The organism is Nocardioides panacihumi (assembly GCF_039530925.1).
Lineage (GTDB): Bacteria > Actinomycetota > Actinomycetes > Propionibacteriales > Nocardioidaceae > Nocardioides > Nocardioides panacihumi.
Map to the genome: position 1 here is coordinate 159,577 of NZ_BAAAPB010000004.1, position 56,044 is coordinate 215,620.

General features: G+C 68.4%; 57 protein-coding genes and 2 pseudogenes (1 of these 59 cut by a window edge). 34 read left to right on the forward strand and 25 right to left on the reverse strand.

What is annotated here, in order from left to right:
- Positions 1-195: 195 nt before the first annotated feature.
- The gene (locus ABD205_RS16800) at positions 196-639 is read right to left on the reverse strand and encodes a MarR family winged helix-turn-helix transcriptional regulator (protein ID WP_344046742.1); all 444 of its coding nucleotides are present in this window, start codon (positions 637-639) and stop codon (positions 196-198) included.
- An 87-nt stretch (positions 640-726) separates the two neighbouring features.
- Between ABD205_RS16800 and ABD205_RS16805 the strand changes: the two genes are divergently transcribed.
- Together ABD205_RS16805 and ABD205_RS16810 are read left to right on the forward strand one after the other, a co-directional pair.
- On the forward strand, positions 727-1,068 hold the full coding sequence (locus ABD205_RS16805; protein WP_344046744.1) for a rhodanese-like domain-containing protein: 342 nt from the start codon (positions 727-729) through the stop codon (positions 1,066-1,068).
- A 634-nt stretch (positions 1,069-1,702) separates the two neighbouring features.
- Positions 1,703-1,867: pseudogene (locus tag ABD205_RS16810) on the forward strand (DUF255 domain-containing protein); the annotation flags it as partial.
- Positions 1,868-2,594: 727 nt separating this feature from the next.
- Here the strand turns inward: ABD205_RS16810 and ABD205_RS16815 are convergent.
- Positions 2,595-3,239, reverse strand: coding sequence for a TetR/AcrR family transcriptional regulator (locus tag ABD205_RS16815; protein WP_344046747.1), 645 nt, complete (start codon positions 3,237-3,239; stop codon positions 2,595-2,597).
- Between the two features lie 40 nt (positions 3,240-3,279).
- Between ABD205_RS16815 and ABD205_RS16820 the strand changes: the two genes are divergently transcribed.
- Together ABD205_RS16820 and ABD205_RS16825 are read left to right on the forward strand one after the other, a co-directional pair.
- The gene (locus ABD205_RS16820) at positions 3,280-3,714 is read left to right on the forward strand and encodes a nuclear transport factor 2 family protein (protein ID WP_344046748.1); all 435 of its coding nucleotides are present in this window, start codon (positions 3,280-3,282) and stop codon (positions 3,712-3,714) included.
- Positions 3,711-4,598 carry an SDR family oxidoreductase gene (locus ABD205_RS16825; protein ID WP_344046750.1) on the forward strand — a complete coding sequence of 296 codons (888 nt, stop codon included), beginning with the start codon at positions 3,711-3,713 and terminating at the stop codon, positions 4,596-4,598. The genes ABD205_RS16820 and ABD205_RS16825 overlap by 4 nt, the downstream gene beginning before the upstream one ends.
- Positions 4,599-4,939: 341 nt before the next feature.
- On the opposite strand, the gene ABD205_RS16830 is transcribed toward ABD205_RS16825, so the two are convergent.
- From ABD205_RS16830 to ABD205_RS16840, 3 genes are all read right to left on the reverse strand, one after another.
- Positions 4,940-5,569 (reverse strand): hypothetical protein, encoded by a 630-nt coding sequence (locus tag ABD205_RS16830; protein WP_344046751.1) that lies wholly within the window; start codon positions 5,567-5,569, stop codon positions 4,940-4,942.
- Between the two features lie 49 nt (positions 5,570-5,618).
- Positions 5,619-5,798 (reverse strand): hypothetical protein, encoded by a 180-nt coding sequence (locus tag ABD205_RS16835; RefSeq protein ID WP_344046752.1) that lies wholly within the window; start codon positions 5,796-5,798, stop codon positions 5,619-5,621.
- A gap of 309 nt (positions 5,799-6,107) precedes the next feature.
- Complete coding sequence (locus ABD205_RS16840; protein ID WP_344046754.1) at positions 6,108-7,565, reverse strand: Dyp-type peroxidase; 1,458 nt, start codon at positions 7,563-7,565, stop codon at positions 6,108-6,110.
- A 234-nt stretch (positions 7,566-7,799) separates the two neighbouring features.
- Between ABD205_RS16840 and ABD205_RS16845 the strand changes: the two genes are divergently transcribed.
- The 4 genes from ABD205_RS16845 (at position 7,800) to ABD205_RS16860 (ending at position 12,987) form a co-directional block, all read left to right on the forward strand.
- Positions 7,800-8,561 carry a hypothetical protein gene (locus tag ABD205_RS16845; protein WP_344046756.1) on the forward strand — a complete coding sequence of 254 codons (762 nt, stop codon included), beginning with the start codon at positions 7,800-7,802 and terminating at the stop codon, positions 8,559-8,561.
- Positions 8,558-9,664 (forward strand): XRE family transcriptional regulator, encoded by a 1,107-nt coding sequence (locus tag ABD205_RS16850; protein WP_344046758.1) that lies wholly within the window; start codon positions 8,558-8,560, stop codon positions 9,662-9,664. Before ABD205_RS16845 ends, ABD205_RS16850 begins: the two co-directional genes overlap by 4 nt.
- 307 nt (positions 9,665-9,971) lie before the next feature.
- Positions 9,972-11,474: a site-specific integrase gene (locus ABD205_RS16855; RefSeq protein ID WP_344046760.1), complete on the forward strand. Its 1,503-nt coding sequence runs from the start codon at positions 9,972-9,974 to the stop codon at positions 11,472-11,474.
- A complete protein-coding gene (locus ABD205_RS16860; protein WP_344046762.1) occupies positions 11,467-12,987 on the forward strand; it encodes a site-specific integrase in 1,521 nt (506 codons plus the stop codon). Before ABD205_RS16855 ends, ABD205_RS16860 begins: the two co-directional genes overlap by 8 nt.
- A 36-nt stretch (positions 12,988-13,023) precedes the next feature.
- Here the strand turns inward: ABD205_RS16860 and ABD205_RS16865 are convergent, their stop codons facing one another.
- Positions 13,024-13,482: a hypothetical protein gene (locus ABD205_RS16865; RefSeq protein WP_344046764.1), complete on the reverse strand. Its 459-nt coding sequence runs from the start codon at positions 13,480-13,482 to the stop codon at positions 13,024-13,026.
- Between the two features lie 176 nt (positions 13,483-13,658).
- On the opposite strand from ABD205_RS16865, the gene ABD205_RS16870 reads away from it, so the two are divergent.
- Positions 13,659-13,850 carry a hypothetical protein gene (locus tag ABD205_RS16870; protein ID WP_344046766.1) on the forward strand — a complete coding sequence of 64 codons (192 nt, stop codon included), beginning with the start codon at positions 13,659-13,661 and terminating at the stop codon, positions 13,848-13,850.
- Positions 13,851-13,915: 65 nt separating this feature from the next.
- Here the strand turns inward: ABD205_RS16870 and ABD205_RS16875 are convergent, their stop codons facing one another.
- Together ABD205_RS16875 and ABD205_RS16880 are read right to left on the reverse strand one after the other, a co-directional pair.
- Positions 13,916-14,365, reverse strand: coding sequence for a hypothetical protein (locus ABD205_RS16875; RefSeq protein ID WP_344046768.1), 450 nt, complete (start codon positions 14,363-14,365; stop codon positions 13,916-13,918).
- A 129-nt stretch (positions 14,366-14,494) separates the two neighbouring features.
- Positions 14,495-16,318, reverse strand: coding sequence for a tyrosine-type recombinase/integrase (locus ABD205_RS16880; RefSeq protein ID WP_344047535.1), 1,824 nt, complete (start codon positions 16,316-16,318; stop codon positions 14,495-14,497).
- A 1,021-nt stretch (positions 16,319-17,339) separates the two neighbouring features.
- On the opposite strand from ABD205_RS16880, the gene ABD205_RS16885 reads away from it, so the two are divergent.
- Both ABD205_RS16885 and fgd read left to right on the forward strand, forming a co-directional pair.
- On the forward strand, positions 17,340-17,804 hold the full coding sequence (locus ABD205_RS16885; protein ID WP_344046770.1) for a hypothetical protein: 465 nt from the start codon (positions 17,340-17,342) through the stop codon (positions 17,802-17,804).
- A 437-nt stretch (positions 17,805-18,241) separates the two neighbouring features.
- Positions 18,242-19,249 (forward strand): glucose-6-phosphate dehydrogenase (coenzyme-F420), encoded by a 1,008-nt coding sequence (gene fgd / locus ABD205_RS16890; RefSeq protein ID WP_344046772.1) that lies wholly within the window; start codon positions 18,242-18,244, stop codon positions 19,247-19,249.
- A 6-nt stretch (positions 19,250-19,255) separates the two neighbouring features.
- Here the strand turns inward: fgd and ABD205_RS16895 are convergent, their stop codons facing one another.
- From ABD205_RS16895 to ABD205_RS16915, 5 genes are all read right to left on the reverse strand, one after another.
- The gene (locus ABD205_RS16895) at positions 19,256-20,545 is read right to left on the reverse strand and encodes an amidohydrolase family protein (protein WP_344046774.1); all 1,290 of its coding nucleotides are present in this window, start codon (positions 20,543-20,545) and stop codon (positions 19,256-19,258) included.
- Positions 20,542-21,684, reverse strand: coding sequence for a CoA transferase (locus ABD205_RS16900; RefSeq protein WP_344046776.1), 1,143 nt, complete (start codon positions 21,682-21,684; stop codon positions 20,542-20,544). The genes ABD205_RS16895 and ABD205_RS16900 overlap by 4 nt, the downstream gene beginning before the upstream one ends.
- Positions 21,671-22,684, reverse strand: a complete 1,014-nt coding sequence (locus tag ABD205_RS16905; RefSeq protein ID WP_344046778.1) for an enoyl-CoA hydratase/isomerase family protein — start codon at positions 22,682-22,684, stop codon at positions 21,671-21,673. Before ABD205_RS16905 ends, ABD205_RS16900 begins: the two co-directional genes overlap by 14 nt.
- Before the next feature lie 70 nt (positions 22,685-22,754).
- On the reverse strand, positions 22,755-23,255 hold the full coding sequence (locus ABD205_RS16910) for a DoxX family protein (protein WP_344046780.1): 501 nt from the start codon (positions 23,253-23,255) through the stop codon (positions 22,755-22,757).
- A 31-nt stretch (positions 23,256-23,286) separates the two neighbouring features.
- The gene (locus ABD205_RS16915; protein WP_344046782.1) at positions 23,287-24,489 is read right to left on the reverse strand and encodes a CaiB/BaiF CoA transferase family protein; all 1,203 of its coding nucleotides are present in this window, start codon (positions 24,487-24,489) and stop codon (positions 23,287-23,289) included.
- 248 nt (positions 24,490-24,737) lie between these two features.
- Here ABD205_RS16915 and ABD205_RS22640 point away from each other — a divergent pair.
- From ABD205_RS22640 to ABD205_RS16925, 3 genes and pseudogenes are all read left to right on the forward strand, one after another.
- Positions 24,738-24,869: pseudogene (locus ABD205_RS22640) on the forward strand (zinc ribbon domain-containing protein); the annotation flags it as partial.
- Positions 24,870-24,911: 42 nt separating this feature from the next.
- Positions 24,912-25,130, forward strand: coding sequence for a Zn-ribbon domain-containing OB-fold protein (locus ABD205_RS22645; protein WP_425573077.1), 219 nt, complete (start codon positions 24,912-24,914; stop codon positions 25,128-25,130).
- Positions 25,127-26,314, forward strand: a complete 1,188-nt coding sequence (locus ABD205_RS16925; RefSeq protein ID WP_344046784.1) for a thiolase family protein — start codon at positions 25,127-25,129, stop codon at positions 26,312-26,314. Before ABD205_RS22645 ends, ABD205_RS16925 begins: the two co-directional genes overlap by 4 nt.
- 23 nt (positions 26,315-26,337) lie before the next feature.
- On the opposite strand, the gene ABD205_RS16930 is transcribed toward ABD205_RS16925, so the two are convergent.
- Positions 26,338-27,357: an NADPH:quinone oxidoreductase family protein gene (locus ABD205_RS16930; protein WP_344046786.1), complete on the reverse strand. Its 1,020-nt coding sequence runs from the start codon at positions 27,355-27,357 to the stop codon at positions 26,338-26,340.
- Between the two features lie 59 nt (positions 27,358-27,416).
- Here ABD205_RS16930 and ABD205_RS16935 point away from each other — a divergent pair, with 59 nt between their 5' ends.
- Genes ABD205_RS16935 through ABD205_RS16945 form a run of 3 tightly spaced genes read left to right on the forward strand, consistent with a single transcriptional unit; the run spans position 27,417 to position 30,510 of the window.
- Positions 27,417-28,430 carry a phosphotransferase family protein gene (locus ABD205_RS16935; RefSeq protein WP_344046788.1) on the forward strand — a complete coding sequence of 338 codons (1,014 nt, stop codon included), beginning with the start codon at positions 27,417-27,419 and terminating at the stop codon, positions 28,428-28,430.
- A gap of 38 nt (positions 28,431-28,468) precedes the next feature.
- Complete coding sequence (locus ABD205_RS16940; protein WP_344046790.1) at positions 28,469-29,752, forward strand: acyl-CoA dehydrogenase family protein; 1,284 nt, start codon at positions 28,469-28,471, stop codon at positions 29,750-29,752.
- A complete protein-coding gene (locus ABD205_RS16945) occupies positions 29,749-30,510 on the forward strand; it encodes an SDR family NAD(P)-dependent oxidoreductase (RefSeq protein ID WP_344046792.1) in 762 nt (253 codons plus the stop codon). The genes ABD205_RS16940 and ABD205_RS16945 overlap by 4 nt, the downstream gene beginning before the upstream one ends.
- Before the next feature lie 13 nt (positions 30,511-30,523).
- Here ABD205_RS16945 and ABD205_RS16950 read toward each other — a convergent pair whose 3' ends face one another.
- A complete protein-coding gene (locus tag ABD205_RS16950) occupies positions 30,524-31,330 on the reverse strand; it encodes an SDR family NAD(P)-dependent oxidoreductase (protein WP_344046794.1) in 807 nt (268 codons plus the stop codon).
- 33 nt (positions 31,331-31,363) lie between these two features.
- Between ABD205_RS16950 and ABD205_RS16955 the strand changes: the two genes are divergently transcribed.
- The 7 genes from ABD205_RS16955 to ABD205_RS16980 all read left to right on the forward strand — a co-directional run bounded on the left by ABD205_RS16955 (position 31,364) and on the right by ABD205_RS16980 (position 36,464).
- Positions 31,364-32,020: a TetR/AcrR family transcriptional regulator gene (locus tag ABD205_RS16955; protein WP_344046796.1), complete on the forward strand. Its 657-nt coding sequence runs from the start codon at positions 31,364-31,366 to the stop codon at positions 32,018-32,020.
- Positions 32,017-32,835, forward strand: coding sequence for an SDR family NAD(P)-dependent oxidoreductase (locus ABD205_RS16960; protein WP_344046798.1), 819 nt, complete (start codon positions 32,017-32,019; stop codon positions 32,833-32,835). The genes ABD205_RS16955 and ABD205_RS16960 overlap by 4 nt, the downstream gene beginning before the upstream one ends.
- Before the next feature lie 206 nt (positions 32,836-33,041).
- A complete protein-coding gene (locus ABD205_RS16965; RefSeq protein ID WP_344046800.1) occupies positions 33,042-34,265 on the forward strand; it encodes an amidohydrolase family protein in 1,224 nt (407 codons plus the stop codon).
- A gap of 11 nt (positions 34,266-34,276) precedes the next feature.
- The gene (locus tag ABD205_RS16970; protein WP_344046802.1) at positions 34,277-34,489 is read left to right on the forward strand and encodes a hypothetical protein; all 213 of its coding nucleotides are present in this window, start codon (positions 34,277-34,279) and stop codon (positions 34,487-34,489) included.
- 32 nt (positions 34,490-34,521) lie between these two features.
- Positions 34,522-34,623, forward strand: a complete 102-nt coding sequence (locus tag ABD205_RS22650) for a pentapeptide repeat-containing protein (RefSeq protein ID WP_425573078.1) — start codon at positions 34,522-34,524, stop codon at positions 34,621-34,623.
- Positions 34,620-35,399 (forward strand): SDR family NAD(P)-dependent oxidoreductase, encoded by a 780-nt coding sequence (locus tag ABD205_RS16975; protein ID WP_344046804.1) that lies wholly within the window; start codon positions 34,620-34,622, stop codon positions 35,397-35,399. Before ABD205_RS22650 ends, ABD205_RS16975 begins: the two co-directional genes overlap by 4 nt.
- Before the next feature lie 3 nt (positions 35,400-35,402).
- Positions 35,403-36,464, forward strand: coding sequence for an NAD(P)-dependent alcohol dehydrogenase (locus tag ABD205_RS16980; RefSeq protein WP_344046806.1), 1,062 nt, complete (start codon positions 35,403-35,405; stop codon positions 36,462-36,464).
- Positions 36,465-36,503: 39 nt separating this feature from the next.
- On the opposite strand, the gene ABD205_RS16985 is transcribed toward ABD205_RS16980, so the two are convergent.
- Positions 36,504-37,118: a cysteine hydrolase family protein gene (locus tag ABD205_RS16985; protein ID WP_344046807.1), complete on the reverse strand. Its 615-nt coding sequence runs from the start codon at positions 37,116-37,118 to the stop codon at positions 36,504-36,506.
- Positions 37,119-37,329: 211 nt separating this feature from the next.
- Here ABD205_RS16985 and ABD205_RS16990 point away from each other — a divergent pair, with 211 nt between their 5' ends.
- Genes ABD205_RS16990 through ABD205_RS17020 form a run of 7 tightly spaced genes read left to right on the forward strand, consistent with a single transcriptional unit; the run spans position 37,330 to position 45,397 of the window.
- Entirely contained in the window at positions 37,330-38,577 is a 1,248-nt protein-coding gene (locus tag ABD205_RS16990; protein ID WP_344046808.1) for a cytochrome P450, read from the forward strand.
- A gap of 9 nt (positions 38,578-38,586) precedes the next feature.
- Entirely contained in the window at positions 38,587-39,405 is an 819-nt protein-coding gene (locus ABD205_RS16995; RefSeq protein ID WP_344046810.1) for an enoyl-CoA hydratase/isomerase family protein, read from the forward strand.
- 9 nt (positions 39,406-39,414) lie between these two features.
- Complete coding sequence (locus tag ABD205_RS17000) at positions 39,415-39,840, forward strand: Zn-ribbon domain-containing OB-fold protein (protein ID WP_344046811.1); 426 nt, start codon at positions 39,415-39,417, stop codon at positions 39,838-39,840.
- A gap of 28 nt (positions 39,841-39,868) precedes the next feature.
- Entirely contained in the window at positions 39,869-40,792 is a 924-nt protein-coding gene (locus ABD205_RS17005) for an SDR family NAD(P)-dependent oxidoreductase (protein WP_344046812.1), read from the forward strand.
- A gap of 17 nt (positions 40,793-40,809) precedes the next feature.
- Positions 40,810-42,720 carry a flavin-containing monooxygenase gene (locus tag ABD205_RS17010; RefSeq protein WP_344046814.1) on the forward strand — a complete coding sequence of 637 codons (1,911 nt, stop codon included), beginning with the start codon at positions 40,810-40,812 and terminating at the stop codon, positions 42,718-42,720.
- Between the two features lie 20 nt (positions 42,721-42,740).
- Complete coding sequence (locus ABD205_RS17015; protein WP_344046816.1) at positions 42,741-43,736, forward strand: alpha/beta hydrolase; 996 nt, start codon at positions 42,741-42,743, stop codon at positions 43,734-43,736.
- Positions 43,736-45,397: a bifunctional 3-(3-hydroxy-phenyl)propionate/3-hydroxycinnamic acid hydroxylase gene (locus tag ABD205_RS17020; protein ID WP_344046818.1), complete on the forward strand. Its 1,662-nt coding sequence runs from the start codon at positions 43,736-43,738 to the stop codon at positions 45,395-45,397. The genes ABD205_RS17015 and ABD205_RS17020 overlap by 1 nt, the downstream gene beginning before the upstream one ends.
- A 15-nt stretch (positions 45,398-45,412) precedes the next feature.
- Here ABD205_RS17020 and ABD205_RS17025 read toward each other — a convergent pair whose 3' ends face one another.
- From ABD205_RS17025 to ABD205_RS17065, 9 genes are all read right to left on the reverse strand, one after another.
- Positions 45,413-46,306, reverse strand: coding sequence for an LLM class flavin-dependent oxidoreductase (locus ABD205_RS17025; protein WP_344046820.1), 894 nt, complete (start codon positions 46,304-46,306; stop codon positions 45,413-45,415).
- A gap of 3 nt (positions 46,307-46,309) precedes the next feature.
- Positions 46,310-46,504 (reverse strand): ferredoxin, encoded by a 195-nt coding sequence (locus ABD205_RS17030; RefSeq protein WP_344046823.1) that lies wholly within the window; start codon positions 46,502-46,504, stop codon positions 46,310-46,312.
- Positions 46,505-46,506: 2 nt separating this feature from the next.
- On the reverse strand, positions 46,507-48,048 hold the full coding sequence (locus ABD205_RS17035; RefSeq protein ID WP_344046825.1) for a class I adenylate-forming enzyme family protein: 1,542 nt from the start codon (positions 48,046-48,048) through the stop codon (positions 46,507-46,509).
- Positions 48,045-49,196, reverse strand: a complete 1,152-nt coding sequence (locus ABD205_RS17040) for an acetyl-CoA acetyltransferase (protein ID WP_344046827.1) — start codon at positions 49,194-49,196, stop codon at positions 48,045-48,047. The genes ABD205_RS17035 and ABD205_RS17040 overlap by 4 nt, the downstream gene beginning before the upstream one ends.
- Complete coding sequence (locus ABD205_RS17045) at positions 49,193-50,221, reverse strand: acyl-CoA dehydrogenase family protein (RefSeq protein WP_344046829.1); 1,029 nt, start codon at positions 50,219-50,221, stop codon at positions 49,193-49,195. Before ABD205_RS17045 ends, ABD205_RS17040 begins: the two co-directional genes overlap by 4 nt.
- 30 nt (positions 50,222-50,251) lie before the next feature.
- Entirely contained in the window at positions 50,252-51,424 is a 1,173-nt protein-coding gene (locus tag ABD205_RS17050) for an acyl-CoA dehydrogenase family protein (protein WP_344046831.1), read from the reverse strand.
- Between the two features lie 93 nt (positions 51,425-51,517).
- Positions 51,518-52,279 (reverse strand): aldolase/citrate lyase family protein, encoded by a 762-nt coding sequence (locus tag ABD205_RS17055; RefSeq protein WP_344046833.1) that lies wholly within the window; start codon positions 52,277-52,279, stop codon positions 51,518-51,520.
- On the reverse strand, positions 52,276-53,094 hold the full coding sequence (gene hpaH / locus ABD205_RS17060) for a 2-oxo-hept-4-ene-1,7-dioate hydratase (RefSeq protein WP_344046835.1): 819 nt from the start codon (positions 53,092-53,094) through the stop codon (positions 52,276-52,278). Before hpaH ends, ABD205_RS17055 begins: the two co-directional genes overlap by 4 nt.
- 6 nt (positions 53,095-53,100) lie before the next feature.
- On the reverse strand, positions 53,101-54,012 hold the full coding sequence (locus tag ABD205_RS17065; protein WP_344046837.1) for an alpha/beta fold hydrolase: 912 nt from the start codon (positions 54,010-54,012) through the stop codon (positions 53,101-53,103).
- Between the two features lie 279 nt (positions 54,013-54,291).
- Here ABD205_RS17065 and ABD205_RS17070 point away from each other — a divergent pair, with 279 nt between their 5' ends.
- The 3 genes in view from ABD205_RS17070 to ABD205_RS17080 are tightly spaced (each overlapping or abutting the next) and all read left to right on the forward strand, a layout consistent with a single transcriptional unit that may run on beyond the window.
- The gene (locus ABD205_RS17070) at positions 54,292-54,573 is read left to right on the forward strand and encodes a hypothetical protein (protein WP_344046839.1); all 282 of its coding nucleotides are present in this window, start codon (positions 54,292-54,294) and stop codon (positions 54,571-54,573) included.
- Complete coding sequence (locus tag ABD205_RS17075; protein ID WP_344046841.1) at positions 54,570-55,727, forward strand: thiolase family protein; 1,158 nt, start codon at positions 54,570-54,572, stop codon at positions 55,725-55,727. The genes ABD205_RS17070 and ABD205_RS17075 overlap by 4 nt, the downstream gene beginning before the upstream one ends.
- A protein-coding gene (locus ABD205_RS17080) for a Zn-ribbon domain-containing OB-fold protein (protein WP_344046843.1) crosses the window boundary here: on the forward strand, positions 55,724-56,044 show its 5' portion. The gene runs 153 nt beyond the window's last position; 321 of the gene's 474 nt are visible here — the first part of the coding sequence; its start codon is at positions 55,724-55,726; its stop codon lies beyond the right edge, outside the window. The genes ABD205_RS17075 and ABD205_RS17080 overlap by 4 nt, the downstream gene beginning before the upstream one ends.

Below are 56,044 nucleotides of genomic sequence, written 5' to 3' on the forward strand. Positions count from 1 at the left end.
CCAGGTGGTACCTGGAGGTGTACTGGCCGGCCCGACCGCCGCGATGCTGGCGGGCGTCCACGAGATGAAGGAGTCGGCCGTCGCGGCCGGTCGCAAGGAGGCGCAGGAGCGGAAGGTCGAGCACGTCATCCGGGACGTCGCTGTGGTGTCAGCATGGCGCGGGCCGCAGATCCGGGGAAGGCTTCGACCGTGGTGTCAGGACGTGGACTTCGGGATCTTGTTCAGAATGTCGGCCAACGTAACGAGATCGTCGTCCGACAGATGAGAGGCGAACCGTGCCTCGATCGCCTGCACGTAGACCGGGGCAGACGCACGGAAGCTCGCTCGTCCTGACTCCGTGATCACCGCGTAGGCCGAGCGCTTGTCGTCGGGGTGAGCCTCCTTCATCACCAAGCCGCGCGCGACGAGCTCCTCCACGAGTCGACTGACCCGGGTGCGGCTCAGGACGACCCGCTCGGCGAGGTCGCTCATCCGCAGGCGCCCCTGCGGCTCGCTGGCAAGCTCGAGCAGCACGTCGTACCACGACAGCGGCAGACCGGTGACCGCCTGGACCTGCTTGTCCAAGGCGGGGACAAGCGCAGCATGCACTTGGAGCAACGCACCCCATGCGTCGGCGGCGAGCTTCTTGCGTGACGTCACGGGGCCCGATGGTACGCGAGTTTGCGTGCGCACGCACGCTCAGTATAGTTACGTGCGCACACACCTACTCGTGAGAATGGAATCGCCATGACTGAACTCATCACCCGCGACGACCTGAAGGCCGCCATCGACTCCGGGGCCGTCACGGTCATCGACGCGCTCGGAGGGATGTACTACGAGCAGCAGCACCTGCCCGGGGCGCTCCCGCTGGTCGCGGCCGACGTCGCGGATGGCGCTGAGTCGCTGCTGCCGGACAAGGACGCCGCGATCGTGACGTACTGCTCGAACGAGGCATGCCCCAACAGCCAGGCGGTCGCGCAGCGGCTCGTGACGGCCGGGTACACCAACGTCCGCAAGTACCGCGAGGGAATCCAGGACTGGGTCGCAGCAGGCCTGCCGGTCGAGTCCGGCGCCTACGTCGTCGCCTGAGCTCCAGCCAGGAGACGCGCCTGAAGGAATGGGCCCCGCTCGGCACGCGAAGCGTGCACGGGCGGGGCCCCTTCCGTGGCAATCGCATTGTCGCGGCAGGTAGCGACGGGAAGCGCGGATCCCGCTCCGTGCCGACTCACCAGCGCTCGACTTCGCCTGACCCGCTCCCTGACCGGACTGACCTCCGCCGAACCTGCCACCCGAGTCAGTGGCCCTCGGCGGCGACCGCACTCACCGGACGCCTCCGCCGGCAAGACGGGAGGAGATGACGCAGCTGTTGGGAGTCAGGCGTGCCCGGCGGCAGGTAAAGCGCCCGCGAGCCAGAGCCAGTCCGCCGCTGCGTGTTGGTAGCCGGCCAAGGCGTTGTCCGCGTAGTGGAGGTCGCCCTCCCGGCGTACGGCCTGGCGCGCCCGGCATTGTGTCAGCCCGCGGTGGCGGTGATTGTCGTGGTCATGGGCGGGCACCGTCCGAGGAGATGAGCTGGCCACAATCGGCCCTCTCCGGTCCTCGGTGGACCCGCCCGACACGATCCGGCACGAAGCGGCACGATGGTCTGAGCAATGCGGAAACGAATGCAGGGAGCCCCGGATCCTGCATTCGCCATCACTGGTCCAGTGACAAGAGGAGGCCCTCGGTGGCCAACCGGCTCGCGAACGCGACATCCCCCTACCTGCTCCAGCACGCGGACAACCCCGTCGACTGGTGGGAGTGGGAGCCGGCGGCCTTCGACGAGGCCAGGCGGCGCGACGTCCCGATCCTCCTGAGCGTGGGCTACGCCGCCTGTCACTGGTGCCACGTGACGGGTGGCTGAGCGTGGCTTGGGCTGAGGCGCGGATCAGCGGTCCGCAGCGTGCTGAATCTTCCGCCCTGGTCCGAATCTATCGTCCACGTCCGCCGTTTCCGCGCGCTCGTTTGCTGGCGTGGAATGCAGGAATGCTGGCCGCAGGTCGTCCGAGCGTCAGGTGCGGGGCGCGCGGGAGGCGCTTTGGGTCTCACGTCCGGGACCGTTAGAAGTCGTCATCGCTCGGACCGGTGGTCGGCCCAGCAACGCCGCGAAGCGGCGAAGGGGCGGTCGCTCGACCGTGGCAGGCGCGGGTATGCCGCGGCTCCCAAGCATCGCCGGAGTGCGTCGCCAGCAGGCCGCAATGTGGGCACCGCGATCCATCCCACAGGCACCCGCAGGGAGCCATGGGCGACGAGCGCCAAAGTTCGTCCGAAAGCGATCCCATGTGGCTGATGGTCCACCTGCAGGAGCAACTCACGCCAGTAGAAAAGGCGCTGCCCTGACCGCTCGTTGGCGCTTCACGGCGATCTGCGCCCACTTCCAGGCCCTATCGCACCGAAGAGGGGGCGCCGTCCGCGGCGACGGTCCACGTGACGTATACGCGGTCGCGGAACCGGCCGGAACACCGAGACATCGACCGCGAGGAGCAGCTCGACTACCGCAGCTGTATGGCCGTCACCGACCCGCGCGCCACGTCCGGCGCTCGCCGGGGTCGAACGTGCCGGGTATCCGCGGAGCGGCGTTACCGCAGCAGTGCGTTGATCATTGCTTCGGAGATGAATCGGCTGTAGCGGGGAAGCGTCCACCGGCGGCGTACCACCAGCAGGTCGTAGAGGTCTGGTGAGCTGTAGGTCCACATGATCTCGGCTGCTTCGCCTGGGGACATACCTGTCCTCAGGTGGTCGGTCAGGGCTTCTGCGTTGTGTCGCATCCTGCGTAGTCGTTGCCGGTCAGCGTCGGCCAGCAGTCTCGCCATCTCGGGGTCGGTGGCCGCGGCGGCGCGGACGAGGAGCAGGATCGGCGCCACCCGTGGTGCGACCTCTGCGGTGAGCTGGCCCCAGTTGCGAATGATCTGCCGCGGGTCTTCCTCCCGGGCCTGCATCTCGTCGGACCGCTGAGGTGCCGGGACCGGGCCTCGGCCTGCGAGTCCGCGTTCCCAGATGGCCGTGACGAGGCCGGCCTTGCCCCCGAACCTCTTGTAGACGGTCTCGGCCGACACCCCCGCCTCACTGGCGATCGCGGTGATCGTGGTGACGCCGTAGCCATCGGCGAGGAATCGGCGCTCTGCCGCATTCAGGACGGCGTCACGGTTACGACGTGCCTGCTCCTGTCGCCGACTGGAGTCGTAGCTGCGCTTGACGTCGACCATGGCTCCGTCCATACTCATTTTGGTTACAGTTCACTGTAACAAACATCGGAGTGTGGTCATGGCATCGAATCCGCTGCAGGTCATCGAGCGTCTGGCCGACGTGACGAGCGACCATGATCTGGACGCGATCGTGGCCTGCTTCGCCGAGGACTACGTCAACCTCACTCCGGCGCATCCGCTCCGTGGGTTCCGCGGTCGCGACCAGGTGCGGCGCAACTGGGGCCAGATCTTGGCCGGAGTTCGCGACCTGGAGGCGACCGTGCTCGACGCTGCGGTGAACGGCAGCTTCGTCTGGTCCGAGTGGCGGATGTCGGGAACCCGGCACGACGGGGCCGCGCACGAGATGCACGGAGTGATCATCTTCGAGGTCGAGGACGAACTCATCCAGGCCGCACGCCTCTACTTGGAACCGGTCGAGCGCGACTCCGGCAACGTCGAAGACGCCGTGCACCGCGCCGTCACAACCGCCCCTGAAGCCGGGACGCGAACATGATCCTCGTGGCCGGCGGATCCGGCCTCCTGGGCCGCAAGGTCGTCCAGCTGCTCGACGCGAATGGCGAGGACGTACGCGTGCTGAGCCGCGATCCCGCTCGCGCGGCCGGCCTTCCAGCGGGTGCGCAAGTCGTCACGGGCGACCTACGTCGCGGCCGCCTCGATGCCGTCGTGGGAGGCTGCAGCTGCGTGATCTCTGTCGTGCACGGCTTCACGGGCCCCACCAGGACCAGTCCGGCAGCGGTCGACAAGGGCGGCAACTCCCGCCTGATCGCGGCAGCGACGCGAGCCGGGGTGGAACGCTTCGTGCTGGGGTCAGTCGTCGGCGCCGGGCCACACCATCCGATGTCACTGCACCGGATGAAGTACGCCGCCGAACAGGAGCTGCACAACAGCGGGCTCACAGGCGTCACGGTCCGTGCGACCCCGTTCATGCAGACATGGTTGGACCTCATCGGCGCCAAGGTCGCAGCAGGCGGGCCGGCGCTGGTAATGGGACCAGGCACGAACCCGATCAACTTCGTGTCGGCCGACGACGTCGCCACCTTCATCTGCCTTGCCGCCCTCGGCGACCCGCGGATCGGCACAGAGATCACCGTCGGCGGACCGGACGACCTCAGCTTCCTCGACCTCGCCCAGCACCTGCTCACACTTCGCGGACGTAGCGACTCACCTCGACACGTCCCACTGTCGGCGCTGAAGGCACTGGCAGCCCTTGCCCGCCCCATCAACCCAGACCTCGCCCGCAAGGCCAAGGCCGCAGTCGTCATGAACACCACGGACATGACCCTCGACGCCTCGCCAAGCCGCCGCCGGTTCCCCGAGGTCGCCGCCTCCACCCTGGCCGATGTCACCAGATCGACCCACTCCGCGCACCCGCGCTGACCTCCACGCATCTCGATCCCGCCGCAGTCGAATGCTTCAAAGGGCTGCCCGTTTCGCGGACGCCGTTGTGCGGCGGAGCACCCTTAACGCAACGCTCGGTCACCAGCCGGAAGCGGCCTTCTGGGCGGGACATGCGCAAGTCCGCAGTCCGATCTCGCGACCCTGTCCGAAGCGGACTGCCAATCGGATGCCACGTACGGATGCGCGCGTCCCGAGGAAGCCGCGGCAAAAGCGGCGGTATGACGCACCCGCCAACCGGGCCGCCCGCAACGAGCTGATCACATGCCTCCACCACGTACGACCACCGGTCACCAGACGGCGTCAAGGCCTACTCGCGACACTTACCAGGCAGTAAGGGCCTTTGGTTTCGGCTCGGGATCACCGGTAGCGGGCGGAGTGACCTTGTAGCCGAGTTCGCGCAGCGCACGCGCTGCCTCCGCGGGCATCGCACGAGCCACGGCGCGGGTCTGAACTCGCCGCCACTCGGCGCGGTGGTCGTTCACGGCGGCGCGCCAGGTGTCGCGGTGGTCGAGGCGGCACTCCTCGATGAGGAACTGGATCACGTCCTCGAGGTTTGGCCGGAACCGTGACCCTCCCGTCGGCAGGTGCAACTTGGATAGGTCGTGCGGCGTCGTGTGGCGTGCCCGCGTGAGCAGGCTCGACAGAACGCCCGATTCGGCGTGGATTTGAATGTGCGAGTGGGGCGCCGTCCGAGATTCGTATTCGTACTCGAAGCGGATCAAGGGTGAACGCGTCTTGGACGAACCGATCCAGAAGTTCGCCTTGTGAATCGCGAGGCAGTGGCCCACATGGTCGAACCGGCACTGGAAGCTTGGTCGCAGCCAGCCGTAGAGGTTGCCGCTGATTGTCAGCGGCACACCGTCATCGCTGGTCTTGATGACCACGCGCTCGCGATACGGCGTGACCGTAAGGTCGGGAACGGCGTCGAACGACCGCGTGAGCAGATCCACCAGTTGGTCAGAGAACTCCGTAGCAAGAGCTAGGAGCGAGTCGACCGGCTCACTCACCGAGCAGGTAGCCGAGCTCCTCGATCTCGGCCCACGCCAGCCACTCGTCGCCGACCAACTCGCCTTCCTCCGCGCGTCGTACAAGCTCCTCGACGCTGATGCCGAGATCGGCAAGGATCTCCGAGCGCCGATCCTCCATGCGCTCACGCGTCGGAAAGTCCGTCTTGGTCATGGCCACACGGTAACGCGCGGCTCCGACAAAGGCCGCGAACTGCCGACACTTCCCCGCGCCCGCTGCCGAGAAGCTCTCTGCGGAAAGCGCCTCGAGTGGTGCTTCTCTTTGCAGAGGAGACAGTTTTCCTGATGCGGGCGTGCCTCGCCGACAGCCTTCTGAGAGTGGGATCGACACGTGCCTTGACACGAGCCACCCCTGACCGACAGATGGCTGAGCCCACGAGATGGGATCGACAGTCTCGTCGGCGAGTAGACGAACGTCAGCGGCGGGTGCCCGCCCTAGGCTGGGCAGGGCGGGCATCTCCCGCTAGTAGCCGTTCGCCCCCGCCGGAGCGGTGTTCGTGACGTGGACCAACTCCTGTCCGTTCTTGAGAGTGAACGGCGTAGGTGCCGCTGCGCCGAGCGGCGGAGGCACGGTGACCTCGACGAGCTGGTAGTCCCCGGCCGGGATCTCTTCCGAGATGGCATGTCCGACAGAGTCCGTGGTGAACGGTGCGCCGACGGGCGTGCCGTCGAGCTTCGTCACCTGGAAGGTGAATCCACCGAGCTCGCCTCGTGACGGGTTGCCGTTGCTGTCCACGACTCTCTTGCGCACCGCGACGCGGCCCGTCTTGGTGGGGCGCGCCACCGGCGGTGCCTTCAGCATGCCGGTACCGATGGGGCCGTCGATGTCGGGCGGGACGAAGTAGAACCCCCAGCGCTCGATGCTGGCGTGGCCCTGCCCGAACAGGCTGTCGACCCCGGCGCCGGTGGTGGGGAAGTCGCTGTTGAACATCCACCGGTTGAGGATGACGTCGAACTGGTCGAGGGAGGCCTGGAAGGAGACGAACTGGAGGCCTTCGCCGAACTGGCCGTTCGCGTCAACTTCGTAGAAGGGCATGCCGCGGCGGAAGATCTGCGCGGCATCCTGATGCGGACCACCACGAGGGCCGGCCTTGCGGACGTGGGAACAGACCGGCGGCACGTCGCCAGTGAAACCGGCTTCGGTCCTGACGTCGGTCCCCGCCTGCAGGTCCAGGCGCCGTCCCGCTCGGTCCCGGCCGACGATGCGATCCTGTTCCTCGGGGGAAAGCGCGTCGAACGAGGACGCGTTCTGCCGGATGCACATGTAGGCCAGGTACGTCCCGCGGACCGCCCAGGCCGGCTCGTCGGGGTTGCGGTCGGCGTCGACGAACACTACGTCGTTGCGGGTGTCGCGGGCGTTGCGGAGCCCGTCGGCGTAGCCGAACGCGTCGCGGTCCGGCCGCGACTTGTAGCCCGACTCAAGCGCCAGGGACACGACGTCGTGCCCGTCGGCGAGGCCCCTGATGAACCGCGCGATCTCTGCCTCCGCGGTCGCGACGAGGTAGAACACGACATCGGCACTGACCGGCGCACCTTGCGGCACCGACGGGAGCCGCGCGAACCCGGCCGGAGGCTGGATGTCGCCGAACCTTGGCAGCGCCGTCGTTGGGTTCACGAAGAGCGTCGGCCCGAACCCGACCGCCACCGTCGCGCGCCGCGCCCCGTCCTCGTCGGTACTGGCCCGAAGAGTCTGGATAAGACCATCGACCTTGCCGAGCCAGGCCTCGAGACCCGGACGGTCAAGGTCGGAACGGAGCGCGGCAAACACCAGCGTGCCGTGCGCGTAGGGAGACTTCAGAACGGGATCGTAGGGCTGGAACGGCACGACGCCCCTCGCGTTGCGCGCTTGGGTCGACGCTCTGTCGGTGGACATGCTGACCAACTTTCCGAGCACGGATTGCCAGCGGCCGGGCTGTGCCACCTGGCCCCATGATCGAGGCACGACGAGGTGGCTATCCTCTGTTGTTCCGGTAGCAACGGACGCGAGAGGCCCCGAGCCGAGGGAAACCCCGGCTGGGGTTTCTCGTGCTCTAACCCAAAGAGAGCACACCTCGCGTAGGTAAAGCAAGCGTTTCACTTCATTCCCGCGCACGTTCTGCGCACTCGACACGCGTGAGCGTGTACGGCAAGCGCGCACGTGTGGTTGACTATGGTCATGTTGGAGCGCAATGGCAGCGTGCAAGAGAGCGTCGAACAACTCCTGGCTGGAACCAAAGATCGCCTCACAGAGGCCGGTGTCGTCGACCTTCTGCAAGACCTCGCGCAGGACGTCTGGGCCATGTGCGTCAACCGCTACGAACCGGACGAGCTTGGCGACACCCACATGTCGCTGGGCATCCAGGCAGTCGAGAACTTCAAGTCACGCGCGCAGCGGCGATACCTCGGAGATGATCGAGAAGCTCCCGAGAAGCACTGGGACGTCCAAGGCCTCACTCTTGAAACGCCGCGCAACGTCCTCACCCTCTTGATGCCTGGTCTCCGCCTCATGGCCATGAAGACCCCGATGGCTGAGGGGCGCAGCCCTCGCTTGGACCTCCTTGCGGACTGGGGCGACCAAAGCCACGCGCGCAATCAGATCGCACTGGAAAACACCCAGGCGATGGGCGGCTGGCTCGCACCTGCGCGTGGACAGGACGAGCTCTTCAAGGTCGGCTCAGCTCCGCTCGCCGTTCCTAACTACCTGCTTCTCTGGTCCGGCGACCCTGACGGTCCACTGACCGCGGGCCGTCTCGCCGTCCCAGTCATGGGCGAGCAGCCGTTCGCGGCTGTTACAGACCTGTGGTGGGACGTGGCGAACGTCGACGCGCCTAGCTATGACCGTTCCTCTCGTATCGACGGCCCCGGTTTCGACGAGCGGCCGGTCACGAAACCCGCCCTCTCCCTCAAGCCTTCCGTGGCAGGGGAGGAGCAGGCGTGAAACTGGAGGTCCGCCCTCCCGCCGCCGGCACCGACTTCGACGGAACCCGTCTCACTGTCGCACGCCGGCTCCGTGCCAAAACGAAAGCTGCCCTTGCCCGAGAGGTCGGGGTAACGCCGACCGCCATCGGCCAGTTCGAGAAGGGCAAGGCCTACCCGACCCAGCCGGTCCTCAACAAGCTTTGCCTCAACCTCGGGCTGCCGCGAGAGTTCTTCGGAGCGGGCCGACCACTCACCCTGCTCCCCGCTAACGACGCCCACTTTCGCTCCCTCAGATCGACCTCGGCGTCCTCGCGAGAGCAGGCACTTGCGTATGGCGAAGTATGTCTTGAGGTCGTCGACCTAATCAGTAACTACATCGACCTTCCGCCCGTGCGGCTACCAGACGTGCAACTGTCAGACGACGTAACTGACAGCGAGATTGAAGAAGCAGCCGCTGCGACGCGCGACCTATGGGAACTTGGCAACGGGCCGATCGCCTCGGTGGTTCAATCGATCGAAGCCAACGGCATCATCGCGCTGCGACTGCCGCCGACGACGGACCGAGCCGTCGACGCGTTCTCAACCTATGCATCAGACCGGCCGCTCGTGTTTCTGTCCCCAACCAAGAACGACAGAGCCCGCAGCCGGTTTGATGCCGCACACGAACTCGGCCACCTCGTACTCCACCCTGACACCGAGCCGGGCTCCAAGCTCGTGGAGAACCAAGCCCACCGTTTCGCCAGCGAACTTTTGATGCCGCGACACGAGATTCTTGGCCAACTCCCGCGCCGCATCGACTGGCCAAGACTCCACGAGTTGAAACGTCACTGGGGAGTGAGCCTCCGCGCGCTTGTCTTCCGTTCACATGCTCTCGGAGTCATCTCCGAAGCGTCATACCGTCGAGCAAACCAACAACTGTCTCTGTGGGGTTTACCCGAACCCGGTGACCTGGGCCCTGCCGAATCCCCTCAGCTTTTGGGGCTTGCACGAGACCTTCTGGCCGACAACGGGGTCGACTTTCAAGCTCTGCTGGCCGCGGCACGCATCGACAACGACATCACAGCTGACGTAATTGCGGCTGGCTCTGCGCCACGCCTCAAACTGAACTTGAGCGCGGGCTAAGGACGCACAGCGAGATCGCCGGCCTGCTGTGCCACCGAGTCGGCCGTGGAAGGCGGTGAAGATGGCGCTCGGGAGTTCGTTGGGAGCAGTCCGTGCGGTCGATCGCGTGGTCGGTATCTGGAGCCAACACCATTCAAGTTGACGGGATGAACCGTCACGCGCTGTCCGCGCCGACTGCCGCGACGTCAGCGTCATAGTGGGCGAAGTGTGCCGGGGTGATCCGTGAAGCACCCGCCGGTTCCCGCCCCATCCCGACCGATGCGCCGACCTGCTTGCAGTTCTCCGGCGCTGAAGGACTGTCCGGTGAGTGACCCACCGACGAAGCCGCGACCCGATCCGCCATGTCGATCTTGACGACCTGGATGTCGAGATCGACGCATACATCGCGACGCACCGGAGCGCTGCTGAGACCGCCGCCGGCCACCGCAGGCGTTGGGACGTCTGGGAGAAGCACTGTGCGGAGTCTGGGGTCGACCCGTGGGACGCGCCGTACTCGGCCTTCGAGGACCTCCTCCTGTCGCGCCGCGAGGATGGGTTGACGTACTCGCCGTCCCACATGTTCAACCTGCTGGCGTCGATCACAGACGCGTACAGCAACCACGGACTCGTTCCAGCGCATCGACGCGAGGAGAACAAAGGCGCCTGGAGCGCAACCTTTCGCGGTTGGCAGCGGGACTTCGCTGACGCGGCCGCTCGTGGAGAGACGGTCACCTGCGACCACGTCCCGCTCATGCGAAGCGACGTCCAGCAGATGCTCGCGGTGCCGCTGACCGCTGCGGCACGCACTCGCCCCTGTCGTGTAGCCACGCTCGTCGCGTGTGCGCTGCTCGCGCTCGATGGCGGGTGGGAGCTCAGCCGGATTCGGGCGCTCAGGTTCGACAATGTGGACCTCGCGTCCGAGACCGCGATCGTGATCGACGGCGACCGGTTCATCTGTGACCACAGGGAGCGAGCGCCGGGGGTGCCCTGGGACTGCCTCGTCTGCGCGATCAGAGGACTGATCAGCTCTGCGGATCGCAGAGAGGGCCTGATCTTCGACACCGAGGATCGCGCCGAGATCGGTCGATGGCTGAGGAAGCAAGCGGGCAACTGGCCGTTCCTGCGTCTTGGCGGAGGCGGTCGCGGTGCATCAACGATGGAGATCGATCCGGCGGCGGACAGTTGGGCGATCGCCGGGACGCGTCGTGGTCTCGTCATCGTCGCTCATCAGCCAGACTCGGATTCGTGGCTCCGGGGGAGGGCGTGGGTTGCCCTCGCCTGGCAGGCAGGACTCAGGATGGTCTCCGACCTTGTGCGGCTTGACCGCGAAGCGCTCGCGCCCGTCCGGAACCCCTCGAGAGGCGAGTTCGACGGGTGGCGGCTGACTCTCGGTGTGGCGAAGAACGATCCACTTGGCACACGTGCCGACGTCCGTGTCTACACGGATGCCACCGGGCGTGCGGCAGTTGACGCGATCTCGGAGTACTTGAGCGTCCGCGACGCGGCGCAGGGCCGTGATGGCCGCCTGATCGTCGGTGGGCGCCGCGGTCTGTTCGCTGGCGGGCCCATGAAGAAGCCCTTGCAGGCCGCCAAGAACGACCTCGATGAGCTATCGCTGCTCGCTGGCATCGAGCCGGTGTTCACCACGTATTCGATCCGCAAGGGCTTCGTGGCGCAAGCAGCCGCGGATGGCTGGGCGTTCGACCGCGTCCAAGCCAGCCTGCGTCATAGGAAGTCGGATACAACCGCCCAATACTTTCCCAAGTTGGGTGCGCGGCAAGCGGCGTACAAGTTTCAAGCCGAGCTTGCCGAGGGCGTTCGCCGTGCATGAGCAGGCCTCGCCCATTGAAGATGCACGCGCGCACCTGGCAGACGAGCTCGCGACCCGGACGCCGCAGCACGGCACTGAGCTACGCCGGATCAAGGCATACAGGGCATGGTGCACTGCCAACGGATTGTCACCGCTGCCCGCTGACAAAAGCCGTACAGATGCTGGCGAAACGCAGCTCCGGAGGTACCTCCATTCGGGCGTTAGCGAGCGGAACTGGAGCGGGGCTTCCGCCAAAGCCACGGGTGGAGCGCTGGCGCGTTGGTTCGTGGACCAAGGTCTGGCTGATCCTCGCGGCGCGAGGTACGAGTCCTACCTTGCGGCCGTCACGAGGGCGACCGCCGGCAAGGCACCGCCGAACGTCGAGGCCTTCACCGCCCGGCAGCTGGGGCTGGCTGTAGATCCAGACCTGCAGGCCGAGTGCTACCCGATCTCCGACACAATCCGTGCCGCTGCCGCCGCCATCGCCTGCGGCATCGTCGCAGATCGAAATCCCCTTGATGAGGGCATCCTTCGTCTCGATAGAGACCAGTTCGTGGTCCGCGCAGCTGAGATCGTCTTCGAGCTCGACGGCAAGCGCCTTGTGGTCGATGCCCAACGCCATGCCCCGGAACACCGCGCTTTGTCGGAGTTCTTCAATGCCGTGCAGGGGGACCAGGGGTTCGTGGACGTCGCTGGCACGACCGAGCGCCTGCGATCAGCACTCGCTTCCGCCGCCGTCAGAGCCGGCATTGGAACTGCTCGCAAGGAGAAGCGGAATGTGCGTATTGCGACTGAGCTGCGCCCGTGGTGGGACGCCGCTGAACGCGAGGACCGGCGGTGGTGGCTCAGCAACGCCTCTGATCCCCATCTCGCGCGACGGCTCCAGGACGTCGCCATCCTCCTGGTGGGCGTGGCGACCGGTCACCGCAAGGCCGAGTTCGACCGGCTGCGACTGGGACGGATCACAGAGACCGACGACGGCTACATCTGGACCTTGACTGCCGACGAACACAAGGGCGGTCTCTTGGCGATCGCGCGTGGCCGGAGGGGCGCCTCGATCACGCGGGGGGTGAGCCACGACCTGCGTGAGAGCGGCCGTTGTCCCCTCGCATGTCCGGCCTGCGCACTTCGGGCACACCTTGAGGTGCGGCGCCGCAGTCACAACGCCGGCGATGACGAGCCGCTCTTTGTAGGGCCAACGGGTGCCGTGCTGGGGTCCACGGGCTATCAAGGCGCGCTTCGTAGAATCGCGGGGTTCGTCGACGGAGGGCTTGAGGAACCTCGGCGCGAAGCGGGGGATGAGATGCGGGTCTCCTCTCGCAGCCTCAGGACCACCGCGGCCACGCTCGCCTATCGCAGTGGCATGAGCCGCAAGGAGATCGCAGACGACATCACCGGCCATCGGCAGCTCTCAACCGTCGACCTTTACATTCGCATGATCGACGCGTACGACGACACGGAGCTGACGCTCTCACTAATCGACCCCCATGTCATGGGCGACAAGCTAGACGAACACCACACGCACGGCGGCTGATCCCGAGCCGGGATCAGCCGCCAGGAGCGCCCGCCGTCAGTTGTCGCAGGTGCAGTTGTCTTCGTAAACGCCGCTGCACGTTGCGCTGAAGTTGCGCGCTGCGTCCTCGTTCGTGAACAGCGACGCGCCGTAACCGTTCGTGAGCGGGTCGCACCAGGTGACGATTGATACCGGGAGTGGACGTGATGACCCCTCGAGGACGAAGTCCCCGGAGTTCTCGTGCACGGTCACCCAAGGTGCGTATCGGTCGGCTCGTCCGAGGCACCGGTGGTGATCGCCGGTCCAGATTTCAGTGGCCGCCGTGCCGGAAAGCAGGTCGACCATCCCGAGGATCGCGTTCGCGGGCTCGTACTTGCCCTCCAGCTCGTAGTGCGCGATGCAGCCCTCAGGGCACAGAACCTGGGCGCCGCCCATCGTGTGGGTGCCGTCGCATCGACTAAGCGCCGGGAAGAAGGAGGTGCCTGGGAGGTTGTAGGTCGTCAGGTGGATGTTCACGTTTGTCTCCATGTTGTTGATGCGAGCGCCAAGCGCCCAGAACAGTTGGTGACAGTGCTGCTTGTCCCGGGGCCGGCAATGGGGGCGCGCGTATCTACATGAGGTCTTCGAGCTTGGCGACTAGTTGAAGGACCAGAGGACTGCACGACTCGATGGGTTCCCGACGGCGGTAAAGGATGACTTCGCCCAGCCGACCGGCGAAGACGGCGTCGTACACGACGCAGGAGCAGCTCTCGCTGGCGCAGACATGCGGCGGGAGCGCGAACGGCAAGGGTGAGTCAGTGCGGGAGTACTTGGTCATGGTGGTCCTCGATTCAGGGGATGGCGTGCAGTCGGGGCGCAGGCAGCTGCGGCCGGCCGGGGTGTGAAGGTAGGGCTCGGAAAGCACGAAGCGGCTGGTCCTGGCAGGGACCAGCCGCTTGCGCGCCCGACCTCAGTCGTCGCAGGCGTAGTCGTCCTCGTACTCATCGACGAACAGGTCGTAGAAGCGCATCGCGGACTCCTCGTCCGCGAACAGATTGACGACGAAGTCGCCAACGTGCGGCTCGAACCGACTGACTGTCCACACGGGGACAACCCGGGAGGCGTCATCGAGGAAGTCGGCACTGTTGATGTGCACCGCGAGCCACGGCCTCTCGCCCGCATGTGCGAGGCAAGCATGATCCTCGCCGGTCCACATGTGACTGGGCTCCGTGCCGGGGAGCAGATCGACCGTGGCCAGGATCGCGTTCGGCAGGTGTTTGCCACCCCATGCTTCGTAATGAGCGATGCAGCTGCGCGGGCACGGCACCGGCTCCTGCTGGATGAGGTGGGTGCCTTTGCACATGTGGAGCGCGCCGGGGATGGAGCCCGGCAGCGCGCGACTACGGACGTGTAGTTCCATGTTGACTCCTTGAGCTGTGTTTGTGAGCGCGACCGGGCGCTCGCTAGACCGCTCGATGAGCACGGTGCCCCCCGTCTGGCGGCAATCGGTCTCCGCGTCCCTCTTCGCCGACTCGGTCTTGCGAAGGCATCACGTGGGCTTCCGCGAGTCGCGGACGGCCTCCATCAGGCGGCGTGAGCCGTTCCGCTTGGCTGCGTTCACCTCGCGGCTGTAACCCAAGAGGATGTCGGCGCTCTTGTGGCCGGTGACTTCCTGGACCTCCGGGATAGAGAGCTTGCCGTCGCGCAGGGCCTCGGTGACAAAGCCTGCGCGGAGACTGTGTCCCCCGAATCCGCCCGATCCAGCGGGGGAGACGAGTCCTGCGGCTGCCGCCCGGCGAGTGACGACGTCGCTGATCGCATCGGCCGTGAGCCGCTTCAACCTGTCGCCGCGGGCCCGACGAACCGCGCCGCCCGAGGTGAGCGGGACGAATACGGGCTCTGCATGGCTGGGCTCGCGACCAATGGTCTTTGCCAGCAAGCGTCGGTATTCACGCATGGCGCGTGCAGGGCAGAGCAATGGGTTGTCCTCATCCTCCTGCGGCAACCAGTTCGTGTGGCCCTGGCCCGTCTGGTCTGTCTTCGAGCGACGGATCTTGACCTCCCAGCCGTCGCGTCCGTGGTCGATCAGGTCGCGCCAGTTCAACGCCTCGAGTTCGCTTCGACGTCGGGCTGTATAGAAGCCGGTCAAGAGGAGTGCGCGGTCGCGGGCGGTCTCGAGTGCGGTCGGGGTCGGCGCGGACTCCAGGACCGAGGCAAGGACGCGGTCGTTCGCCCGGGCAAGTGCACCGAAACCACCAGCAGGTCGGCAGACCTCGCTCAGGGAGAGGTGAACCGCCTGGCGGCTCAACTCGGTACCGTCACGCCGGCAGATCACTGGGCCGAGCTCAGGCGCGATTCGCCGTAGCTGGGAGAGCGCTTCGATCAGGCAGAGCCTCTTGTTGCGGTGCTTGCGCACCTCGACACGCTGCACCTGGCCGCCCTTTCGACGCGGCGGCAGGCTGATCACGGCGACCTCGGAGGACAACTCCACGTCCGCCCACTCGAGGCCCGCAAGCTGCCCAACCGACGCACCTGTCCTGGCTCGGAGGAGGACAGCCGCTCGCAGACGAGCACCCGCGAACGTTGCCCCGGTCGTGGCTTCCAGGCACCTGGTGAGCAGCGCGAAGTCGAGCGCGGCGCGGCGCTTGGTGGGCGCCGTGCCGAGCGTGCGTCGTAGACCGCGAATGACTTCGAGTACGCCGAGGTTGTCGCCCGGGCGCGGCAGCCCGACGAACTCGGCGAGCTTGTTGAGAGCCGACAGTCGGATCTCGACGGTGCTCGCGACCACAGAGGTCACATAGTTACCTTCGTCGTCCTTGAGGTAGTCGGCCCCGTTGCGGACGAAGACCAGGTCGAGGATGTGGTTGACGACATGGACTGGGTCCAGGGGCAGCGCTGGCACGTTCTCGTCTGCGCACCAGCTGCGCCAAGCCCGTACGCCGGAGCCGTAGGCGCGCAGTGTGTTGTCCGCCCACGCCCGCGAGCGCATGTCGTTGATCTGGCGGGTCCGCGCCAGTCGTTTGGCGTCGTCGTCCGAGAGGCCGTTCACGGGAACAGCTGCCTTCTGGACCGGGACCGGTACGAGGCGGCCACGGTCATCGAGGTAAGAGTCCAGGACAAGGTCGATGACGTTGGCATCCAGACTGATCTGGGTTCCGTCAGTGAGCTCGGCCTCGACCAGCTCGACGTCCAGAGTCGCCGCTGCGCGGTCGTCGTCGTTCGCCGCATCCATGCCCCTCGACAGGGCCTCACCTCGGCTGTGGCTCGAAAGCGTGTCGACCAATGCCACGAGCGCCTTGGACGCGCCAGGATCGGATGATCGACCGTCGCCCTGTCGAGGGCTCGGGTGGTTGCGGGTTCTGCTGTAGTTCACCAATTCGGGACTCCTATGTCCGGGTCAATGGGCTGATCGCCTTGACGCATCGGGCACAGTGCTTGCGAGGTGCTGACCTGCAATAACTGCCACATGCGTCCAGGACCGAACTCCGACAGTGGTAACTGTCTGGGTTGGGTTCTGGACGGTTCTGAGGCGACGGTTGGGCGCAAGGATCCGGACACTCGGCCAGGCGGTAACGCAGCGCTGTCGCGGTCAGCGATGCGTGGCGGCCTTTGCACGTCGTGCACCCCGGTGTGCAGATCGAGAGCCCCGACCGATGTCGGCAGAACGTTCCGGATCGAGATGCCTCCCTCCCTCGCGGAGGGCCAGGCGGTGCCCGCGCGTGCCCGGTTTCAGCGCCGAACGAGGGCGAAGACTGAAGAAGGACTCCCGCACACAGCGGGAGTCCTTCAGTGGCTCTGGAACAGAATTGCGGTGAACCATTGCATCGCAGGTTCGGAAGCCGACCTTCTTAGTCAGCGGCGCCGTGCGACGCTCGTTTCAGCTGGCCGAGCAAGATCTCGGTCGCGCCGGCGAGCGCAGCTTGGTGCACCCAGCTGCGGCCCCGCTTGACCCATTGCCAGTACGAACGGCTGAACCCCCACCGAGCGCACATCCGCGACAGCGTCTCGCGGTCGGTCGGATCCTTGCGTGGTCGCTTTGCGGTTGAGGCCGCGGGGTCGGGGATCGACTCGACGACCTTGACGAGGCGGTGCTGGAGACGCGCCAGGTTCCTGGAGTAGCCGTCGCCACCTGGAGGGATGTGCCAACGAATGGGCTGTTCGGTCCCGAACGCGGTCGGCGGGTCGGCATAGGCATGAGGTTGCAGAAGTGGTGAACGGACTCGTTTGGAAGGCATGGCAGGCACCGTTCAGGCACCAACTGCTTCGCCAAGCGATACGGCCAAGGGTGCTCACCGCACGCGGCTCGTTGCGATCTTCTTGCACGAATGCGCCGCGCCGGTGCAAGACCGTCCAGTCCACGGCGACCGGGAACGGAGGCGTGTAGATCTCATCCTGTGCCGTCAAACACCGAGTTGCCTGATCCGGAGCCGTGGGATGCCGACTGGTTCAACGAAGCTCTCGGCCTGGTTACTGGCAACCATCCCGACACAGTTGACCCTGGCCCAGCGGGCCGACTCACGTCGTCCGACCGGACCGACGACCGCAGCGTGAGGGTGCCGAAGAGCGTCGTCCAACAGGACGAGCTGTGGCTCGACGTTCGGGGAAGCGCGCGCCTCACCGAAATGCCGACCGAGCATCTCTCGATGGTCGCGGATTCGTTGCGGTCCGTGGAAGTGGACTGGGTCGGCCACGCGCTCATGGGTGCCGTCGCTGACGTGCTGATCGGCCGGATCACCCTGAGCAAAGGGCAGGACAGGATCGCATTGCTACAGCGACTCTCACCTGGGTGGATGGACCGCACCCCACTCGTCGCGCGGATCAACGTCATCCTCGCTGAGCGCGCCCGTCTCCAGTCTTGAACCGTCGCTCAACTTTCGGCGCCGACCGACACGAGGGCCGGTCGGCACCTCGAGGACACGGTGGTAGATGCACCACGATGTGGCGCAAGGCCGTTCGTCTTCGTTGGCGGCGGTTGCAGGTCGGCCAGGATCCACGGCTCGTGATCGGGACGTGATCCCAGCACGCGCCAACCTGCTCCCCAATCTGTACGCCTCGCCTCAGCGATAGAAGGCCGGGGCGCCGAAGTCCAGGATGTTATCGCCGAACTCGACGGACCATGCAGCACCCAGCGACTCGATGAGCCTCGGCCGTAGGTCCCGGGTCCTGTCGGGCGCGGACCGCGAGCTGCGGTGGTGGGAGGCCTCGCTCATACTTCAAGGCGTCCGACTCGACCCAATGCCATACGAGGCGTGGATGGGGGAGGTGGCTGTCAGCAATGATCTGACACCATGTACATATGACGTTGAAGATCGGCTACAAGGCGTCGGCTGAGCAGTTCGGGCCGCGTGACCTGGTGGAGTACTCCGTCCTGGCCGAGGAGGTCGGCCTGGACAGCGTGTGGGTCAGCGACCACTACCAGCCGTGGCGGCACGTCGGCGGTCACGCGCCGTACTCGCTGGCCTGGATGGCGGCGGTCGGTGAGCGGACCGAGCGGATCACGCTGGGCACGAGCGTGCTGACCCCGACGTACCGCAACTCGCCCGCCATGATGGCGCAGGCGTTCGGCACCCTCGGCTCGCTGTACCCGGGCCGGGTCGTGCTCGGTGTCGGCAGCGGCGAGGCGCTCAACGAGATGGCGGTGGCCGGCGAGTTCGAGTGGCCGGAGTTCAAGGAGCGCTTCGCGCGGCTGCGTGAGGCGGTCCGGCTGATGCGGCTGCTGTGGACCGAGGAGCGGGTCACCTTCGAGGGTGACTACTACCGGACGAAGGACGCGACCGTCTACGACCGCCCCGACGGCGGGGTGCCGATCTTCGTCGCCGCGGGCGGCCCGCTCGTCGCGAAGTACGCCGGCCGCGGCGGTGACGGCTTCATCTGCACCTCGGGCAAGGGGATGGACCTCTACACCGAGAAGCTGCTCCCCGCGGTCGCCGAGGGCGAGGAGGCCGCGGGCAAGCCGGTCGGCTCCGGTGAGCGGATGATCGAGATCAAGCTGTCCTACGCGCACACCCGCGACGAGGCTCTCGAGAACACCCGCTTCTGGGCGCCGCTGTCGCTGACCGCCGAGCAGAAGCACGGCACCGAGGATCCGGCGGAGATGGCCAGGCTGGCCGACGAGCTGCCGATCGAGCAGGTCGCCCAGCGGTGGATCGTCGCGACCACGCCCGAGGAGGTCGTCGAGGACTGCCGCGCCTACGTCGAGGCCGGTTTCGACCACCTCGTCTTCCACCCGCCCGGCCAGGACCAGGCCGGCTTCCTGCGCACGTTCGCCGCCGAGGTGCTGCCGGGGCTGCGGGAGCTGTCCTGATCCTCGTCACACGGCCTTGCCGGCGATCCAGGTCGATCGAACAACTCCACGGTCGGGGGCGCGCAGGGCCGTAGCGAGGGGCACGTCGAGGAGGATCATGTCGGCCGGCGCCCCTGGTGCCACCCGCCGTGGCGGGCCGCCCGGGTCGAGCGGCTCGCTCAGGTAGCCGTCCAGCGCCGTGCGCGCAGGGACGTTCTCGTGAGACCCGATGGGGCGGTCCGCCGCTGTCGCGATGACCCGCCACGGGTCGACCTCGCCGAACGGAGCGTCGCTGCTGGCTGCGACGCGAACGCCATGTTCGCGGAGCCCGGCGTAGGGATAGAGGTCGCCGACGTCCTCGGCCGGGAGGTCTCGGATGTAGCTGGAGCCGCGGCTGCGCAAGAAGTCGGGCTGGGTCACGACCGCCACACCGAGTCCGGCGATCCACCGTGCGGTTTCGGCGGGACAGATCGCTGCGTGCTCGATCCGGTCGCCCGGCAGAGCCCCGACGTCGTCGAGCACGGCCAGCGTCAGGAGCAGGGACTCCCGCGTCACGCAGTGGACGGCCAGCGGCCGGCCCTTCGAATGGCTGGCCTCGACGGTCGCGGCCAGCGCGTTGTAGTCAGGCAGATCGTGGTCGCGCAGGAGAAGCTTCCGTGGTCCGACACCGGCGGGGTCGCCAAGGAGCAACAGACGCTGGGGAAGCGTCCCGAGCAGGCTGATCGCCGACTCGTCGAGATCCGGGGTGGCGTCAGTGACACCGGTGAGGCCGAGTCGGGCGAGCCGTCGGCCAACCTCGCCGAGTTCGGGGGACACCGCCGGCAGCGCCGGTCGGAGTCGTGCGTCGTAGCGCCACAGTCGCCCCGTCGGTACGCCGCCCTCATCGCGCTCGACGTCGTCGGTGTCGTCGAGCACATGGGCCACGAGCCGCAACGCCGCCGAGTTGAGCATCCACAGCCCGCCTGAGCGGTGCTGGACGCGAACCGGCCGGTCGGGCACGAGTCGGTCGAGGGCATGACGGTCGACGCTAGCCTCGGCGTTCACCCCTCGTACCCAGCCGGATCCGGGTGCCCCTCGCAACGCCTCCAGCCCCGGCCCGCAGTCGACGGACGACCACGCGGCGGTGAGGGCGAGCACGTGCAGGTGATGATCGTGCAGTCCGGGGATCAGGGCGCCGCCGCGGCCTTCCACCTCGGTCGGATGCGCCCCGGGCGGATGGCCGCAGCGACCCCGACCGACGCGCGCCACGTGGCCGTCGACAACGCAGACGTCGGTGCGCGTGCCGTCTACCTCGACGTCTCGCAGGTGCAGGCTCACCGGGTCCGCGGCCTCTCCACGCGTACGACGTCCTCGGCTGTGTCGAGCCACCACTCGCCGTCACGCAGCCGAACGTGATGATCCACCCTGGATGCCGGCGGCCTGACCGTCTCGGCTGCCACGTGAAGCATGGAGACGTCGATGAGGCGGGCATCCTCGGAGTCGAGCGCCGCTCGGCCCGCGACTGCTGCGGCGACCCCGCTCAGAGGGTCGGCGATAGCATCGCCGACCGGCACCGGCGTCCCGTCGTCGACGTGGACGAGCCCGGCGGACGCCGCGACGTCGTCCCCGAAGCCGACCGCATCCGACGACCGACCGCGGGCCGTGATCGACAGCCAGCTGGTCCCCGCGGCGACGACATCCTCGGCGATCAGCCCGAGCTGTTGAAGCGCACGCGGGCGGGACGCCTCCAGCACGAGATCCGCCGACGCGACCAGATCGTGGAGCCGGTCTAGCTCTGTCGCGAAGTCGAGCACGAGCTGGTCGTGGTCGTCGTGCAGGATCCGGAAGAACTCAGGCGGTCCCGACCGAGCGCCGTCGGGGCGCTGCACGCTCTCCACCTTGACGACGCAGGCGCCGGTCAGACCGAGCAGGTGGGCACACAGCGGACCCGCCCACAGACTGGTGAAATCGACCACCAGAGGCCGGTCGACGACCGTACGTCGGCCGAGGACGGCCTCGAGGACTCCCGGGCGGTCGTCAGGAGGAGTGTCGGGCACCCTGCCGCCCGGAAGCCCTAGCAGGCGAAGCCGGTCCTGGGCGTCGCCGGCACTGCGGGTGCCCGCCCACTCGGCGACCGCCGCCCAGGGATCTGGCCCGACCGGACCCTCGACGAGCGCCGGCAGCAGCTCGATGTCGGTCGGTCTGGCGAGGGAGAGCCCGACCCAGCCGTCGGCGGCCGCCAGCGTGCGGAATGCACCACCGCAGGACCACGGTGCGTTCCGCCCGAGTCCGGCGTGAGCAGCGCGTTCACCGAGCAGACCGGGGATGGCAGGCACGCCCGGCCCCAGGGTCGCAAGGGACTCGCGCACCGTCGTCGCGCCGCGACCGGGTGGAACCACCGGCGGTCCGGCGGAGCGCCCGGTCAGCCACATCGCTCCCGAGGTTGCCCAGTCGCGCAGCTCCTCAGCGGACGACATCGACCAGACCCCACTCCTGGGCTGCCGCGGCGTCGAGCCGCCTGCCGGACAAGGCGAGGTAGGCCGTGCGCCAGCGGCCGATCCGGTGGTTGACGGAAACGGTCCCGCCGGCGCCGGGTACCAGCCCCATCCGGAGCTCCGGTAGCTGCACCCAGGTGTCGGAGCTGGCCACGACCTGGCCAGCGAACGAGGGCAGCTCGATGCCAGCACCGATGCAGGCCCCGTGCAGGTGGACCGTGATCCGTCCTCGAAGCTGGTGGATCAGCCATCCCGCCGAGCGGCCGAGCCTGGTCATGTGTGCTGCGACCGGGTCGTGTGCCGTTCCGAACTCGTCCAGATCCCCACCCGAGCAGAAGGAAGGCCCGGCTCCGCTCAGCACGACGCTCCTGATGGACCTGTCGAGCCTGGCCACCTCGAGCCCCTCGATCAGTGCGTCGCGCAACGACCGGCTGAAGGCGTTGTGGCGGTGTGGCCGGTTGAAGGTGATGGCGAGGTCGTCGTCGATCCTGTCGAGCAGGACGGGTTCGTCATCTGGCGGAACGACGGCGACGGGTGTCGCGGCGCGCCAAGCAGCGAACTCCGGACCGGCGAGGAGGGTCGAGTATGCGAGTGACTCGAGCTGCAGCCCGTCGTAGACGTCGGCCCGAGACGTCGCAGGAAGGAGCGAGGCGAGGGTGATCGCGGCACCCGGCGCCGCCGCGACGGTCGCGGCGATGTCGTCGACCGCGTCCGTGACCGACACCCACGATCGGCCGGGGCCGTTCGGAGCGAGCGTGAGCGTCAGAGCGTCGAGAACCGCTGCCGACGTCGGCGGCAGTGCGACCGACGACCAGCCGAGCGTGACGATCGACCGCTCGGCGAGGGTCGCGGCGGCCGTCGCGACCACCGGCGAGGACCAGTCCGTGGTGCTCAGGTCGACGACGGCAAGGGCAGGCTGGCCGGGATCGCCGGTGAGCCGGGCGCACCCGTCTGCGAGGTCGGTCAGGCTGACGAACTCCACTGCTCCTCGCTCACGTCCACACGACAGGGCGCCGCGGTCGGTGCCCGTCCTGTGCAGGATAGGCACGGCCTCACTGCTGCTGAGCCGCGATCGGGCGTCGGGCGACCCCGAGTAGCGCTGCCGCCGCGACGCTCCCGCCGACTGCCGCCACCGCAGCCCAGGCCAGGCCGGCGAGGTCGAGCCCGAGCAGGTGGTCCAGCGACCACTCGCCGGGCCCGGTCGCCGCCAGGCCGACAGCGACCGTAGCGACCAGCACGGTGTACTCCCAGCCACCCTTGAACACGAAGTAGCCCTTGCCGCGGTGATCGGTGAGGGTCGCGACCAGCATCAGGCCGACGAAGGCCGTCGCGGCGATCCCCGTGAGCAGGCCGAGCGACATCAGTACGCCGGCCGTGAGCTCGGTCCCGGCGGCGAGCCGAGCGTGCAGCCAGCCCGGCCGGAGGCCGAGTCCCTCGAACCAGCCGGCGGTTCCGGTCAGTCCGCCGCCGCCGTACACCTTGTTCCAGCCGTGCAGGAAGAGCATCGGCCCGAGGGCGACGCGGAGGAGGAGCAGCCCAAGATCAAGATCCATCATCGTCTCCTCGTTCGATCGCGTGCAGATGTCAGAGGATGGCGCCGCTGACCTTGAGCTCGATGATCTCCTCCATCGAGTAGCCGACCTCCTGGAGCACCTCGTCGGTGTGCTCGCCGTGCTCGGGGGATCGACGGGTCTCGCCCGGAGACTCGTTGAACTGCACCGGCGCGGCAACCAGCTTGAACGGCGTTCCGTTGTGGTCCTCGAGGTCGGCGATGTAGTTGTTGGCGACGACCTGTGGGTCCTCGACCACCTCCAGCGGGTGCTGGACCTTGGCCCACGCGCCGTTGAGGGTCTCGAGGATCGGCTCCCATTCGGTGTAGGTCCTCTTGGAGAACGCCTGCGACAGCGCCGCGCATGCCTCGACATTGTTCTGTGCGCGCTTGGCGTGGCTGTCGAAGCGTTCGTCGGTGATCAGCTCGGGCGCGCCCAACGCCGTCACCAGCTCGGGCCAGAACCGGTCGGACTCCAGCATCACGAGCGTCACGAATCGGTCGTCAGCGGTGCGGTAGGTGTTCACCAGCGGGTTCGGCGCACGGTCGGGCGTGTGCTTCGGGTAGACCTTCTGGTTGAAGGCATACGCACCGGCGATGGTGCCGCCCATCGCCCATGCACCCGTGGCGAGGAGCGAGCCGTCGACCGTCAGGGCCTCGCCGGTCCGCTGGCGGTGGAAGAGGGCCGTGCTGATGGCCCCGGCGAGCGCCAGACCACCGAGGACGTCGCCGAAGGCCGGCCCGGGCATCGTCACCGGGTACCCGAGGCTATCCGGGCTGACGTTGGAGGCGATGCCGGTGCGAGCCCAGAAGGACGTCAGGTCGTAGCCGCCGCGCTCCGACTCCGGGCCCTCCTGGCCCGCCGCGGAGCCGCGGGCGTAGATGATGTCGGGGTTGTGCGCGCGCACGTCGTCGACGTCGATCTTGAGCTTCTTGCGTGCCGAGGGGCGGAAGTTGGTGAGGAAGACGTCAGCGGTGCTGACCAGCTTCATGAGCAGCGCGTGACCCTCCTCGGTCTTCAGGTCGAGTGCCACGCTGCGCTTGCCGCGGTTGGGCAGTTCGAACATGTGGGCGACGCCGCCGGCGGGGATGAGGCCCGAGCTGACCAGGCCTCGCTGCGGATCGCCGACCTCGGGGTGCTCGATCTTCAGCACGTCGGCGCCCCACTCGGTCATGAGCGCGCCCGCTACCGGAACATACGTCCACGCGGCGACCTCGACGACTCGGATCCCGCTCATCACACCGACCACGATGCTGTTCCCTTTCCTGCGTGGGACTGGATCGAAGACCTGATCAGATCACCGCCAGCTCGATAGATTCTGACTGAGTGTACATAAACTTCGTGGGATAGTGTGCGGTCGGTCACAAGTTATGTAGCGTAAAGGCGCGCTGCTGGTGGACTACATCCCATCAGTAGGGTGAACTATCTGACGATCGAGTTCAGTTCAAGTGGTGGAGGAATTCCATGGCAGAACCGGCGGGGCGCATGCTCCCCGAGGTCACTCCCGACTCGCGAGCGTTCTGGACGGGGGGATTCGAGAACGAGCTGCGGATCTATCGGTGTCAGTCCTGCAGGCAGTGGATCCATCCACCGGTCGGAGCCTGCTGGAAGTGCCGCAGCCGAGACGTCGCTCCTGAGGTCGCATCGGGTCGCGCGACTGTGGCGGCCTTCTCGGTCAACCATCACCCCTGGTTCCCGGCCTTCCCGCCGCCGTACGTCGTCGCGGCCGTCGAGCTCGATGAGCAGCCGGGGGTCAGGCTGACCACCTGCCTGGTCGACTGCGACGTGGACCAGGTCGAGATCGGGATGGCCGTCGAGGTCGTGTTCGACGAGCAGGACGACGTCGCCCTGCCCCTCTTCAAGCCGGTGAGCGCATGACCTTCGTCGAGAACCGCGCCGTCATCACTGGCGTCGGCCAGTCGCAGATCGGCCGCCGCATCGGCCGTACCGGCATCGACCTCGCCTTGGAGGCCGCCGAACGTGCCGTCGAGCACGCCGGGCTCACCTTCGACGACATCGACGGTGTCGCCAGCTACCCCGGGCCCGTCGCCGCCGAGGGCGGCTTCGTCGGTGCGACCACCCACGACGTCCGTGATGCCTTCGGGCTGAGGACCACATGGCACGTCAGCGGCGTCGAGACCTCGGGCCAGATCGGCACGCTGCTCGACGCGGCGGCGGCCGTCGCGTCCGGTCGCGCGACCCACGTCCTGTGCTTCCGTTCCGTGTGGGAGGCCACCGCACAAGCGTCGGGCAGGGCCGCCGCGCTGACGGGCAAGAGCGTCCGGGCCTCCGGGCACTCCGAGTTCCGCCTGCCGTTCGGCGCGGCCTCGCCTGCGAGCTGGATCGGCATGTACGCACAGCGCTACATGCACGACTTCGGGCTCACGCGCGAGCAGTTGGGCAAGCTGGTCATCAACGCCCGCCGCAACGCGGGCCTCAACCCGAACGCGATCTATCGCGACCCGCTGACCATGGACGACTACCTCGGCGCTCGGATGGTCTCGACGCCGTTCGGCCTCTACGACTGCGACGTCCCCGCCGACGGCGCGACGGCGGTCATCGTGTCGAGGCGGGAGGCGGCCGCGGGGCTTGCCAACACGCCGATCTCGATCGAGGCCGCAGGCGCGGCGCTCTACGAGCGGCACAGCTGGGACCAGCGCGCCGACCTCACGACCATGGCCTCGCACGACGCCGCGGCGTCGATGTGGGACACCACCCGGTTCACGGCGGCCGACGTCGACTTCGCGACGTTGTACGACGGCTTCAGCTATCTGTGCACCCAGTGGATCGAGGCCTTCGGCTTCGCCGAGCACGGCAAGGTCGGTCCGTTCCTCGACGACGTCGACCACTACCGCCTCGAAGGGGAGCTGCCGATCAACCCGCACGGCGGCCAGCTCTCAGCCGGCCGCCTCCACGGCTACGGCTTCGTTCACGAGGCCTGCGTCCAGCTGTGGCGGGAAGCCGGTGACCGGCAGATCGCGAAGGACGTCGAACTCGCGGCGGTCGGCGTGGGTGGCGGGCCGGAGGCCGGCTGCATGCTGTTGCACCTCGCGGACGCCTGATAGTGCAGCGACGCCGGGCGGGGCTACATGCCACGCCCGGCGTCGTCGCGAATGAGGACGACGGTCTTGCCCACCGAACGCCGTCCCGCTACGTGCTGCAGGGCGTCGCGCACGTGGCTGAGCGGGAAGGTGGCGTCGACGAACGGGCGGATCCTGCCGGCCTCCCACAGCTCGGTGAACTCCCTGCGGTCCCGCTCTGCCGCCTCAGGATCATGAGCGGCGAACGTGCGCACCTCCAGACCCTTCACGGTGACGCCTTTGAGCATCACGACGTTGAGGGGGATGCGGGGGATGTCGCCACTGGCGTAGCCGAGGGTCACGAACCGGCCACCCCAGCGAAGCTCGCGCAGCGCGTCCTCGGACACCGACCCGCCGACCGGGTCGAGCACGACGTCCACCGCGCTAGCGCCGACGATGTCGCGAAGGTGACGTCGGAGATCGCCCTCGGAGTAGTCGACGACGTACCTCGCTCCCCGGGCGCGAGCGGCCGCCAGCTTCCTCGGATCGGACGCCGCGGCGATCACCGTCGCCCCCCGGATCGCGGCCAGCTCGACGGCCGCAAGGCCCAGGCCGCCGCCGGCGCCGAGGACCAGCACCGTCTCACCGGCGCTGACCTCGGCGACCGACCGGAGGGCGTGGTACGCCGTCAGGTGGCACACCCATGTCGCCGCTGCGTCGATGACTGAGACCGAGGCTGGGATCGGATGGGCAGCCTGGGCGGGCGCGACGAGGAACTCGGCGAACGCGCCGGGCGCGAGCACCGCGACGCGATCTCCGACAGACCAACCGCTGACGCCGTCACCGATCCCTGCCACGACGCCGGCGGCCTCGTGTCCGGGAACGAATGGCAGCGGTGTCCTCGTCTGATAGCTGCCGCCGATCATGAGCACGTCCGGGTAGTTGACTCCCGCGGCATGCACCGCGATCAGGAGCTCGCCGGGCCGGGGAGAGGGCACGGGCACGGGGTCGAGTCGGACCTGGTCAGGTGAGCCGAGCGCGTGCACCCGCGCCACAAGCGCGGTTGGTGTGCTGCCGTCGTTCACGCGGGGTCTCCGATCGTAGAGTAATTGCGTTCTCACCTGAGAGTAACTATATTCCAACCATGGATGTCGAGTCGCTCAGCAGGTGGATGGACACGGCGGGACTCCCTGGCCAAGGTGATCTGGCGCAGGTGAAGCCGCTGTCGGGCGGCTCGCAGAACGAGCTCTACCTGGTCGACCGTGGCGGCGAGCAGATGGCACTTCGCCGCCCTCCTGCCCGCGACGTCGCAGCCAGCGCGCAGGTGTTGATGCGCGAAGCGCGCCTGCTTCGCGCGCTGGCCGGCACCGACGTGCCCCACGCCCGTCTTCGGGGTGTGACCGACGACCCCGCCGTGATCGGCGCACCCTTCTACGTCATGGACCTGGTCGACGGCTGGAGTCCGATGAACGGCGGGTGGGCAGCGCCGTTCGACACTGATCTCGAGGCGCGACGCGGGCTGGCGATCGAGCTGGTCGACGGCGCCGCGAAGATGGCCAGGGTCGACTGGAGGGCGCAGGGCCTCGAGGGTTTCGGAAAGCCGGACGGCTTCCTCGAGCGGCAGGTCGACCGCTGGCTCTCGCACCTGTCCGGCTACAAGTTCCGTGACATCCCCGGCCTCGACGAGACCGCGCGATGGTTGCGCGAGCACACCCCGCGCACCTTCGAGCCGGGCATCATGCACGGCGACTACCAGTTCGCCAACGTCATGTACCGGCACGGCGCCCCCGCGAAGCTCGCGGCGATCATCGACTGGGAGATGGCGACCATCGGCGACCCGCTCCTCGACCTCGGCTGGGTCCTCGTCGGATGGCCGCCCGAGGGTGATGCGATGAAGTACGCCCGCTACCTCGACTACGGGGGCATGCCTCCGCGGGACGACATGCTCGAGCACTACGCGAGGGTGAGCGGTCGCGACGTCTCCTACGTCGACTACTACGTCATCCTCGCCCGCTTCAAGCTGGCCATCGTGCTCGAGGCGAGCGTCGCAAGACATGTCAAGGGCGAAGCCGACGATCGGGTCGCCCGCTTCGGCCCCATCGTGCTGGAGCTGATGGAGTTCGCGGCCTCGCTGTCGCGCACGACGTCCCTGCGCTGATCGAACCCGTCCCTACCCCCCACCAGAGGAGCAGACCCATGAGTTGGGACTTCGAGACAGACCCCGAGTTTCAGAAGAAGCTGGACTGGGTCGACGAGTTCGTCCGACACGAGATCGAGCCGCTCGACCTCGTCTGGCCGCACGACAACTACAAGCCCCTCGACGACGAGCACCGGCGGATCGTCGACCCCCTCAAGCAGCAGGTCCGGGATCAGGGCCTGTGGGCCTGTCACCTCGAGCCCGCGCTCGGTGGTCAGGGCTACGGGCAGCTCAAGCTCGCGCTGCTCAACGAGATCCTCGGCCGCTCGACCTGGGCTCCTGTCGTCTTCGGGACCCAGGCGCCCGACACCGGGAACGCCGAGATCATCGCCCACTTCGGGACTCCCGAGCAGAAGGCGACCTACCTGCAGCCGCTCCTGGACGGCGAGATCTTCTCGACGTACTCGATGACCGAGCCGCAGGGCGGTGCGGACGTGTCGGGGTTCGAGACCACGGCGGTGCGCGACGGCGACGACTGGGTCATCAACGGCTCGAAGTTCTTCTCCTCCAACGCCCGTTACGCGACCTTCTTCATCGTGATGGCCTACACGGACAAGGACGCCGGTCCGCACGACGGCATGTCGATGTTCCTGGTGCCCGCCGACACGCGGGGCATCACGATCGAGCGCAACCTCGCCCTCATCCACGAGCCGGCCGAGGAGGGTTCGGAGGCCTACATCCGCTATGAGAACGTGCGGGTGCCGTCGACCGCGCTGCTCGGTCAGGAGGGCAAGGCCTTCCAGGTTGCGCAGGTCCGCCTCGGCGGCGGCCGCGTCCACCACGCGATGCGCACCGTCGGCCTCGCCCAGCGTGCGCTCGACATGATGTGCGAGCGCGCGCTGAGCCGGGTCACCCGCGGGCGGCCGCTGGCTGAGCGCGAAACCGTGCAGACCTTCATCGCCGAGTCCTACGCCCAGCTCACCCAGTTCCGGCTCTTCGTGCTGCGCACCGCCTGGCTGATCGACAAGACCCAGGACTACGCACAGTGCCGGAAGGACATCAGCGCCATCAAGTTCCTCACGCCCAAGGTGCTGCACGACATCGTCCAGCGATCGATCCAGGTCCACGGCGCTCTCGGTGTCACCCAGGACACCCCGCTGGCCAAGATGTGGATCAGTGCGCCCGTGATGGGCCTCGTCGACGGACCGACCGAGGTTCACCTGCGCCAAGTGGCCCGCGCCGTGCTCAAGGGGTACGACGCGACGGACGGCCTCTGGCCGACTGACCACATCCCGTCGAGACTTGCCGCCGCCCGCGAGAAGCTCGGAGTCGCAGCCCGATGACCGAGCGGTTGGACGGTCGCCGCGTCATCGTCACCGGTGGGGCGAGCGGCATGGGCGCCGGCCTGGTCCGAGCGTTCCCGGCGCTCGGCGCCGACGTCGTGTCGATGGACATCGTCGACGATCCTGGCGCCGCGATCGCCAGCGCCGCCGGAGCCGGCTTCGTCGCCTGTGACGTGGCCGACCCGGCGAGCGCCGAGGCGGCGTTCGCGAACGCGGTCGGCCAGCTGGGCGGCCTCGACGTGCTCATCCACGCGGCGGGCATCGCGCCCGGCGGAGCTGCGGAGGACATCGCGATCGAGACGTGGGACCGGGTCATGCGGATCAACGCCACCGGCACGTTCGTGACCAACCAGCTCGCCTTCCGGCACCTGAAGGAGAGGGGCGGCCGGATCATCAACTTCGCCTCGGCAGCGGGGGTGCAGGGTCTGAAGAACAAGGCCGCCTACTCCGCGAGCAAGGGCGCCGTCGTCGCGTGGACCCGGACAGCAGCACAGGAGTGGGCGCAGTACGGCGTCACGGTCAATGCGATCGCACCCGCGATCTGGACGCCCATGTACGACACCACCCGGGCCTCGATGACTCCGGAGCAGCTGGCCGCGCATGACGCGTTCATGGCCACCGCTGTCCCGCTCGGCGGCAAGCTGGGCGACGTGGAGCGGGACTTCGTGCCCGTGCTGGCCTTCCTGTCGGGCGACGGAGCTCGCTTCATGACCGGGCAGGTGTTCCCGGTCGACGGGGGCACCCTGATGATGCGCTGAGTGCCGTCCCGGCTTACGGGATGCCGCCGTCAGAGCGCAGGATCGTGCCCGAGGTGTAGCTCGACGCGTCGCTGGCGAGGAACAGGGCGGCTCCCACGATCTCGGGCGGGTTCCCGACGCGCTTGAGGTGGAGTCGCACCGCCTGCTTGTTGGTGTAGTCCATGTCCCACGATGCGGCGACGTCGGTCAGGTACTGACCTGGCATCAGCGTGTTGACGCGAACCTCAGGGCCGAGGAGATGGGCGAAGCCCTCGGTCATGGCATTGAGACCGTTCTTCGCGGCCGCGTAGGGGATGATCGAGCCCATCGGCCGGAGCGAGCCGGTGCTGCTCACGTTGATGATGCTCCCTGATCCGGCTGCCTTCATCCGGGTGCCGACCAGCTGGGTGAGGCGGAACGGGCCCTTCAGGTTGAGGTTGATGACGCTGTCGAACATCTTCTCGGTGACATCGGTGACGTCGTCGTACAGCGGCGACATGCCGGCGTTGTTGACCAGCACGTCCACCTTGCCAAAACGGGAGTACGCCGCCTCCACAAGCCCTTGGACCTCGTCCCAGCGCCCGAGGTGGCACGCGTAGGCAAGACCCGAGCGATCGGTCGTCGACTCGATCTCGGCCACGACCTCCTCGCAGTTGTCCAGCTTGCGGCTCGTGACAACCACGTGTGCTCCTGCGCGGGCGAATGCCAGGCTCATCTCCCGGCCGAGGCCGCGGCTTCCGCCCGTGACGAGGGCGACCTTCCCGGCCAGGCTGAAGAGGTCGAACGGTGAGCCTGACGCGGTGCCCGTCGAGCCCGTGGTGTCATGATGGTCGGAAGTCATGGCTCTCCTCAGAACAGAATCAGGTTACTCTCCATGCAGAACGATACATCACCCGAGCGACCGTTGACTGTTGGTGACCGCGCCGCTCGTGCGGCCGATCGGCGGCTCGAGCGCCAGCGGGTCAGTGCGGCCGACGAGGTCGACAGGATCCTCGGGGTCACGCTCGCTCTGATCGAGAAGTCGGCGCCGACGATGCCGCCGGTCTCGGAGATCACCGCCGCGGCGGGCATCTCCAACCAGACGCTCTACCGCACGTTCGGCAGCAAGGACGAGCTCATCCTGGCCGTCCTGGAGCGCGGCGTCATCCGGGTCGCCGAGGCGATGAGGCTTCGGATGGACGAGTTCGAGGATCCACGCGACCAGATCCTCGCGTGGATCCGCGTCGTCCTCCGGCAGGTGAGTGCGCCGGCAGCCGCCGAGACGAGTCGGTCCGTGCTCGGCTACCTCCACCAGGCCGGGGCGGTCGGAGGCGCGAACCAGGTCGAACTCCTGCGCCCTCTGACGGCGCTGCTGGCCGAGCCGCTCACCGCACTCGGGAGCGATCCGGCCAGGGACGGTGACTGCGTCTCCGACCTTGTCCTGGGCGCCATGCGGCGACATCTGTGGGACTCGACGGCGCCCTCGGCCGCCGAAGTCGACGCCGTGGGGCGTTTCGTCCTGCGTGGGCTCGGCGCGAACGTCGAGCGATGAGCACCTTCGCAGGGAAGGTCGCCGTCGTCACGGGCGGAGCGTCCGGGATCGGGTACGCCGTGGCGCGCAGGCTCCTCGACGAGGGCGCCAGCGTCGTGCTTGCCGACGTCGAGCGTCCGGCTCTCGCGCGAGCTGCGGCGGAGCTGGGCGCGAGCGGGGTCGTGACGGATGTGGGGGACGCGGCGGCGATGGAGCGCCTCGGGGCCGAGGTGATCCGGCTGCACGGGCGCGTCGACATCGCCGTGCTCAATGCGGGAGTCGCACGGGTCGCGCCGTTCGAGCAGCTCACTCGCGATGACTTCGAGTGGGTGCTGGGCGTCAACCTGTGGGGGGTCGTCCACGGGATGCGCACGTTCGTACCTCTGCTCGAGCAGACCTCGACGGACGGCTTCCTCCTGAGCACCGCTTCGATCGCCGGCGTGCGAACCGCGCCGGGCCTCGCTGCGTACGGTGCCTCCAAGTTCGCCGTGGTAGCCCTGACCGAGACCCTCGAGCAGGAGCTGGCTGCCCGGTCGTCGTCGCTCGCGGTCGGCGTCATGGTGCCGGCGATGGTCCGCACCAATATCGTCGACAGCGAGCGCAACCGGCCAGGCGCGGGTGCTCCCGCCGCGCCGTCGACCGCCGGCCGGGACGATGTCGTCACGCGCCCCGGGGTCCTCGATGCCGACGTCGCCGCGGCGATGGCGGTCGAAGGCATCCGACGCCGGGATCTCTACGTGGTGACCCACCCCGAGCAGCTCGCGTCGGTCCGGGAGCGCCATCGCCGGATCGAGGCGGCGTTCGAGAGGGCGGACGATCGCGGAACGAGCGCGTGACGGGCTCGCAAGTCGTGTACATGCCGTCAGAGTAAGAGGTGAGCTCCAGGGCAGAAGGGTCTGACGATTCCGCCTTTACCGAATCTCCGTAGCGGAAAGGTTGACCGCTGTGAGCGGGGTCACTAATGTACAAACCGTCAGAAGCCCCCCGCCGTACGACATGTGACGGATGCGCAGGGGCTGCCCCAGCGCAGCGAGGAGGCGTCATGCCGCTTCAGGACCACATGCAGTTGATCTCCGTGGACGACCACGTGATCGAGCCGAAGAACCTCTGGGCCGAGCGGCTTCCTCAGAAGTTCCAGGACCAGGGCCCGCGGATCGTCGAGATGGACATGAGCAAGAGCCACGGCGACGACGGTCTGTCGGCGGCGCTGATCGACGCCTCGCGCAACGGCAAGGACGGCGCCGAGGCGAAGGCGCCCCGGCTCGCCGAGGTCTGGATCTACGAGGGTCGCGTCTACCCGAACATCGGGCTGAACGCCGTGGCCGGCAAGAAGCCCCAGGAGTACGGCATGGAGCCGACGCGGTACTCCGACATGCTCCCGGGCTGCTACGACATCAAGGCGCGCATCGCCGACATGGACATCGACGGCGTCCAGGCGGCCATGTGCTTCCCGTCGTTCCCCCGGTTCGCCGGCACCGTCTTCCTCGAGCACACGGACAGCCAGCTCGCACTCCTGTCGGTCCAGGCGTGGAACGACTTCATCCTCGATGAGTGGTCTGCCTACGACCCCGGACGCATCATCCCGATGATCATCCTGCCGCTCTGGAGCCCGGAGGAGGCAGCCAAGGAGATCTACCGCTGTGCCGCCAAGGGCGCCAAGGCGATCACCTTCCCCGAGAACACCGTCAGCCTCGGGCTCCCGTCGTTCTACACCGACCACTGGGACCCGGTCTTCCGCGCCGCCGAGGAGACGAACATGCCGCTGTGCATGCACTTCGGCTCGTCGGGCAAGCCGCCGATCACCTCGCCCGAGGCGCCGATGGCAGTGATGATCGCACTGTTCGGCACCAACTCGATGGACGCCACCGCGGACCTGCTGTTCTCGCCGGTGTTCTACAAGTTCCCGAAGCTGAAGGTGGCGCTCTCCGAGGGTGGCATCGGCTGGATGCCGTACCTGCTCGAGCGCATCGACCTCACCTGGGAGCGCCACCGCTGGTACCAGAACGTCAACAAGGAGGTCCGGCCCTCGGACCTCTTCCGTGAGCACATGTACGGCTGCTACATCGACGACTTCGAAGGCATCGCCCGGCGCCACCAGATCGGTCTCGACAACATCCTGTGGGAGTGCGACTACCCGCACTCGGACTCGAACTGGCCCAACAGCCGCGAGTACGCCGCCAAGCTGCTCGTCGACGTGCCCGACGACGAGGCCCACAAGATCGTCGAGCTCAACGCTCGCAAGCTCTACAACTTCCCGCGGCTCTGAGGCCGGCTCCTATGGCTGACAAGGACATCGACGCCCCGGACTGGATCGACCAGGACCTGCTGACCCGGGAAGAGGCCGGCGAGCGGCTCGACGAGGAGATCGCGATCGTGCGCCGCAGGGTCGCGGAGCTGGAGGCGGCGCCTGCCGACCAGCGGACCGTCGACTCACTCGAGATGGTGCGCCGGCGACTGGCGGCGATGGAGGGCGTGCGGGCCGACCTCTGAGGCGGGTCGCACGACAACAAGGACGAGTCACCCTGAGCGGGACAGACCTGAGCGGGACAGACCTGAGCGGTACAGACCTGAGCGGTACAGACCTGAGCGGTACAGACCTGAGCGGTACAGAAGGAGTGCTGTGAGCAGCAGGATGCAGGGCAAGATCGCGCTGATCTCCGGGTCCACCCGGGGGATCGGGCGTTCGATCGCCGAGAGCTTCGCCGCCGAAGGTGCCAAGGTGGCGATCACCGGACGCACGGTCGAGCGTGGCGAGAAGGTCGTCGCGCGGATCCGGGAGATGGGCGGCGAGGCGGAGTTCTTCGAGCTGGACGTGACCTCCGAGGAGAGCGTGCGTCACGTCGTCGAGGCGGTGGCAGCGCACTTCGGTGGGCTGACGACGCTCGTCAACAATGCGGCCCCCACGGGCACGGTGGCGACGACGATCAAGCCGATGCACGAGTACTCCACCGAGGAGTGGGACTCGATCGTGCTCGGCACGTTGACCGGCAACGTGTTCTGGTCCTGCAAGTACGCCTGGCCCCACCTCGCGGCGGCCGAGGGGGCCTCGATCATCAACATCTCCTCGGGCCAGTCGCTGGCCGGGTTCAAGGGCTTCAGTGCCTACGCGGCGGCGAAGGGTGGGATCAACAGCCTGACCCGGTCGCTGGCCGCGGAGGGCAGCGTCGACGGCATCCGTGCCAACTGCATCGTCGTGGGACGGGTCGTGGCCTCGCGCGGCGACACGGGCGTCCACACCGGCGGCGGCCGTCTCACGCGGATCGGGAACCCGATGGACATCGCGTACGCCGCCACGTGGCTCGCGTCCGACGAGGCGGAGTTCGCCACCGGAAGCCTCGTGACCGTCGACGGCGGCTTCTCCATCAACGGTGACCAGGCCGCCGAGGCGGACGCCTCCTGACCGATGCGCGCACTGCGCCTCCTGGAGTGGAAGACCGAGCCGGCTCTCGTCGAGATCCAACGACCGACCGCCGGCCCCGGAGAGGTGGTGATCAGGGTCGGCGGCGCGGGCGCCTGCCGATCCGATCTCACCGTCATGCGGGACTACGACAGCGATCGCCGTCCCTGGCGGCTCCCCTTCACGCTGGGCCACGAGACGGCTGGCTGGGTCGCCGAGATCGGGGAGGGTGTCCGCTCCTTCGAGGTCGACCAGCCGGTGGTGGTCTACGCGCCGTGGGGTTGCGGGCGGTGCCCGTCGTGCAGCCTCGGCCTGGAGACCTACTGCCAGCACAAGGATCGGACAGCGGCGCCGGGCGGGGGCGCCGGACTGGGCAGGGACGGCGGCATGGCGGAGTTCATGAGAGTTCCGGACGCCGAACGGCACCTCGTCGCGTTGCCGGCCGGCCTTGAGCCGCGTCGTGCTGCCCCGCTGGCCGACGCGGGACTGACGGCGTACCACGCCGTCGCCCGCTCCTGGGACAAGCTCCGCCCCGGGTCCGTCGCGGTGGTCATCGGCGTGGGCGGCTTGGGGCACCTCGCCATACAGATCCTCAAGGCCACGACGGCGACCACCGTCGTCGCCGTCGACCTGGAGGCCACGGCCGTGGAGCTGGCCACCCGCGTCGGCGCGGATCACGCGCTCCCTGGCGGGCCGCGGGTCGCTGAGCTCGTTCGGGACCTGGCCGGACCCCGCGGAGCTGAGGTCGTCCTCGACTTCGTCGGCTCGCAGGACTCCCTCGACCTCGCGCGATCTCTCGTCGGGCCCCTGTCGGACCTCACCATCGTCGGCCTCGCGCGAGGAACGGTGCCGGTGGGCTTCCCGACGATCGACTACGAGGTCAGTGTCCAGACGTCCTACTGGGGGTCGAGTCGCGAGCTCGTAGAGGTCGTTGACCTGGCGGCCCGAGGACTGATCGACGTCGAGACCTGCGAGTACTCGCTCGAGGACGCAGCCCAGGCCTACGTCGACCTGGCGCAGGGACGTGTGCGCGGCCGCGCCGTCGTCATCCCTGGGACGAGATCATGACCTGCGGTCGTCGAGCGCCCGACCTCGCTGCCGATCGAGCTAGGACAGTCGCGCGACGACGTCCTCGGCGGTCGCCACTCGGGCGAGAAGGCGGATCTGGTTCTGGATGAAGAACTCGTGGGCCTGTGCGGACGCGCCGGCGGTGCAGTCCTCGACGAGCACGACGTCGTAGCCGCGGTTGACGGCCTCGACGGCCAGACCGGGAAGGGCGACGTTGGTGGAGACACCGGTGAGAACGAGGGTCCGGACCCCGTTGAGCCGCAGCATCGCATCAAGGTCGGTGCCGTAGAACGCGGTCAGGCCGGTGGCCCGACTGCTGACGATGTCCGACGGCTCGGGCCCGAGGGCGGCCGGGATCTCCACGTCCTCCGTGCCGGCCGTCATGCTGCGCGAGCGCAACGCCATGGTGCCGAGGTAGGAGTTGGGAACCATCCCGAGCTGGTCCGGGCGGTGCTCGATCGTGCAATGCACAACGGGCAGCCCGCGTGCACGGAACTGTCGTGCCAGCTCGCCGATCCGTTCGACGATCCCGCGCGTCGCTGCCTCGTGCGCCAGGCCGGACGAGACCGAGCGGCCTGCGTCGAGGATGCCGCGCTGGCACTCGCTGATCACGAGGGCAGGTGCGGCGTACGGGGCGGGTGTCGACTTCGACATCGTGGTGGTCGGCCTCTCGGATCGGCTGTCGCCGGCAGGAGGCGACAAAGTGACAGTAACGCCAGTTCGAAGTGCTGACCATCCCTGAAGCTGGCAGGGTTCGCGCAGTCGGAACCCTTGTCAAGAAGTGACGCGACTGCCAGAATCGGATCAGGTGACGGCTGTCTCATAGTCGGTCGCCCGTCACGAAGTCGAACCAGGAAGCGGTGTCATGGCCGGAGCAGAGTCGCTCGCGTCGAGTCCCCTCAACGATCTGGGGTGGTGGCTCGCCGACCCCGCCGAGCGCGAGGCGACGTTCGCCCGCCACCGGCGTGAGGACCCGCGCCCGTTCGTCCGTGTCAGTGACCGCAGCGAGGCCGGGTTCTGGGCGCTGACCCGCCACGAGGACATCCTCGAGGTGAGCCGGCGACCCGAGGACTTCATCTCCGGGGAGGGCACGCAGATCTTCGACCAGCCTGCCGAGCTACGCGCCTACCGAGGCTCGATCATCGACATGGACAACCCGGAGCACGCGCGACTGCGCAAGATCGTCTCCCGCGGATTCGCCGTCCGCTCCCTCCAAGCGTTGCGGTCCGACATCGAGGAGACCGTGCGCGAGATCATCGCCGAGCTGCCGAAGGACGGGCGCTGCGACTTCGTCACGGACTTCGCCGCACTGCTGCCGCTGCGGATCATCAGCAACATGCTCGGCGTCCCGCGCGAGCACGAGCAGTTCATCTTCGACGCTACGAACGTCATCCTCGGGGCGAGCGACGCCGAGTACATCCCCGACCAGACCGGCGCGGGCATCGGCAAGGCGGTGACGGCCGCCAGCGTGGCGTTGATCGAACTGCTGGAGCAGCTGGCCGAGGACCGCATCGCCAACCCCCGCGACGACGTGATCAGCCAACTGGTCGCCGCCGCCGACGACGAGAACCTCACGCCCGCCGAGATGGCCAAGTTCTTCATCCTTCTCGTCGGCGCCGGCAACGAGACGACGCGGAACGCGATCACGCACGGGCTGCTGGCCCTGACCGCGCATCCCGAGCAGCGCGAGCTGTGGCGCTCCGACTACGACGCGTACGCGGTGAGCGCGGTCGAGGAGATCTTCCGGTGGGCGACCCCGGTGATCCACTTCCGGCGCACCGTCGCGCGCGACGGCGTCGTGCTCGGCGACCAGGAGTTCCGCGCGGGCGACAAGGTCGTCCTCTGGTACAACTCCGGCAACCGGGACGAGACCGTCTTCGACGACCCGTACACGTTCGACATCACCCGCGACCCCAACCCGCACCTGGCGTTCGGTGCGGCCGGACCGCACTTCTGCCTGGGTGCACACCTGGCTCGCCTCGAGCTCCAGGTCGTGTTCAAGGTCCTCTTCGAGGAGTTGTCGGACATCGAGGCCGCGGGCGAGCCGGACCTGCTGCGCTCCAACTTCCTGCACGGGGTCAAGCACCTCCAGGCCACCTACACCCCCCGCTGAGGAGCATCCATGACCGACGCGGTCGTCGAGGACCGAGCCGCGGTGCTGCACAGCACCGAGGCCGGCGTACTGACCATCACCATCAACCGCCCCGAGGCCGCGAACGCGCTTCGGCCCGAGGATCGCGACGCACTGATCGGGCTCTTCAAGGACGCCGACAAAGACCGCGGTGTCCGGGTGGTCGTGCTCCGGGCGAACGGGCGCCTCTTCTGCGCCGGCGCCGACGTCGTGCGGCTGGCAGCCGGTCACGCTGTGAACGTGAAGCGGGCGACCGACCCGATGCGCACGATCATGCATGGAGCGCAGCAGCTGGTCGCCTCGATCCTGGACTGCAGCAAGCCGGTCGTCGCGGTGGTCCAGGGTGGCGCCGCCGGCATCGGAGCGCACCTGGCGTACGCGGCCGACCTGGTGATCGCGACCGAGGACGCGTACTTCGCGGAGGCGTTCGTCAAGCGCGGCCTCGTCATGGACGGCGGTGGTGCCTACCTTCTCCCGCGCCGGATCGGCATGCAGAAGGCGAAGGAAATGGCCTTCTTCGGGGACAAGCTGCCTGCGGCCGAGGCACTCGCTGTCGGCCTTGTCAACCGGGTCGTCGCCGCCGACCGGCTCGACGACACGGTCGACGACTTCGTACGCCGGCTGGCGAGCGGGCCGACGACCGCGATCGGGCTGACGAAGCGACTCCTCAACGACGCCCCTGACACGGACCGCACGGGATCGTTCGTCGCGGAGGCGATGGCCCAGGAGATCCAGTCCTACTCCGACGATGCCAAGGAAGGCGTCCGCGCCTTCGTCGAGAAGCGCCCGACCGAGTTCGTCGGTTGGTGAGGAGTCCAGATGAGTGAGAAGCCACGGGCCGACCTGCCGACCGTCGAGGCGGGGACGATGCCGTACTGGGAGGCAGCGAAGGCGGGCAGACTGCTGATCGCCCGGTGCCGTGCCTGCGAGAAGGTGCACCACTATCCGCGGCCGTTCTGCCCGAGCTGCTGGAGCGAGGACGTCGAGGCGATCGAGGCCAGCGGCAGGGGCACCCTCTACACCTACTCGACGGTGTTCGTGAACGACCTCCACCCCTTCAAGGAGCGGCTGCCCTACGTCGCCGCGATGGTGGAGCTCGACGAGGGCCCGCGACTGATGACGAACATCGAGGGCTGCGGCCCCGAGGAACTGTCCGTCGGCATGGCGGTCGAGGTCGTGTTCCGTCCCCTGAGCGACGAGCTCGACGCGATCGTCTTCCGCCCCGCCACCAGCACCACCCCCTGAGCACCCCCGACCGAAGGAGAGAGAACCCATGAGCGGACTGCTCGACGGAAAGGTCGCCCTCGTCACCGGCTCCGGACACGGCATCGGCCGCGGACACGCGCTCGAGCTGGCCAAGCAGGGCGCGACCGTGATCATCAACGACCTCGGCACGTCCCTGGACGGTGAAGGCACCGGCAAGGTCGCCGACGACGTCGTCCAGATCATCAAGGACCGTGGCGGTCGCGCCGTGCCCGACTTCAGCGACGTCGGCGACGAGGCGCAGGTCGATGCTCTCGTCGAGCGTGCCTACGAGCAGCTCGGCCGCCTCGACATCGTCGTCAACAACGCGGGCATCGTCCGCGACAAGGCGATCTGGAACATGTCCGCGGACGACTTCGACCTCGTCATGCGTGTCCACGTTCGCGGCAGCTGGCTGACCAGCCGAGCGGTGGCAAGGAAGTGGCGCGAGGAGTCGAAGGCGTCGGGCGGGCCGGTGTACGGACGGATCATCAACACCACCTCCGGAGCCGGCCTGCTCGGCCACTTCGGGCAGACCAACTACAGCGCCGCGAAGGCCGCCATCGTCGGCCTCACCCAGACCCTGAGCCTGGAGCTCGCCTCGATCGGCGTCACGGTCAACGCGATCAGTCCCGGTGGCCGGACGCGGATGTCGGCCACGATGGCGGGCGCTGCGCCCGCCATCGAACCCGACGAGCGTGCCGAGGACGAGTTCGATCCGAAGGACCCGTCGCTGGGCTCTCCGGTCGTTGCCTGGTTGGCCAGCCCCGAGGCCGGGCACGTCAGCGGCCAGGTCATCAAGGCGCTGGGGGAGAACATCCAGCTGTTGAAGGCATGGTCGCCCGTAGCTACGGTCTCCAACGGCGGCAAGCGATGGGACGCCACCAAGCTCGGCGTGATCATGGGCACCGATGTGTTCGGGACCCGCGCCGCCGGTCTCCGCTTCGGCGGCTAGACCATCGTCGAGCCGACGTGATCCTGGACGGGGCGCGGGGCACGGTCGACGACCTCCTCGCCGGGTTGGACGACGCACTGGAGGAGGCGGAGCTGCCGGCGTTGCTGCCAGCGGTCGCTCACCTGACCGGCGACGTCGACATTCTCGAGCCGGGGTTGAGGGCCAGCGGCGGCTCGCAGGTCGTCGGCCAGGCGCCGCAGGGTGGCCTGTCTCCCGAGGCTCAGGAGCGGGCGAGGCTCCTCGCTGGCAGCTCGCTGAAGCAGTGGGTCGAGGCCGGGCGCCCGCAGCCCGCGCACACCGACGTCTCGATGCTGGAGATCCTCCGATTCGTCGCCGGGGACGTGGACGCGGACCAGCTGCCGCTGCTCTACCACCAGCTCGGACTGGAACAGCCGGGCGAGGTGCCGGTCGGGACTCCGGCTCCCGAAGGATTCCGTGCAGCCGTCATCGGCGCCGGGATGTCGGGCATCGCCGCCTCACGGCACCTGCGCCGCGCGGGCATCGGCCACGTGGTGCTCGAACGCCACGACGAGGTCGGAGGGGTGTGGATCGAGAACACCTACCCCGGTGTCCGGTTGGACACGAGCAACTTCTGCTACAGCTACTCGTTCGCACAGCGCGATGCCTGGGAGGACTACTACTCACCCGGTGATGCAGTGGCGACATACCTCCGAGAAGTCGCCGATGATCTCGGGATCAGGGACGACATCCGGTTCTCGACCACGGTCCGCTCGGCGGCGTACGACGAGAAGGGCGGCCGGTGGCGGCTCGAGCTGAGCACCCCTACGGGCCCGGACACGCTCTGGGCCGACGCGATCATCAGCGCCGTAGGGCAGCTCAACACGCCTCTCTTCCCGCGGATCCCCGGGATCGACTCGTTCGCCGGGGACTCGTGGCACACGGCCGAGTGGCGGCACGACGTCGACCTGGTGGGCAAACGTGTCGCGGTCATCGGCACGGGAGCGAGTGCCTTCCAAGTGATCCCGCGGATCGCACCCGCAGTGGCATCACTGACGATCTTCCAGCGCACGCCTCCGTGGGTCGTCCCGACGCCGACGTACACGCAGAAGCTGCGGCCCGGCCTGCGCTGGCTGTTCGCGATGATCCCCGGCTACCAGCGCTGGTACCGCTTCGTGCAGTTCTGGACCAACGTCGAAGGGCGGCGGCGGTTTGCGCTGGTCGACCCGACCTGGGACAAGCCGGGATCCATCTCGGCCGACAGTGAGAGCCTTCGGCAGGCGCTCATCGCCCAGCTCGAGCGCGACTACGAGGGCCGGCCGGACCTGCTCGCCAAGATGACACCCGACTACCCGCCGTACGCCAAGCGGATGCTGCGGGACGACGGGACCTGGGCCGCCACGCTGCGACGGGACGACGTCGACGTCGTCACCGAGCGCGTCGTCGCCATCACTCCGAACGGCGTTCGGACGGCGGGCGGTGACGAGGTGGAGGTCGACGTCATCATCTACGGCACCGGCTTCACGGCCTCGAACTTCCTGAGCACCATCCAGGTCACCGGTCGGGACGGCGTCGACCTGCATCGCCGGTGGGGCGACGACGCGCGCGCTTACGCCGGGATCACGGTCCCGGAGTTCCCCAATCTCTTCCTCCTCTACGGCCCGAACACCAACCTCGTGGTCAACGGAAGCATCGTGTTCTTCTCCGAAGCCGAGGTCGAGTACGTGACGTCGTGTCTCGGCCACCTGTTCGAACGCGGTCTCACGGCCATGGAACCGACCGAGGAGGCGCTCGCCGACTACTACACGCGGCTCGACGAGGCGAGCGCCGGCACGGCGTACGGCGTGGCCGGGGTCACCAGCTGGTACAAGTCCAGATCCGGCCGTGTCACTCAGAACTGGCCCCTGTCCACGCTCGAGTTCTGGGACATGACCCGCGCGCCCCGGCCTGAGCACTACCGGTTCCGGTGACCGGCGTGGCGTCCTCGCCGGTGTCCCGGTGGGCATACGACGACCAGCTTCGGGGCGTCGTGCACGATCTGCCGCCTCTCGACCTGGTCGACTTCCGAGCGACGCGCCAGAAGCCACGGCCCCCGTTGGGCGCGACTCCCGGGGTCGACGTCGTCGATCTCACGGTCGAGGCCGACGACGGACATGCGATCCCGGTCCGCGCCTACCGGCCGGTCGGCGCCGGGACCACCCTGCCCGGGATCGTCCACTTCCACGGAGGCGGCTACGTCGTGGGCGCCCTCGACGGCAGCCACGGGCACTGTGCGGCACTGAGCAGCCGTCTCGGAGCCGCTGTCTTCTCCGTCGGCTACCGCCTGGCGCCTGAACATCCTTTCCCCCGGGCGGTCGAGGACGGCGTGGCGGTGCTGAGGTGGCTCCATCAGACGTGCGGCCCGCGACGAGTCGACCCGGATCGCGTCGCTGTGCACGGTCGAAGCGCCGGTGCGGGCCTGGCGGCACGGGTGGCGATCTCAGCGCGTGACGCAGGCCTCCCGCTGCGCTTCCAGTACCTCAACTGTCCGCAGCTGGACCCGACCGCCACGGGCGGCAGCATGATGCTGGCCGGCACCGCCTTCCTGGACGCGGACACCGTCCGGGTCGCCTGGCGTCACTACCTCGGCGACGAAGGAGTGACCGACGCCGCCGTGGTGGCCGCGGCCTCGCCTCTGCACCACCCTGATCTGCGCGAGCTCCCAGCAGCCTTCGTCGCGGTCATGCAGCTCGACCCGGTTCGTGACGACGGGATCGCCTACGCCCACCGTCTGCTGTCCAGCGGAGTCCCGGTCGAGCTGCACCTCTACCCGGGCACGTTCCACTGCTCGTCGGTCATCGTGCCGACCGCGGAGGTCTCGGTGCGCGAGATCGAGGAGGAGGTCGGCGTGCTGCGGCGAGCGCTTCGTGTCACCGCGCCTGATGCGGCCACCCAGCCGGACGTCGTCGAGTGCGTCGCCGGACCATCTGATCAGAAGGGGCAATGATGAGGACGATCGAACGGGACGTGGTGATCGTTGGTGGTGGCCCGTCCGGGGTCACGCTTGCGAGCCTCCTGGCCGGCTACGGCGTGTCCACCCTCGTGATCGATCGCGAGCATGAGGTGCTCGACGAGCCCCGTGCCGTCGGGATCGACGACGAAGCCGTCCGCACGATGCAGTCCTTCGGCATGGCCGAGGCGGTGCTCGAGGACGCCGTGCGCAACGCGCCGATCAGGTACTACGACTCGAGGATGCGGATCCTGGCGCACGTCGCGCCGAGTGGTCGCCCATTCGGGTGGCCGAAGCGGAATCTGTTCTTCCAACCGACCCTCGAACGAGTGCTCCGCGCCGGGCTGGAGAAGCAGAAGGACGTCGAGCTGCGCACGGGCTGCACAGCCGTCGAGCTGAAGCAGGACGACGCCGGTGTCGTGATCGTCGTCGAGGAGGAGGGCGAGCGCTACGCGATCCGAGCGCAGTACGCCGTAGGTGCCGACGGCGGCAGGAGCTTCGTCCGCCAGGCCGCAGGAGTCGCCCTGCAGGGGGAGACCGCCCCGATGAAGTGGCTGGTGGTCGATGTCGAGGACGACACCTGGGACGCGCCCTACTCGGCCGTGTTCACCACGCCCGAGCGGCCGTCAATGACGATCCCGCTGCCGTTCGGCCACCGACGTTTCGAGTTCAAGATCCTCGACGGCGAGGATCCGGACGCGATGGCAGAGCCTGCGACCGTCGAGCGGCTGATGAGGCCGTTCTACCCCGACTCGCCCGTCCCGCCGGCGATCCGACGGCGCATCTACTGGCACCACTCGCGCACGGCCGAGACCTTCCAGGCCGGCAGGGTCTTCCTCGTCGGCGACGCGGCGCACCTGCAGCCCCCGTTCTTCGGTCAAGGCATGAACTCAGGGATCCGGGACGTGACCAACCTGGCGTGGAAGCTCGGCTTCGTCCTCACCGGCCAGGCAGACACCGGGCTCTTGGCGACCTACGACTCAGAGCGTCGCGAGACGGCCAGGGAGATGGTGGACTTCGCCACCGGCATCGGGCGGCTCTACCACCCGCGGAGCCGGCTGACGGAGACCGTGCGCAACGCCGTCTTCCGCGGGGTGCAACGGCTCCCTGGCGGCCGGGACTACATCCTCCAGATGAAGTACAAGCCGGTACCGCGCTACCGGGACGGCTTCGTCGTGCTGCCGACGGACACCGACAAGGGCTCCCTGGCCGGTCGTGCGTTCCCGCAACCCTTCGTGCAGCAGCTCGACGGGAGCCGAGTCCGGCTCGACGAGGTACTCGGCTCGAGTCTCGCCGTCGTCGGGCTGGCGCAGGGGGTGCTCGAGGCGCTGGAGCCACTCGTTGCCGAGAGGCTGCGGACCCACGGCGGGATCGTGGTCCAGTCGCACGTGATGCCGGCCTACCGGCGGGCAGGGCAGTTCGACCCGGCCGCCCGAGGTGACGCGGACCTTCCCGTCATCGACGTCTACGACTTCGACGGAGGTCTCCGGGACCTTCACCTCGCGCGCCCGCGGGACGACGTCTACGTCGTCCGACCCGACCGGTACGTCGCCGCCGTGTGCTCGCTCGACGAGCTCAACCGCGTGCTGGACCGGCTACTCGAGCTGGTCGCGCTGCCAGCGGACGTCACCCTCGGTCCGTCCGCCAGCGCGGAGTGACGCAGGCACCGGGCGCTACGAGCGCAGGTGCGCGACGACCTCGGCACCGAAGGCAGTGAGCGTCTCGGTCGTGCCGAAGTCGTCGAACCGCACGATGCAAAGCTCGACACCACGGTGCTGTTCGGCGCGGAACTGCTCGACGAGCTCAGGCGGCGTCCCAACGAACGGGCGCCCCCAGGCCGACTCCGGCATCCGACGCGCGATCCTGGCGGTCACCGTGCCACGGTCCTCCTCACGGAGCACGACGCCCACGGCGTACTGGGCCGAGATCCGCGCCGACCCCCGCAGCGGGGCCAGCTCCTCGAGCCGGTCGCGGGCACTGCCGACGCAGTTCCACCAGTCGGCATGGTTCGCCACCAGCGGCATCGTGAGCTGACGTCCGCCGCCCCCGATGTGAACCGGTATCCGCCGCTGCACCGGCCGGGGGAGACCGTAGGCACCGGTCAAGGTGAAGTGCTTCCCGGTGAAGTCGAACGGCTCGCCGGAAAACATCAGGTCGAGGATCCGCAGGTTCTCGCCCAGCGCGTCCGCTCGCTCGCGTCGCGACCCCGCCGGAAAGCCGAACGTGGCCAGCTCGGACTCCACCGACCCCCAGCCCAACCCCAGCTCGAGCCGCCCTCCGCTGATCTGGTCGACGGTGGCGGCCATCTTCGCGAGCAGTGACGGGTGCCGGAACGGCGCACATCCGACCAGGTGACCGAGGCGCAGGGTCGACGTCGAGCAGGCGACTGCGGTGAGCAGGGTCCAGCTCTCCAGGGTGTCGCACGGTGGCGCTCCGGGGGCGAGGAGGTGGTCCATCAGCCAGTAGGAGTCGAATCCCGCTGCTTCGGCGCGCCGAGCCTGCTCGATGACCGTCGCCACGTCGGTCTTGAGCTGAGGGGCGTAGACGCCGAAGCGCAGGCCGCCCATCCCTCAGTCCTCCAGCAGCCGGATGGCCCCCATGGGACAGCGCGCGACCGCGTCCTCGACCGTGGCGCGGACCGCCTCAGGAGCGTCGACGTCAGAGCGAGCTGCGTAGCCGTCGTCGTCGAGCCGGAACAGCTCGGAATCGACGGCCTCGCAGAGTCCCTGACCGTCGCACTGGTCGAGGTCGATGTGGATGCGCATGCTCAGTCCTTGCTAGCAGGGGACCTGCCGAGGTACTCGCGCAGGCTGTTGCGATCGGTCTTCTGCATCGCCGTCAACGGGATCTCGTCGACCAGCACGAGGCGATCCGGTGCCTTGTAGTCGGCGAGCCGCTCCCGTGTCCAGCGACGCAGGTCCTCCAGCGTCGGAGGCAGCGCGGGGTCGGCCGGAACGACGAACGCGACCCCGATCTCGCCGATGACCGGCGCCGGCTGGCCGACGACTGCGGCTGTGCGTACCTTCGGATGCTCGACCAGGACGTTCTCGACCTCGAGCGGATGGACGTTGAAGCCGCCGCGGATGTAAAGGTCGCCCGCGCGCCCGACCAGGACGAGGTCGCCAGCGGGGGTGAAGCAGCCGAGGTCGCCACTGATGAGATAGCCGTCGGAGTCGAACGCGTCGCGCGTGAGCTCAGGCTCCTCCCAGTAGCCGCGCATCACGCAGTCACCCTTGACGCGAACGCGTCCGATCACGCCGGTCGTCAGCGGGCGGCCGTCCTCGTCGGTCACCCGCACGCTCATCCCGGGCTGGGGCCGGCCGACGGTCCGGAACAGGACCTCGGGAGGATCAGCGGGCTCGGTGCCGGAGATCGTCGGCGACTCGGTCATGGCGTAGCGGACGACCAGGGGCACGCCGAGGCGCTCGACCGTCCGCTCGACGAGCTCGGGGGGTGCGGGCGCCGTCGCAACGATGCCGACGCGCAGGGCGGGAAGAGAGGCGCGACCGACGCGGGGGTCGTCGAGGAGCTTGGCCCACTGCGTGGGAACACCCCCACACACAGTGATCCGCTCGTTGCGCATCACCTCGTACATGGCCGAGGCCGACCACGGCGTCGGCGTGGCGACCTGCGTGATGCCCCAGACCAGCTGGTCCCACAGCTTGGCCATGTAGCCGGCGTGCGGGAACGGTGTCGCCGTGAGGCGACGATCGAACGGCGCACTCATTACGCCAGCCGAGCGCGCGAACGCCGCGAGGTTGTCGCCGTCGAACCATGCGCCCTTCGGCAGTCCGGTTGTGCCACTGGTGAAGATGATGGCCACCGGATCGGCCCGGTCGACATCGACGCGGGGAAGCGGGCCCGTCGGTTCAAGGGCCAGCTCGGAGCGCGCCAGCACCGGCAACCCGTCCGGCGCCTGGGGGAGGTCCGCGTCTGCGTCCCGGACGACCAACGCGGGGGAGACACTGGTGAGGATGCCCATCACCTCGCGCGGCCCGAGCCTCAGGTTGAGACCGGTGGTGATGGCGCCGAGCATCGCTGCCGCGGCGTAGCAGATGGCGTAGTCGATACCGGAGGGCAGCATCAGGGCGACGACGTCGCCCTTCCCGACGCCGCGGTCCGCGAAGAGGCCTGCGACGGATCGCGCACGGCCCGCCCATTGGGCGAAGCTGATCCGGGAGCCGTCCGCCTCGACGTATGCATCGCGGTCGCCGTACAGGCGCGCCGCGGCCTCGAGCAGGTCGCGAGTGTTCGCGAAGCCGTTGGCGGGGAGGGGAGCGACGACTGCCTCGGGGACGGCTCGGATCACGGCTTGTCGGACCCGAGGAGCACGGTGCCGCTCGAGCAGAACCAGCCGCCGGTTCCGCTGACGCACGCGACCTTCGCGTCAGGGACCTGGCGCGGGCCGCACTCGCCGCGCAGCTGCCTGGCTGCCTCGACGATGAGGAAGAGCCCGCGTTGGCCAGGATGGCAGGCCGAGAGGCCGCCACCGTCGGTGTTCGTGGGGAGGCTGCCACCGAGGCGGAGACTGCCCTTCTCGACGAAGGTGCCTCCCTCGCCCTTCTCGCAGAAGCCGAGGTCCTCCATCGTCAGCAGCAGCATGTAGGTGAAGGCGTCGTAGATCTCCGCCACGTCGACGTCGGCCGGCGTGAGTCCCGCGCGCTGGAACGCCAGAGGTCCGGTGACCGAGGCCGGGCCGACGGTCATGTCATCCCACTGGCTGGTCAGCATGTGCGAGGTCGCCTCGGCGGCGCCCAGGAACCAGACCGGCGTCGAGCGAAGATCCGCGACCCGGTCCTCCGCGACGAGAACCACGGCGGCGCCGCCGTCGGACCGGATGCAGCAGTGGAGCTTCGTGAATGGGTCGGCGATCATCGGACCGGCCAGCACGTCGTCGATGGTGATCGGGTCGCGGTAGAACGCCTCGGGGTTGTCCTGGGCGTTGAACCGCGCCGACACGGCGACCTCGGCGAGCTGCTCGATGGTGGTGCCGTACTCGTACATGTGGCGCCGGGCTGCCATGGCGTACTTCGAGATCAAGGTGTGCCCGTACGGCGCCTCCCACTGCAGCGGACCGCGAGATCCCCAGTTGATGTTGGCGGTGCGCAGTCCCTTGCGCAGGTCCGCGCGGGCGGTCGAGCCGTAGGTCAGCAGCACGACGTCCGCGTGACCGGCCGCGATGGCGTCGGCGGCGTGGGAGAGCATCACCTCCCAGGAGGCGCCCCCCACGGAGGTCGAGTCGATCCAGCGCGGCCTGATGCCGAGGTACTCGGCGACATCGGCCGGCGGGAGTGTGCCCTGGCTGGTCGAGCCCAGACCGTCGACCTGGTCGGGCCGGAGCCCCGCCTCCGCCAGGGCTCGTCGACTCGCCTGCCCCATCAGCTCGTAGGCGTTCTTGTCGTCGACGCGGCCGAGGTCCGAGAGCGCGACTCCGGCGATGGCCACCTTCCGGTTCACTGAGGAGCCCCCTGCTCGAGAAGCTCGGCGAGCACGTGGGTCGGCTCACCGAAGACATGGCTGATGACGTGCGCGCGCTTGAGGTACAGGTGCGCGTTGTGCTCGTACGTGTAGCCCATCCCGCCGTGCACCTGGATGGTGGCCGCGGCACTGTCGATCGCGGCACGGGAGGCGACCGCCTTGGCGGCGAGGGCGTGGAAGCGAGCATCCGCGCGGCCGGACTGGAGGCAGACAGCGGCGAACAGCGTCTGCGACATCGCGGCGTCCGAGGCGACCGCCATGTCGGCACAGGCGTGCTTGATCGCCTGGTGCACACCGATCGGCCGGCCGAACTGCACCCGCACCTTGGCGTGCTCGGTGGCCAGCCGCGTGACTGCGTTGGCGATGCCGGCCAGCTCGGCAGCGCTGAGAACGACCGCACGGAGCCAGATCGGGTCCGTCGTGCTCGGGAGCCAGTGACGCACGGTCGCCGCGGTCGTGCTGGCGGTGGCCAGGCGGGTGCCCGGGTCAACCGACTCAAGCGTCTCGACGTCGGTGAACTCGGTCAGGTCCACGATGGCGGCACCCGCCTCGGTGACCACCAGGACGTGACTCGCTCCCGCGCAGTCGATGAGGTCGAAGGTGCCCTTGACGCCCTCCGGACCGACGGACCCGTCGCCACGGAGCTCGGCGAGGCCGACCAGAGCGGACCCGTCCCCGATGTGGCCGGCCAGGTCGAGGTCGCCGCACTCGGCGGCCACGCGGGCGGCGAGGGACGACGCCAGGAACGGCCCGGTCGCCAGGTGCTCGGCGAGCGTCGCGAAGAGGAGCGCCTCGTCGTCGAGGTAGCGACCGGAGCCGCCGTACTCCTCGGGGAGGCCGAGCGTGAGCAGGCCGAGCTCGGCACCCTCACGCCAGGCGTCGGGATCGACCGCCGAGGGCTGGCCGTCCCGGGCTCGGATGCCCTCGATCGGCATCCGCGACAGCAGGAAGTCCGTCGCCGCGGCGATCAGGTCCCGCTGGTCTTCGGAGGGAAGGAGGTCCATGGTGTCAGCTCTCTCTCATCGCAGCGGTGCTCATCGCGGCAGACCGAGGATGCGCTCGCCGATGATGTTGCGTTGGATCTCGGAGGTCCCCCCGCCGATGGACTGCGAGAAGGAGTAGAAGTAGTTGCCCGACCAGCCCTGAGCGGCCCAGCGCGACGAGTCGCGCAGACCGTCGGCTCCGACGATGTCCATCCCGAGCGCGGCGATCTCCTTGCAGAGGTCGGCGTAGTAGAGCTTCAGCATCGAGCCGCGCGGCCCGGGGGTGTCGGACTTCATCGTGTGGCAGATGCCTACGTAGGTCATGGCGCGCAGCGAGGCGACGCTCGCCCGTGCGCGGGCCAGTCGCCTCGCTATCTCGTCGTCGGCGATCGCGGGACGTCGGCCGTCGGGTCCGACGTGGTCACGCGAGAAGTCGATGAGGTCCTCGACCACCTTCGCAAGGCGGACCTGGTTGGCGGTGAACGCCGTGCCCCGCTCGAACGAGAGGGTCGACATCGCGACGCTCCAGCCGTTGTTGATCTCACCGACCACGTTGGACAGGGGGATCCGGACCTCGTCGTAGAAGACCTCGCAGAACTCCGCACCGCCCTCCATCGTCCTGATGGGCCGCACGTCGATCCCGGGGGTGTGCATGTCGCAGATGACCCAGGTGATCCCGTCGTGCTTCGACCCCGTGGTGTCGGTCCGGACGAGGAGCTCCTGGAAGTCAGCGCAGGCGGCCGAGCTCGTCCAGATCTTCTGACCGCTGACGACCAGGTGGTCACCGTCGATGACCGCCTTGGTGCGCAGGGCTGCGAGGTCGGACCCGGCCTCGGGCTCGGAGAAGCCCTGGCACCAGATCACCTCCCCCTTGAGGATGCGGGGAAGGTGGTACGACTTCTGCTCCTCGGTGCCGCGGAGCATCAACGTCGGGCCGGCGTGGTTGAGGCCGACGAAGGAGGCGTCGATGCCGGGGAGTCCCTGCGCGGCGTACTCCTCGTACCAGATCAGCTGCTGAAGCAGCGTCAGCCCACCGCCGCCGTACTCGGTCGGCCATGCGATCCCCGCCCAGCCGCCCTCCCACTGCGTGCGCTGCCAGGCGAGGTCGTACTCCCGGATGCCCGCGTGGTCGCGGGGGCGGCGCTCCCGCGGCTTGTGCTCGGTGAGCCAGGTGCGGACACGTTCGCGGAACTCCACCTGTTCCTTCGTGAAGTCCAGATCCATCGGCAGCCTTCCTAGGTTGGGTCCTCGCGTCCCCGAGGTGCAACGCCTTCAGTCTAAGTGACAGAAGCGTCAGATAGAAGTCCTACGGGATCATCAATGACGATGGCACCCGAACTGCTTGGCCAGTGCCTCGCTGCCACGGGCGAGCATCGTCACGTCGGCGCCGACGAGAGCGAACCGGGCGCCGGCGGTGAGGTATCGGCGGGCGATTCTTTCGTTGAACGCATTCACGCCCGCGGCCTTTCCGGAGTGCGAAATCGTGGTGATGGCGCGCTCGATCGTCGTGACGATCGAGGGATGCTCTGGCTCGCCGAGCCTTCCGAGGGAGGCCGCGAGGTCGGCTGGCCCGATGAAGATCGCGTCGATCCCGTCGACGGCGAGGATGTTCGGGAGGGCGTCCAAGCCAGCCGCCGACTCGACCTGAACGGTCACGCTCAAGGATTCTGCGGCAGTGGTCAGATAGTCAGAAACGCGACCCCATTGGGAGGCGCGGGCTAGAGCACTGCCGACTCCGCGAATCCCCTTCGGCGGATAGCGGGTCGCAGCGACGACCGCCCGTGCCTCGTCGGCCGACTCGATCATCGGCACGATGAGGTTGGTGACGCCGACGTCGAGGAGCTGCTTGATCAGGACGGGATCGGCCGACGGCGGTCGTACGAGCACCTCCACCGGATACGGCGCCACGGCCTGGAGCTGAGCGAGGGTCGAGCGGAGGTCGTTGGGTACGTGCTCCTGGTCGAGCATCAGCCAGTCGAGTCCGGACCCAGCGCAGATCTCCGCGCTGTAGGCGTTGCCGGACGCGATCCACATCCCGATCTGCGCACGGCGGCCGAGGCGGTCGAGCCACTGGTTCATCGCGACTCCTCGCGGTCGAAGAAGCAGGAGACCGTGCCGAGCGGCCCGAAGTCGGCCACGAACGTGTCGCCCGGCAGGGCGAAGACGGGGGTCGTGAACGAGCCGGCGAGGATGACCTCGCCGGCCCGGAGCGAGGCGCCGTGTGGCGCGAGTCGGTTCGCCAACCACGCCACGCCGTTGGCGGGGTGGTTGAGAACGGCCGCCGCGACGCCGGACTCCTCGATCGAGGCGTTGCGCAGCAGGAGGGCGGACACCCAGCGCAGGTCGACGTCCATCGGACGCACGACGCGCCCGCCGAGAACGATCCCTGCGTCTGCGGCGTTGTCAGCGATCGTGTCGACGATCGTGCGCAGGTGGCCTGTCTCCGGATCGCTCATCTGGACCCGTGCGTCGAGGATCTCCAGGGCTGGCGTGACGTACTCGCTCGCCCGGAGCACGTCGTAGATCGTGACGCCAGGTCCCTCGAGGTCCTCGCCCAGGACGAAGGCGAGCTCCACCTCGACGCGGGGCCGGATGAACCGGCCTGCCGGGACCGTGCCGCCGTCGTCGAAGAACATGTCGTCGAAGATGACGCCGTAGTCAGGCTCGTCGATCCCGAGCGCTCGCTGCATGACCTGGGAGGTGAGGCCGATCTTGCGACCCCGGATCGTGAGGCCCTCAGCCGACTTGAGCTCGACGAGGGCGCGCTGGACCGCGTATGCGTCCTCGATCGTCATGTCGGGGTGGTCGAGCGACAGCTGCCGGATGGGCAGGCGGTCCCGCTCGGCCTCGTAGAGTCGCCGAGCACAGTCGGCGACGGTGGAATCAGGGAGCATCGTGGGTCACCGAGCGAGGAAGGCGAGCGCTGCCGCGTTGAACGCCGCCGGATCCTCGAAGTGCGGCCAGTGCCGCACGGCGGGCATCTCGAAGACCTCGGAGTCGGGGATGAGTCGCGCGACGGTGCGGGCCGTGCTCTGGTACTCGCCGTGGTCCTGACCGGACGCGACGATCAGGGTCGGCGCGCTGATCGTCACCCACCTGTCCTCCGGGATGAGATTGCGATCGCGGGCCTGGGCGTCCTGGAGGATCAGTAGGTGTTCGATCGTCTCGCGGGTGTCGTCGCGACGGTAGATCGCCTGGCGCAGCGCGATCAGATCGGGCAGTCGGTTCGCCTCGTCGGCGATCAGGTGCTCGAACACCTTGTGGATCGACTGCCAGGAGGGGTCCTGGACCGCCGCGGTCCGCTCGGCGCGGATGCGCGCCATGTTGGACGCCGTGGCGACGAGCCCGGCGGGGGACATCAGGATCAGCTTGTCGACCCGATCCGGGTGGCTGACCGCCGTGGCCGCGGAGACCCACGCACCGAGGGACATACCGATGAAGTGGGCCTTCTCGATCCCGAACTGGTCGAGGACGCCGAGGACCTGCCGGACGTAGACGGCGATCTCGTAGTCGTAGTCGGGCTTCTCTGAGAAGCCGTTGCCGACCATGTCGATGGCGATGCAGTGGTAGTGCTCACTGAGGGCCGTCAGGTTGGGGGCGAAGGTCTCCCAATGTCCGCCGGTGCCGTGCAGCAGGATCGCGTGCGGCAGGTCGGGGGAGCCTGCCTCGACATACCTGGTGCGCACGCCGCCGACGTCGACGAAGCCCTGCCGGAACTCCAGCTCGCGCAGGTAGCTCCAGATGCTGCGGTAGTCGGTCGTCTCGGGGGTCGTCGCGGTCGCCCGGTCGCTCAGGGTCGTCGTCTCGCTCATCGGTGAGCCTTCCGTTCTCATGATCGTGCGGGGGAAGCACGAATCTCAATCTGACGTTGCCGTCGGAATTGTCAGCCGTTCCGTAGTGTGCCGTTCATTTGCTTCGAAGGCCAGTGTCAGGCGTGGAAGGCTGTCGATTGCTCGACGTCTCAGTATCGACGCGGGTCTTGTTTCTGACAGTTGCATACGATAAAACTTGAGAGCCGGCCACGTCGGCGACAGGTCCCCGCAGCGACGCGGACCAGGACCGGATCGATGAGTGAGTAGGTCACGAGAGCAATGTCCGAGGAAGCGCGTATCCGCCCGGTGACCCGGCGAGAGCTGGCCACCCTGGCCAACGAGTTCGCGGCTGTCCGGGTCTCGCTGGACACGACCGGGAACGGCCCGCGACTGCTGGTCGAGGACCTCGAGACTGGCGACGACATCTTCTTGTCCCCCCTCGAGCTCGCCTGCCTGTGCCTGGCTACTCCCGAGGATCGGGTCCAATGGATGCGGGTCGGTGCCTACCGCGACGAGCGGCAACCCCTCCCGGACGAGGTCGACCCGCGGACCGAGTCGTGAGCAGCCCAGACGTCGCTCTCGTCGGGCTCGGCATGACGGTCATGTCCCTCACCCCGGGTCGGACTCCGCAGGAGCTCGCCCGGGAAGCGGTGGGCTTCGCCCTGGTCGATGCCGGACTGGAGCGTGGAGATGTGGACGGCCTCCTGGTCGGTACGTCCCAGGGCGTGCGCCCGGACCGGCTCAGCGTCACCTTCGCCTCGCAGGGCGGCTTCTCCGACCTACGCCTCCTCGAGCACATCGAGATCAAGGGCGCAACCACCATCGCGATGATCCAGCGTGCCGCACTCGCCATCCAGGCGGGCGCTGCTCGCACGGTCGTCTGCGTGTTCGCCGACGCGCCGCTGGTCGCCGGCAAGGGCGCCGGCTCGACGTACGCGCACAGCGGTGGTCACTCCGGTGTGCGCGGCCTGGAGCGCGCTTCCGGCGTGCTCGGGTCGGTGCCGACGTATGCCCTGCTCGCCCAGCGCTGGATGCACGTGACCGGCGCTGACGTCGACGACCTGTGTGCCATGACCACGACCACCCGGGCCTGGGCACTCGGCAACCCCGCCGCGGTCGTCCGCACCCCATTGGATGCCGACGGCTACCACGCCAGCCCGATGATCGCCGAGCCGCTGCGTCGGCTCGACTGCGCCCGGCCGGTCAATGGCGCGGTGGCTGTCGTCGTCAGCGGTGACAGCGCGGTGGGGCACCGAACCCGCATCGCCGTTCGGGGGGCTGGCCGGGAGCACCCGGTCCGTCACCGGCGGGCGGGGGCCGAGTCCTGGTTCGGTGGCGGCCGACGTGCAGTCGACGACGCGCTCGCCAACGCCGGCATGGCGCGCACCGACCTCGATGTCGCCGAGCTCTACGACCCCTTCTCGGTGGTCACGTTGATGCTCCTCGAGGAGTACGCCCTCACGGGCGGTCGTCCTGCTGGCGAGTTCGTGCGGGCGGGCGAGACCGGCCCGGCCGGCACGCTGCCGACCAACACGGGCGGCGGGCAGCTGTCGGGCTTCTACCTGCAGGGGATGACGCCCCTCGCGGAGGCGATCGTGCAACTGCGCGGCGACGGTGGCGAGCGTCAGGTCGCGGGCGCGACGACCGCGCTTGTCGGGGGCATCGGCGGCCGGCTCGACCACCACGCGGCCCTGGTGCTGGAGCGCGCGGCATGACCACGATGCTGACCTCCGACTGGCTGCTGGCCGACTCGCTCGCCCCCGACGTGAGCGACGACCTCCTCGCTCCGTTGTACGCCGCCGGCGCCCGCCACGAGCTGGTGCTGCCGTTCTGCGGTGACTGCTCCCTGCCCCTGGACCTCGACCAGCAGGTCTGCGACGGGTGCGGTGCTGCCGAGATCGCCTGGCGACCGGTCGAAAAGGCCGGCACGGTGCACTCGGTCACGGTCATGCACCGTCGCGAGCCGGACTTGGTGGTGGCGTCCGATCCCTATCCGATCCTCGACGTCGAGCTGGCCAGCGGCCACCGACTC

Coding starts and splice junctions, on each gene's coding strand:
- ABD205_RS17030 (WP_344046823.1), bottom strand. CDS start 46,504: ATGCGCATCCACATCGACCTCGACCAGTGCGACGGTCAGGGACTCTGC.
- ABD205_RS16995 (WP_344046810.1), top strand. CDS start 38,587: ATGACCGACGCGGTCGTCGAGGACCGAGCCGCGGTGCTGCACAGCACC.
- ABD205_RS17020 (WP_344046818.1), top strand. CDS start 43,736: ATGAGGACGATCGAACGGGACGTGGTGATCGTTGGTGGTGGCCCGTCC.
- ABD205_RS16870 (WP_344046766.1), top strand. CDS start 13,659: ATGACTTCGCCCAGCCGACCGGCGAAGACGGCGTCGTACACGACGCAG.
- ABD205_RS17065 (WP_344046837.1), bottom strand. CDS start 54,012: ATGAGCGAGACGACGACCCTGAGCGACCGGGCGACCGCGACGACCCCC.
- ABD205_RS16805 (WP_344046744.1), top strand. CDS start 727: ATGACTGAACTCATCACCCGCGACGACCTGAAGGCCGCCATCGACTCC.
- ABD205_RS17045 (WP_344046829.1), bottom strand. CDS start 50,221: ATGGACCTCCTTCCCTCCGAAGACCAGCGGGACCTGATCGCCGCGGCG.
- ABD205_RS16970 (WP_344046802.1), top strand. CDS start 34,277: ATGGCTGACAAGGACATCGACGCCCCGGACTGGATCGACCAGGACCTG.
- ABD205_RS16985 (WP_344046807.1), bottom strand. CDS start 37,118: ATGTCGAAGTCGACACCCGCCCCGTACGCCGCACCTGCCCTCGTGATC.
- ABD205_RS16820 (WP_344046748.1), top strand. CDS start 3,280: ATGGCATCGAATCCGCTGCAGGTCATCGAGCGTCTGGCCGACGTGACG.
- ABD205_RS16935 (WP_344046788.1), top strand. CDS start 27,417: ATGGATGTCGAGTCGCTCAGCAGGTGGATGGACACGGCGGGACTCCCT.
- ABD205_RS17005 (WP_344046812.1), top strand. CDS start 39,869: ATGAGCGGACTGCTCGACGGAAAGGTCGCCCTCGTCACCGGCTCCGGA.
- ABD205_RS16915 (WP_344046782.1), bottom strand. CDS start 24,489: ATGAGCGGGATCCGAGTCGTCGAGGTCGCCGCGTGGACGTATGTTCCG.
- ABD205_RS16955 (WP_344046796.1), top strand. CDS start 31,364: ATGCAGAACGATACATCACCCGAGCGACCGTTGACTGTTGGTGACCGC.
- ABD205_RS16900 (WP_344046776.1), bottom strand. CDS start 21,684: ATGTCGTCCGCTGAGGAGCTGCGCGACTGGGCAACCTCGGGAGCGATG.
- ABD205_RS16965 (WP_344046800.1), top strand. CDS start 33,042: ATGCCGCTTCAGGACCACATGCAGTTGATCTCCGTGGACGACCACGTG.
- ABD205_RS17050 (WP_344046831.1), bottom strand. CDS start 51,424: ATGGATCTGGACTTCACGAAGGAACAGGTGGAGTTCCGCGAACGTGTC.
- ABD205_RS16835 (WP_344046752.1), bottom strand. CDS start 5,798: ATGACCAAGACGGACTTTCCGACGCGTGAGCGCATGGAGGATCGGCGC.
- fgd (WP_344046772.1), top strand. CDS start 18,242: ATGACGTTGAAGATCGGCTACAAGGCGTCGGCTGAGCAGTTCGGGCCG.
- ABD205_RS17025 (WP_344046820.1), bottom strand. CDS start 46,306: ATGGGCGGCCTGCGCTTCGGCGTCTACGCCCCTCAGCTCAAGACCGAC.
- ABD205_RS16845 (WP_344046756.1), top strand. CDS start 7,800: ATGTTGGAGCGCAATGGCAGCGTGCAAGAGAGCGTCGAACAACTCCTG.
- hpaH (WP_344046835.1), bottom strand. CDS start 53,094: ATGCTCCCTGATTCCACCGTCGCCGACTGTGCTCGGCGACTCTACGAG.
- ABD205_RS17000 (WP_344046811.1), top strand. CDS start 39,415: ATGAGTGAGAAGCCACGGGCCGACCTGCCGACCGTCGAGGCGGGGACG.
- ABD205_RS16980 (WP_344046806.1), top strand. CDS start 35,403: ATGCGCGCACTGCGCCTCCTGGAGTGGAAGACCGAGCCGGCTCTCGTC.
- ABD205_RS17070 (WP_344046839.1), top strand. CDS start 54,292: ATGTCCGAGGAAGCGCGTATCCGCCCGGTGACCCGGCGAGAGCTGGCC.
- ABD205_RS16960 (WP_344046798.1), top strand. CDS start 32,017: ATGAGCACCTTCGCAGGGAAGGTCGCCGTCGTCACGGGCGGAGCGTCC.
- ABD205_RS16950 (WP_344046794.1), bottom strand. CDS start 31,330: ATGACTTCCGACCATCATGACACCACGGGCTCGACGGGCACCGCGTCA.
- ABD205_RS16940 (WP_344046790.1), top strand. CDS start 28,469: ATGAGTTGGGACTTCGAGACAGACCCCGAGTTTCAGAAGAAGCTGGAC.
- ABD205_RS16925 (WP_344046784.1), top strand. CDS start 25,127: ATGACCTTCGTCGAGAACCGCGCCGTCATCACTGGCGTCGGCCAGTCG.
- ABD205_RS16945 (WP_344046792.1), top strand. CDS start 29,749: ATGACCGAGCGGTTGGACGGTCGCCGCGTCATCGTCACCGGTGGGGCG.
- ABD205_RS16875 (WP_344046768.1), bottom strand. CDS start 14,365: ATGGAACTACACGTCCGTAGTCGCGCGCTGCCGGGCTCCATCCCCGGC.
- ABD205_RS16815 (WP_344046747.1), bottom strand. CDS start 3,239: ATGAGTATGGACGGAGCCATGGTCGACGTCAAGCGCAGCTACGACTCC.
- ABD205_RS16990 (WP_344046808.1), top strand. CDS start 37,330: ATGGCCGGAGCAGAGTCGCTCGCGTCGAGTCCCCTCAACGATCTGGGG.
- ABD205_RS16910 (WP_344046780.1), bottom strand. CDS start 23,255: ATGGATCTTGATCTTGGGCTGCTCCTCCTCCGCGTCGCCCTCGGGCCG.
- ABD205_RS17055 (WP_344046833.1), bottom strand. CDS start 52,279: ATGAACCAGTGGCTCGACCGCCTCGGCCGCCGTGCGCAGATCGGGATG.
- ABD205_RS16825 (WP_344046750.1), top strand. CDS start 3,711: ATGATCCTCGTGGCCGGCGGATCCGGCCTCCTGGGCCGCAAGGTCGTC.